Source organism: Brotaphodocola sp. (assembly GCF_050873065.1).
Lineage (GTDB): Bacteria > Bacillota > Clostridia > Lachnospirales > Lachnospiraceae > Brotaphodocola.
Genome location: NZ_JBNMIC010000009.1, coordinates 1 through 57,671, shown reverse-complemented (window position 1 = coordinate 57,671; position 57,671 = coordinate 1). Strand labels below are relative to the sequence as shown.

Here is a 57,671-nt window from a genome sequence, read left to right as displayed (position 1 = left end):
CAGAGGAGGATACAATTATGAAGAAGAATTTAAAAGTTCTGACTGCAGCCGCAGCAGCAGTCATGGCAGCAGCATCTCTGACTGCATGCGGAGGAAGCAGTGCATCTGCAACCACAGCAGCAGAGACAAAGGCAGAGAGCACTGAGGCAGGAGCAGAGAGCAGCGAGGCTGCAAAGGACGAGAAGAAGGAAGATGCGAAAGATGCAAAGGCAGATTCCGCAGACAAGAAAGTCTTAAAAGTAGCAATGGAGTGCGCTTATGCACCGTACAACTGGACCCAGCCGGATGATTCCAACGGCGCTGTTCCGATTGCAGACAGCAATGAGTACGCATATGGCTATGATGTTATGATGGCAAAAAAGATTGCAGATGAGCTCGGCTATGATCTGCAGATCGTCCGTCTTGACTGGGATTCCCTGATTCCGGCAGTCCAGACCGGTCAGGTAGACTGCGTCATCGCAGGCCAGTCAATCACGAAGGAGCGTCAGGAGGCAGTGGATTTCACCGATCCGTACTACTATGCAAGCATCGTAACTCTGGTAAAGAAGGGCGGAAAGTATGAGAATGCAGCAAGTGTTGCAGATCTTGCCGGCGCAACCTGCACCTCTCAGCAGAGCACAATCTGGTACACCGTATGTCTCCCGCAGATTAAAGATGCAAATATCCTGTCCGCTACCGCAAGCGCACCGGATATGCTGATGTCCCTCGAGGCAGACAAGTGTGACATCGTAGTTACCGACCAGCCGACCGGTAAGGGCGCTCTGGTTGCTTACCCGGACTTCAAGATGCTTGAGTTTGGCGGCGGTGACAATGACTTCCAGGTAAGCGATGAGGACATCAACATCGGTATCTCCTTAAAGAAGGGCAACACTGAGCTGAAAGATGCCATCAACGGCGTTCTGGCTACCATGAATAAGGATGATTACGCAAAGATGATGGATGAGGCAATTGCTGTTCAGCCTCTGGCAAACTAGGAAATCAAACCGGGCAATCAGACCGGAAAGTGAAACCGGACAATTTTGAAACTTTAAAACAGATGTTTTGACGGCTCTGACGGCGAAGAGAGTCCCTGCGCGGGCTTCTTCGCCTTGCGTCGCCTTTGGGTGATGGGTGTTTTAAAAGAAGAGTTTGGAAAAGTTTTGGAAAAACGGTTTCGATAAGACAAGTTTGGTAAAATTTCAGAAGAAACAAAGCAACAAAGTAAGGAGCGAAAATTACTATGCCAACAGACTTTTTAGGCCGTGTGATGGTCGTATTTCAGCGATATGGAATGTCCATGCTGCAGGGCGCGGGCGTCAGCCTGAAGATTGCAATCGTGGGCACGATCGTGGGGTGCCTGATCGGATTTGCGGTAGGACTGGTGCAGACGATCCCGATGGAGGAGAAAGATTCCCTCGCAAAGAAGATTGTTCTGCGCGTATTCAAGTTTATTTTAAATGTATATGTAGAGTTCTTCCGCGGTACGCCGATGATGGCGCAGGCGATGTTCATCTACTTTGGACTTTTCCCGCTCATGGGAATCAATCCGACAATGACGCAGGCAGCATATTTCATCCTGTCGATCAATACCGGCGCATACATGGCTGAGACAGTCCGCGGCGGTATTCTCTCCGTTGATCCGGGACAGACTGAGGGTGCAAAGGCGATCGGCATGACACATGTTCAGACAATGATCTATGTTATTCTGCCGCAGGCTCTGCGCAACATCATGCCTCAGATCGGCAACAACCTGATTATCAACATCAAGGACAGCTGTGTGCTCTCCGTGATCGGTGTCGCAGAGCTTCTCTACAAGACGAAGGCGGCAGCCGGAGCGCTTTACATGAACTTTGAGACTTACACGATCACGATGATCATGTATTTCATCATGACATTCGCCTGCTCCCGTCTCCTCCGCTGGGTGGAGAACCGTATGGATGGTGCAGATAACTATGACTTAGCGACGACAGATACGCTGGCACACACGAGCGGAATGTACAGCTACGACGACAAGAGCAAGAAGAAGGAGGAAGAATAAATGGCATCAGAACATGTATTGGAGATCAATCACCTGAGCAAATCCTTCGGAAAGCACGTCGTTCTGCGCGACATTGATTTCACAGTAAATACCGGAGATGTGACCTGTATCATCGGAGCTTCCGGTTCCGGAAAGTCCACACTTCTGCGCTGTGTCAACATGCTTGAGACCCCGACGACCGGAGAGATCCTCTACCACGGCAACGACATCACAAGCCCGGGCGTCAATGTTCCGGCGTACCGTTCCAAGGTTGGAATGGTGTTCCAGAGCTTTAACCTGTTCAATAACATGACGGTTCTTGAGAACTGCATCATCGGTCAGACGAAAGTTCTGAAGAAGAACAAGGAAGAAGCGAGAAAAAACGCAATGAAGTACCTCGAGAAAGTCGGCATGGCACCGTACATCAACGCAAAGCCGCGCCAGATTTCCGGTGGTCAGAAACAGCGTGTCGCAATCGCCCGCGCGCTTGCAATGGAGCCGGAGGTTCTGCTGTTCGACGAGCCGACGTCCGCCCTCGACCCGCAGATGGTCGGTGAGGTGCTTGCTGTTATGCGCACCCTCGCAAAAGAGGGCATCACGATGATTATCGTGACGCATGAGATGGCATTTGCCCGCGATGTCTCCAGTCACGTTGTCTTCATGGCAGACGGTGTGATTGAGGAGCAGGGCAAGCCGGAGGAGATCTTCGGCAACCCGCAGAAGGCAAAGACGCAGGAATTCCTGAGCAGATTTATTCAGGGATAAGATAAGGCGATTATTCAAATTATAGAGATCATTCATTTGACTGGAAACAGTTGAGTGGGTGATCTTTTTTAGTACCATAAAAGTGTAGTTGTTAGAGAGTAATTAACTCTGACATCTGCACTTATTTTTGTTGCCTTTATGTTGGGTAAAAGATTGGAGAGTGAGCTAAAGATGGAGATATGTGTGTTGTTTGGGACACATACAAGAGGGCGGAATCCTTTTATAATAGGGGAAATGGGACATACCTTGCAACATCTTGCATAGATCAATTTCTTGACAACAGAAACAATAGAAGATCAAGAGAGAAGATGGATGACAACGAGTTTTGACAGAAGAGGAGGCAGGAATATGAGGACATATAAGTATAGCGATTTGCAGAAATTTGAAAATGAGTTGATGAGAGAAGAGTACAGCCTTAATACGATTAAAAAATATATTCGGGATGTGAAACGTTTCTTGCAGTGGAATCGGGAGCGGGAATTAACATCGAATAATCTGATGGAATGGAAACGAGATCTGATTCGCCATTATGCGCCTACCAGTGTAAATTCCATGCTTGCTTCGCTGAATCATTATCTGGAATGGCTAGGGTATCCTCAGCTCAAAGTTCGTTTTCTTCCCATTCAGCAGGAAATTTTTGCGAAACCGGAGCGGGAACTCAGTGAACAGGATTACAGGTCTTTGCTGAATACTGCGGAGAAAAATGGAAAGCACAGACTTGCATTGATTTTAAAGACACTTGCATTGACTGGAATCCGGATTTCGGAACTGGAATTTATAACAGTGGAGTCCTTAAAAACAGGAATAGCGAGCATATGGAATAAAGGAAAGGCGCGAAAAATCTTGTTGCCAATAAAGCTGTGCAGAGTTTTGAGAGAGTATTGTAAGCGAGTAAAAAGAGAGTCGGGTTCTATCTTTGTGACGCGAACAGGACGAGCATTGAATCGCTCAAATATTTGGAGAGAGATGAAGAGTCTGTTTAAAGAGTCAGGAGTAGCACCAGAAAAAATCTTCCCGCACAATTTTCGCCATCTTTTTGCGAGAACATTTTATTCGATTAATAGAGATTTAGTAAGGTTATCGGATTTGTTGGGGCATAGCAATCTGGCAACAACTCGGATTTATATTCGAGAGAGTGGAAACGAACATCGAAAGATATTGGAAAAAATGGAGCGGATTTATGAGATGAGAGAAAAAGAAGATAAAAAAATACTACATAATCAACATTATGTAGTGAATTTATATAACTTCTGAATTTGATTCTACTACTGTGAAGAAGAAAATGCAAGCAGATTCCCACGAAAATAAGACCGGTTTTGTAAAAACATTGACCGGTTTATTTGAGTTGGCTATCTGCTGATTTTTTTCTTAGAAAAAGTATTTATTGGCAAAGAAGTATATGTTTCAATGGAATTTTAAACTACATAATGTTGATTGTGTAGTAAAAGGGAGGGAGAAGTTTTGAAAGAAGGTAATAGTGATGAGAAACTTACACTTGAGAAGATCAAGAGTAAGTACAAAAAGAAAAAGATTGAAGAAAGAACGCTTGTAGAAGAAATTTCCAAAGTACTAAAAGAAAAATCTAATGAAGAATTTGAAATAATTTATTTGGAGACAAAAGCAATTTTTAGAAAGCACGAAGAGTGGTTGCTTTTTTATAGACAAGTAGATGAGATGATTACAAGGCTGTTAGGTGGAAGTGGACTTGGATTGATATTTGCAATAATAAATAATAAGAATAATATTATTAGTAATCTTTTTTCTGAAGTAGCTGTTTATTTCGGATTTGCCGTATTAATAATTTTATTGATAGAGTTTGTAGTCAAATTATTCTGGTATCTTCCAATTCTCTTTAAAGACAGAGAAAGGATTTATTACCAAGTCTTGTTTGATATTTTAGCCGATATGCGAAAGGATAAGGCTAGTAGAGATATTCTATTTATGGAGAAGTAGAAAACTAATGTAACAATATAAATGGAGGTATTTGAGGGGGATATGGAAATGCTTTGTCCAAAGTGTGGGTATGAAATTAATAATGATAAAGAAGAACAGTTTTGTCCTAACTGTGGTTGTGAGTTAGAAAAAGAAGCAGAAGATGTGAATACAAAGAAAAAGCCTAGGAAAGTATGGAAGAAATTAGGTTGTTTAGTAGTTGGTGTATTCACGTTGGCAGTTTTTGTTTATACAGCAAATCCCAAAACAGTTGTAAAAGATGGTGTAATTACAGTTAGACCAGCTATAATTCATGAAAATAATAATAGTCGTTGGAATTTAAAATATAATCCGATTGTGCGTTTATCATTTCGTGGTAGAGATAAGATAAAAAAAGTTGAGATTCCAGAAGGTGTAACAAAAATAGGAGATGGAGCATTTTGGGGATATAGTAGGTTGACAGATATTGCGCTACCATCAAGTGTAACAGAAATTGGAAATTATGCATTTTGTGAATGTAGTAGAATTGGCAGTATTACACTATCTCCTAGTGTGACAGAAATAGGAAATGGGGCATTTTGGGAATGTAAAAATTTAAATAATATTACAATTTCAGCGGATAAGATAAAAAAAATAGGAAGTTATGCATTTAGTGAATGTAGCGGTTTAAGAAGAATTACAATTCCAATAGGTGTGGAGGGAATAGAAGATCATACATTTTATGGATGCAAGAGTTTAAAAGATATAACAATTCCAGAGGGCGTAATAAGAATAGGAGATTCAGCATTTAGTTGGTGTGCTAGTTTAAAGGAGATTCAGCTCCCATCAACTATAACTCAAATAGGAGAAGAGGCATTTTATGAATGCAGTAGTTTAAAAGATATAACAATTCCGGAGGGTGTGATAAGAATAGGAAATTTAGCATTTAATCAGTGCGCTAGTTTAAAGGAGATTAACCTTCCGTCGAGTGTAGTAGAGATAGGGCATGGAGCATTTTATGGTTGTGGTGATATTATAATAAGACTGCCTGAAAAGATGCGAGATTGGAATCTTTCAGATTTTATTGATTCAGATGCGAGCTATATTTTCTATTAAATAAAATTATACTTATGGAGAAAAAAGATGTTTTGTCCAAAATGTGGAACAGAGATAAGAAATGGGATTTCTTTTTGCCCTAAATGTGGGGGAAAGATTCAAAATCAAACAGAAAAGTCACCAGATGTGAATAAGAAAACATTAGATTATTTTAATGCTGAAGATTATCTTTTGAGACTAAAACAATTAATAATTACTGTTAAAAAGATTCCTAAAAAAATAGTGGTGGGAATTGTAGCGGTAGTAGTGGTTGGATTAATCGCAGTAAATTTATTAGGACATCCAAGCACAAAAAATCTTGATGCAGAAGAGTTAGCGCAGGAATATTTTGAAAATAATATGGTAGAAAACAAAGATATGTATCAAACTTGTTTTGACTATATGATGGACGATTTAAGTGATCGGATAAAAGCTAACGCAGGACTTCTTTTAAAAACAGCAGGTTTTACACCAATGTTTACAAAACAGAGAGATGCACAAGATTGTGCGGACAGTGCAATGATTCTGATAAAAAGTTATTTTTCTTCAGATAAATCTTCCCAGAAAGAATTGGTAAAAGCAGTAACTCAGTATTCTTCAATAGAAATCGGAGATATGAGTAAAGAAGATGATATTGTTACAGCGTCTGTTACAATACAATATTTGGACATTACAAGTGTTGATAAAGCAATGTTAGAAAGTGCGACGACTTTGGTTGGTTTCAGCAGGATAATGGCAAGAGCAAAAGGTTTAACTCAAGAAGTAATACGAGGAAAAGCAGGATTTATTGTAGATGCATTTAAGGATACAGCGGAAAACTCAGAAGAGAGAAAAAGTAGTACTGGAATTATGGAATTTAGCTATGATAAGAAACGAAAAAAATGGTTTGTCAACTATGTAGACAATAACCTTTTAAATGCATATTACGGTATGGAAACGAGATAGGAGGAAAAATGGGATTTTTCGATTCGTTAAAAGACTCATTGCAGGAAAAAACAGAAAAAGAAGCGACTTCAAATAATAATTTTGATTTAGAAATTTCAGCAACAGAAGAGAAAATTGTTGAGTTATTGACTAAAATTGGACGAGTTTATATGGAGAAGCATGCACTTGATAATAATCCAGAGTATGTCGAATATGTAAAACAGATTCAAATTTTGGAAGAAGAAAAACAAATTCTTGAGAGAAATAAGTTGGCAACACAGGGACTTCGTGTGTGTGAACATTGTCATCAGATTATTACATTAGATAGTGCTTTTTGTAATAAATGTGGTTCAAAGTTAAATCCTATTGTAGTGTCTAGTATAGATGGTAAATTCTGCCCGTCATGTGGTGCATCGCTTTCAGAAGGTGATGCTTTTTGTACAGCCTGTGGAGCAAAGGTGAATTAAGTAGACTGGGGGGAACGTGATGTTTTGCGGAAAATGCGGAAAGCAGATTGATGAAAAAGCTAAGTTTTGCCCGTATTGTGGTGTAACAATTGGAACTGATAAAAAAAGTAAAAAGAAAAGTAAGAAAAATATAGTATCAAAAATAAATATTGTGATAATAACAGTAATATTATTGATTATTGTAGGAATATATGGATGGGCTATATGGGTTCCAATCCAGAATTGGATTTTTCCTTATAGTGGAACAAAATATTGGATTATACGGGTATTAACAACAGAAAAACCAAACGAGATATCAACTGAGGAAACGAACGAAGAATTGCCCAAAGAATCATCCGAACCGACGACAGAGACTGAAGTAGTACAAACAGTACAGGCTGAAACAGAACAGCCCACAGAGCCAGAATCAATAGAGTATGAATCAATAGAAGCAGAAGAAGAGATTGATGCAGGTGAATACATACTTCCAGAGTGTGATACTCGAGTTTATTCCAGAGAAGAACTACAAAATTTATCGAAAGAACAGCTTCGTCTTGCGCGAAATGAGATCTATGCAAGACATGGACGCAAGTTTTCGGCGGATGATTTGAATGCATATTTTTCTAGTAAAGCGTGGTATACTCCTTTATATGAGGGTGCTGAGATTGATGCGAAGGGAGACAGTATTCTAAATCAGAATGAAATAGCAAACCGCAATTTGATTGTGGAGTTGGAAGCTGAGAAGTAGAAGAGTCAAAAAAGATAGAGAAAACTATATTTTTGCAGATTTTTTGCCCCACCTTGCCATCCCTGATTCTTAATGTTAAAATCAAGATATCTTATCTGTTATTTTATGTAACATGGAAAGGGGCGGTGAAGGTGGGGCAGTTTGTAAATCTCGGAAATGGTGCATTTCAGGTTGCACTCAATTCAGAGATTTATGTGGATAAGACCAGATTGCTGGAATATACGAATAAGGTGATGGACACAACTGCAAAATTTATTTGCAACAGCCGTCCGAGACGATTTGGAAAGACGATGACGGCAGATATGTTGACAGCATACTATTGCAAATTCTGTGACTCGGAGAAGATGTTTTCGGGATTAGAAATTAGCAAAAGTCCGGAGTTTAAAAAATATCTAAATGCATATGATGTGATTCACTTGGATATTCAGTGGTGCATGGAGTCCGCCGGGGGAGCGGAATATGTGCTCTCGTATATTTCGGAGAGAACCATCGCGGAATTAAGAGAGATTTATCCGCGTGAACTTCCAGCAGAAATCCGTACTCTGCCAGAGGCATTATCCAAAATCCATGTGGCGACAGGAAAAAAATTTGTTGTCATCATCGATGAATGGGATGTCCTGATTCGTGATGAGGCGATGAACCAGAAAGTGCAGGAGGAGTATATCAATTTTCTGAGGGGAATGTTTAAGGGTTCTCTGCCGACCAGCTATATTCAACTTGCATATTTGACAGGAATTCTTCCGATCAAGAAAGTGAAAACACAGTCGGCTCTCAACAATTTTGATGAGTTTACGATGTTGGATGCGAGTGTGTTAGCGCCATATGTCGGTTTTACAGAAGCGGAAGTATGGGAACTCTGTGAGAGATACGGAAGAGATTTTTCTCAGGTGAAACGTTGGTATGATGGATATCTGCTAGGAGATTATCAGATTTATAATCCGGTTGCGGTTGTAAAGCTGATGACGAAGGGTGGACGATTCAGAAGTTATTGGTCGGAAACCGGAAGCTATGAGGTGGTCGTTCCGCTGATTAATCAAAATTTTGATGGACTCAAGGCAGCGGTTCTTGAAATGCTTGCGGGGACATCGGTGAAAGTTCAGGTGAAATTCTTCCAGAATGATACAGTGAATTTTAAGAATAAAGATGATGTCATCACTTATCTGATTCATCTGGGATATCTTGGTTACAATGAACAGACACAGACGGCGTTTGTTCCAAATGAAGAGATCCGTCAGGAACTCACCGTTGCGGTCGAGAGCACCCGCTGGAATGAATTTTTTATGTTTCAGAGGGAGTCGGCAAAGCTACTGGAAGCGACGCTTGAGATGGATGAGGAAGCTGTTGCAGAGGGGATTGAGAAGATTCATATGGAGTATGCTTCTGCGATCCAGTATAACAATGAGAATTCTCTGAGCAGTGTGCTGACGATCGCATACTTGAGTGCGATGCAGTACTATTTTAAGCCGGTGAGGGAGCTTCCAACCGGAAGAGGATTTGCCGATTTTGTCTTTCTTCCAAAACCGGAATATGTGCAGGATTATCCGGCTCTTTTAGTAGAGCTTAAATGGAATCAAAATGCGCAGACGGCATTGGATCAGATTCGGGATAAAAAATATCCGGCATCGATCGAGGCATATACAGGAGATATTTTATTGATTGGAATCAATTATGACAAGAAGAGCAAGAAGCACCAGTGCCGGATTGAAGAGTATAAAAAAGAAAAACAGAAAATTTTATAAGTCTTAAGAAAACAAGAAACTTATGCGTAGCAATCCCTGAAATACTATGCATAAGTTTCTTGTTTCTTAAATGTGCCATTTTATTTGGCGATCATGACCACTGTGACAAAGAGAATATTTTGAGAGGTGTCAACTATTTTCTGAAATATAATGAAGCAAAATAAGAACTCAAACGCTGTGCCTCGTCACTGGAGATATCTTTTGGGATTTTAAATGACACCTCAAAATTTGCGCGCAAGGGGTAAGTGACGTCGATATAATCTATGCTTGAAGCTGGTTTTTCTCCTTTGCAGAGCGCTTCGATTTCGTCAGCATGATGTGACAAATTTGCCGTAGTTCTCTGTACTTTGAGCGATGAACGCAGTTTCATGGACAAATCTTTTCTGGAAGTATTTGTGATCCATTTTGCAGTTCTCTGGTGAGGGTATCCGTCTTTATCATTGTCTACACTCGGATCTAAATAATAGTCGCTGGTAACTTCTCCTAAATAAATATCATCCCCATTCGGCATGAGAAGTAAGTCTCCTACTTCCATTCGATTTACAAAAATGTCAATTGTTGCATAGGCATTTCCAAGATATAACCCTTTCAGGCTGTATGGCGGTTGAGAAAGTAAAAGTTTTAAGTCCTCTCTTGATTTTCCCTTCAAGTTTCCAATACACGGCCACCCAATCGCAATAATTCCTTTCTCTTTAAACTCGTTCAGTCTGGGAGTACCATGTGGTACAGGACGAATAAGCCATGCGTTTCTCATAAGAGCCCTCCTTTGATATGATTTTGGATAATACATGATGTTATCTACTTCATATCTATATCATACATATGTTTTTAGAAGAAATCAAGCAGATATCTTGTTAAAAACAAAAAATGCGATGTGTGATTGTTTTCCTCCTATTTTTTGTTAATGTTTTTGAAAGAGATCATCGAAAAAGAAGAATGAACAAGATATAATGAAAGAAACAAATCGGAAGTTTAGAGGAGGACGAAAATGAAATTAAAGAACATTTTGATTGTTGTGAAAGACATTGAAAAATCAAGACGATTTTATTATGATCTGTTCGGTCTTGATCGGATTGTTGACAATGATGGCAATATGATTTTGATGGATGGGCTTGTACTTCAGGATGAGAAAATCTGGCGGGAATTTTTGGGAAAAGAAGTTGTTCCGAAAAATCATGCCTGTGAATTGTATTTTGAGGAGAATGATTTAGAGGCGTTTGTTGAAAAACTGGAACGGCTCTATCCGGACGTGCAGTATGTCAACCGGCTTATGACAGATAGCTGGGGGCAGAAAACGGTTCGTTTTTATGACCTGGACGGAAATCTGATTGAGGTGAGAACGCCTATGTAGGGCGTTAATTTTCATTGATTTTATATTTTTTTGGAGCACAGTGATTATGATTAGAGTATTAAAGAATACAGATATCAATGCGGTTGTTGATATCTGGCTGGATGTCAATCAAAAAGCGCATGATTTTATTTCTGCTCAATACTGGAAAAACAATTATGATTTGGTGAAAGAAATACTGCCGCAGGCAGAAGTTTATGTGTATGAGGATGATCAAAAAATACAAGGATTTATAGGGGTAAGCGGTGAGTATATAGAAGGTCTTTTTGTTTGTGATGGGATGCAGTCGCAGGGAACCGGGAAACGGCTGTTGGATTTTATAAAAGACAGAAGGACGAAATTATGCTTAAATGTATACCAGAAAAATACACGGGCAATACATTTCTACAAAAGAGAAGGTTTCAAGATCCAGTCTGAAGGGTTGGATGAAGCCACAGGTAAAAAAGATTATGTGATGATATGGCAACAAAAGTAGAGAAATAGCGGGCAATAGGGTCTGGTATGAGGTCTTACCAGTTAGAGCTATCAAAGAAATGAAGAACAGAGTACATGAAGCCCCTCCATTTGACTGAAAAACAGTTGAGTGAGTAGTTATTTACTGTAAGAAAAAGATTTTATGATAAAATAGACAAAAAATGTCGTGCTTTGCAAGAAAATATGCTTGTTATTTCCTGAATGAGATGGTAATATTAAAAAGAAAGAAAAAATCAACAAATGAATGGACTAAAAAACGTTAAAAACAAACAAAATATCTAATGCACGACAGGGGGATTAGTGAATGGGAATGAATTGGAAACGAGTAGCGATTGTGACAGCAATGTTATCGGTAACGGTATCTGGTACTGCATTTGCAGGATGGACAAAGAAGATTGAAAACAATCAAGAAAAATGGAAATATGATAGTGGAAATGGTGTATATTTGAATAATGGCTGGCAGTGGATTGATGACAATAAGGATGGAATAGCGGAAAGCTATTATTTCGATAGTAACGGTTATTTATTGACAGATACTACAACACCTGATGGATATGCAGTAAATAAAGATGGTGCATGGGTATTGAATGGAGTTATTCAGACAAAAAATGTTGTTGTTAATGCAGAGCCGATAACGGAGAAGGATTTTATTATATCTGGAGATAATTCTGTAACAAAAAATAATGCGGATAACAGTATTATTACAAACTGGAAACGATTGGGATTTAACGATGGACCGTATCATGTGTTTGTTACAGGCGATTCGTTGGTAACTTCAAGAGGAATTGTTTTAGGGGATTCTAAAGATGCAGTTATAGAAAAGTATGGAAGTGCCGATGCAAGTAAATTTTCAACTGCAGATAGATGGTATCAGCTCATGATTTTTAACGGTCAAGATAAGACTACAGATGGTACTACAATTGCAAGCGCTTCTTCTGTAATGAATTATTATTCTGATCCTTATGGAATTCAATTTTACTTTAATCAGGATGATCAGATTATTGGAATCGTATATTATCGTTTAGACTAGAATAGAGGTCAAGAGAAAAGAATGACTTTTGGAGGATATATATGAGATTAAAAAGGCTTTTTTTGGCGACAGCGGTAATTGCTTTTGCAATAACTGGAAATGCGTTTGCAGCAGAAAGACTCCAATCGGTACAATCGATAGAAAAAGGACGTCCGATTCGAAATGGTGGTGTGGGAGAAGGAACGTATTCTTCTTCACAATTGCAGTATTCGACTTATGATTATGTTACAGATGATCAACCAGCTCAAGTGAAGGATGAAGCAAATGGGTATTTTTATATTTATGATGAGCGTGGCTATTTAGTTAGAAGATATTATAAACCATCATATTCAAATGTCGCAACAGATGGAGAAGTTTATGAATATGATGACAATGGACGCTTGAAAACGCGATGGACCGTTTCTGGAAGTTATGAAGGACAAAGGGATGCAAGTACGATTGTTCCGACATATGATGATTACCATGAATCCTTTGAGTATGATGCGGAGGGACGTTTGATACGCAGCTCATTTGTTGAAAATGGTCACACAGATTATTATTACGATGACTATGGCAGATTGGTACGTGAACATATGGACAATTATGGATCATCTGGTGCGTGGGTATTTTCTGGTTTGGAACATGAAATTTATTATACATATAATGACTCTGATAGGAGTATCAAAATCGAAAGTGGTACTACCGTTTCAGCGACAAACTCTGGATCAACAGGCGTGAAATATTCAGGTAAATTTATCTGTGATGAAGATGGAAGAATCATTGAACGCCAGATAGGACTCAATGAATCATCACCTACCGGTGCATATCGATATACCTATGATGATCAGGGACGAGTAATAAAATCCGATTTTTTGGTTGAACAAAATGGAAGTTTAACTCCAGGGACTTGTTCCATGTATTATTACAAATAAAAATACTAACGATATATGATTATACAAAAACAGCTTCGTGGGCAGACAAAAAATGCTGCTTTTGAAGCTGTTTTTGTGAGTTGTGATAGTGTGATATGCAAGTGTCAGCACAAGTATGTTAGTTTGACTCTGTCTGGAGCATCACCATACATGTTTTGCGGTTAAATGCAATCCCGTATTTTAGGATTTTATGAATATCGGCCTGATGGAGTATCTCGGCGTAATTCTTATCACAAATCTGGGCGAGTGCTTTTTTGCATTCATTTTCTGTATTTCCATTTTCTCCGTATTTAATTTCGATAATAATTCCAACATCAGCATCATCAATTTGAATCAGAACATCGCTGAATCCATCGCCGGATTCCTGATTGGATTTCACGAGCCATCCGCTTTTAAAACTCAAGATTCCAAGAAGAATTCCGTGATAAAAATTTTCTTTTGTTGTCTTGTGGACAAAGGTGTCGCGGACACTGATTGTTTTCTTCAGATATTCGGTCAAGATTTGTTGTACTTCGTTTGCTCTGCCATTTTGTAAGGCATAGCAGAATTGGTTGACCATCTCCCCGTCTCTTGCGACCTGTTTTCGGAAAAGTTTTAAAATCTGGTCAGTCAGAATGTTGCGGATTTCCTGATTCGGGACGGCGAGATCATAGCGGTTTCCGTGAGGTGTTCCGCGTTTTGACAGATATCCGGTCATCAGCAGGGTGCTCCAGAGATTGTCCATAGAGGAAAAAAGATCTTTGTAAGTCAGTTCCTGACAGATTTCCTTTTGGACGGTCCCACCGTTTACAAGCTGTTCCAATTCTGATTTAGTCAGTTTTTTGTCTTCCTCAAGACTTTCGATAAAACGGGAAATAATCTCATTTCCACTCGTGTTTGCCCAGTAGTTCTGAGGAGTGAGATAGGGATCATTTCTCCGGTCAGCGCAATAGTTGATGACATCCCACGGACAGTATACGTCAATATTTCCAAACTGATATCCGTCATACCATTCTTTGACAGTTGTATAATCCTGATCGAGGGCGTAGTAGTGCAACATTTCCTTTACCTCAGAATCGGTAAAACCAAAGTATTCATCAAAAGTGACGTTTGTCAGAGAATAAACTTTGAAGTTATTCAAACCGGTGAAAATACTTTCTTTTGCAATCCTTAGACATCCGGTCAAAACGGCAAATTTTAAACTGCTGTTGGTTTTTAGTGCATTTCCAAGGATTCCACGCAAAAGAGTTACCATTTGATCGTAGTATCCGTGCTGAAATGCCTTATCAAGAGGGACATCATATTCATCAATCAGAATGATGACTTTTTGATCAAAATGTTTCTCAAGAAGTTCAGTCAGTTCCAGCAGAGCGCTGATAAGGGTACTTTCATCCATATCCTCATAGAGAAGTTTATCAAAGAGACGGCGATCAACGTCAGTCAGCTTCTCGCTGGTGGAAAGAAATTGGAGTCGCCTGGCTTCACGGTTTAGAAGTTTTGCCATCATGGTTTTAGCATCCTCATAGGAGTCAGCCTCAACACTTTTTAAGCTCACGGATACAACAGGAAAACGCCCCAGATATTCGTCGCAGAGTTCCTGATCGTTTGAGATCTTTAATCCGTCAAATAAATGTGGATCTGTGCCGATCTCGAAAAAATTCTGGAGCATACTCATGTTGAGCGTCTTTCCGGAACGACGTGGTCGGGTGAAGAGATTGACCTTGCTCCATTCGTTGAGCAGTTGTTCAATCAGATCGGTTTTATCTACATAGTAGAAATGATCCTGGCGAATCTCTTTAAAATCTTCAATTCCTACGGGAAGTTTTAACAACCTGTTCAATCGAATTCTCCTTTCTCCATGCCTTTCTCTGATTTTATCATGTTTGAATCCCTGAAACAAGAGAACCATTGAGCAAACAGGGAAATTCACAATATAAAGATCAGTCCTTGCGTTCATTCTTCCTTAATGTTAAAATTGGAAAGTACGAGAGATGGATGGCAGAAGAGGGAGAATCTTATGAAAAAATTGGAAGATCTTGCAGTCAAGTTTCTTCAGAATGATGAGTACCGGCTTAAAATCAGAAAAGCCGGTATTTTTCGTTTTCTGGAGGAGTATCGGTTTCGTCAGCACAGTCACGAGGAGTATGAGATCAACTACATCAATACCGGGCAGGCTGTGATGAAAATAGAGGGGCATGAGGTGACCATTCATCAGGGGCAGTGTGTTGTGATTCCTCCCCATAAGAATCATTCGTTCCGCGTGGTCTCGAGGACAGGATGCAAGCTGACGCAGCTGGAGATGAGCCTTGAGATGAAGAATCAGGATGAGGAATTCTTGAGAAAGGACGGAAAGGTGCAAGATTATTATATCATCAAGAACTGTGATGAGATTGCACCGCTGATCGAGAGAATTGCCAGAGTGTTCCGGAAGGAGGAGACGGAACACAATGAGTTTCTGATGAAGATTTCCGCGATTGAGATGATGATCATTCTGAATTATTATATCAACCAGGATGAGACAAAGTATTCGTTTCGCGTGACATCGGGGCTGAAACAGGCAGTTGCGTGGATTCAGGAACATTTTGATGAGGCGGTCAATCTGGAAAAAGTGGCGGAAAATGCGGGAATCAGTTCCAGATATCTGAGAAAGTACTTTTCGGAAGTGATGGGTAAAACCTGCATCCAGTACATCACGGAACTGAGGATGGAGAAGGCGAAACATCTGCTGTGGGAGACGAACAAGAGCATTCTCGACATCGCAATTGAGACGGGATATGAGAATGCACAGTATTTCAGTCGGGTTTTCAGAAGGTCGGAGGGGATCACCCCGCAAAAATACAGGATGATGTGGAGAGAAGAAGAGAGCTGATGAGAAACAGCTTTCTTTTTTGTTCCGAAAAGTATAAGAAAATCATGTGTAAATTCCAATTTGTGAAAGAAAAACATTTGCACAAAATTTATAATGGAATACATAACAAATAAAGAAAAATGCACATTTTCAACAAGGAAGAGGGCAATTTATTACAACAAAAAGTTGATTTTATTGAATGAAAATGAGCGCTAAATTGGTTATATTATAGTAAAAGTTTGGGGAAAGCGAGGGGTGAAACGTGGAGAACGTCTTGGAGTTTAAGGATATTTCCAAATTCTTCCCAGGAGTCAAAGCACTGGACCATATCTGTTTCAAGGCTTATGGCGGAGAGGTGCTGGCGTTTCTTGGTGAGAACGGAGCAGGAAAATCAACACTTCTGAAAGTGCTGAACGGAGACTACCAGCCGGACGAGGGAGAATATCTGTTAGATGGAGTTGAGAAACATTTCCAGTCTCCCCATGAGGCGATTGAGGCCGGAATCAGTGTCATTTATCAGGAGCGTCAGATTCTCTTGGAACTGAGCGTGGCAGAAAATATTTTCCTTGGAAGAATGCCGGCAAATCGTTTTGGGGTGATCGATACTGCAAAGGCAAATCAGATGGCCAAGAAGATCATCGACGATTTTGGTCTTCCGATTTCTCCGTCCACGAAGGTAAAGGATTTGAGCATCGCTTATCAGCAGATGGTTGAGATCATGAAGGCTTACAGCCGGGAGAATCTGAAAGTAATCTGCTTCGATGAGCCGACGGCGAGCCTGAGTGATGCGGAGATTGATGCACTGTTTGAGATCATCGAGAAGCTGAAAGCACAGAAGAAGATCATCATCTATGTATCTCACCGAATGAATGAGATTCAGCGAATCACGGACAAGGTGGCAATTTTCAAGGACGGCAAATACATCACGACCGTGAAGACCCACGAAGTTCCGGAAAAAGAGATGATCAAGATGATGGTTGGACGAGATCTTGGAGATGTCTACAAGAATCTGGATAAGAACAAGACCATCGGAGATGTGCTTCTGGATGTGAGAGATGTATCTTCCGATTATGTAAAGAAAGTTTCCTTCCAGCTGAGAAAGGGCGAGGTACTTGGATTCTCCGGTCTGGTAGGCGCAGGCCGAACCGAGATCATGCGTGCGATCATCGGAGCAGATAAGCGCCGCAGCGGAGAGATTTATCTGGAGGGTAAAAAGATCGAAAATCACTCTCCGAAAGAGGCGATGGACAATGGTATTGTTCTGGTGCCGGAGGACAGAAAGATGCAGGGCATCCTCTCAAATCTGAGCGTGGAAGGAAATATCAACATCTCCCTTTTGGATCAGAATGCAAATAAGTTCGGCGTCATCAGTTCCCGCAAAGAACGGGAACAGGCAGAGAAAGACATAAAAGAATTCCGAATCAAGACACCGTCGAAGGACAAGAAGATCGTGGAGCTGTCCGGAGGAAACCAGCAGAAATGCATTGTTGCGAGAGGAATTGCGACGAACCCGAAAGTCCTGATTCTCGATGAGCCGACAAAGGGAATCGATATCGGAGCAAAATCAGAGTTCTATGAGATGATCTGTTCCTTCGCAAAACAGGGACTTGGCGTCATCCTGATCTCGTCGGAGCTTCCGGAAGTAATTGGTCTTTCAGACCGGATCATTGTTATGCGCTCTCTGCAGATTGCAGGTGAGATTGATGCGAAGGATGCAACGGAGACCAGACTGCTGAGTCTTGGAATGATAGGGGAGTGAATAAAATGAACACAGAAAATCAGAAAAAAGAGAGCGGATTTAAGAAACTTGTAAATATGGTGGGCGGAGATAAGCTGGTGCTGTTAGGCGCGATTATCGTGGTATTTGCCCTGTTCACCTCGATGAATAAGAACTTCCTTTCAGCGACGAACCTTGTAAACATTCTGGTTGCGGCTTCTCTGATCGGTATGGTTGCAATCGGCCATACTTACCTGATCATCGCCGGTCAGAACGATTTGTCTCCGGGTTCTTTAGCAGCTCTGTCTGGCGTCATTGTCGCTCTGCTGCTCAGCTGGGGCATGCCGATCGCAGTTGCAATCATCGCAACTCTGGCAGTCGGTGCAATCGTTGGTCTGTTCAATGCATGGATGGTAAATAAGATCAAACTGGAAGCATTCATCGCAACTTTGGTAACTCAGTCAATTGTCCGTGGTTTTGCATATATTGCCTGCGGCGGAAAACCGGTAGCAATCAGCAACATGACCTTTATTAAGATGGGAAATGCAAGATTTGCAGGCGTTCCGGTAGCTGTATGGCTGATGGTGATTTCTTTCATCATCTTTGGATTCATCCTTGCAAAGACGAAATTCGGAAGAAGCGTCTATGCAATCGGTGGAAGCAGTGAGGCAGCAAGACTGGCTGGTCTGAATCCGCAAAAGATCATCACTCTTTGCTTCGTGATGATCGGTGTTTTAACCTCCCTCGGCGGTATCGTGTTTGCAGCACGAATGAACGCAGGCCAGCCGGCTGCAAATGTAAACCTGGAGTTTGATGCGATCACCGGTGTTATTCTGGGCGGTGTATCATTCGCAGGTGGTGTCGGAAACATGGGCGGAACGGTTCTCGGTATTCTGCTGATTCAGGCATTCAATACCGGTCTTACGATGGTAAACGTTCCTTCTTTCTGGCAGTATGTGGCACGAGGCGGACTTCTTCTCTTCGCATTGACCTTTGACTACATCAGAAAAGAGAGAAGAAACAAAGAGCTTCTTGCAGCAAGCATGAAGAACGCAAAATAAAAAGTGGATCAATAAACGACGATATATAAAAAGATACGTAAAAGATACGTAAAAAGATACGTAATACATAAAAAGTAAAAAAACGAAATAATTTTCAAGGAGGAATAGATTTATGAAGATGAAAAAGGTGATGGCACTCATGGCAGCGGCAGCAGTGGCAGGTTCCATGCTCGTAGGATGCAGCAGCGGCAGTCAGGACACGACCACGGCAGCACCGGCTGAGACGAAGGCAGATGCAGGAAAGGATGCAGCAGCTGCGGACACCAAGTCGGGAGATGCGAAAGCTTCTGACGGCAAACTTCTGGTATACGGCATTTACAAGGCTGGTGACCAGACCTGGTTTATCGATGAGGGCGCAGCTGCCCAGAAGGCAGTTGAGGCAGCAGGCGGCGAGTTCGTTTTCGTAGATGCAAAGATGAATTCGGAGGAGTACTTAAAGGCAATCGATAATGCAATCGCAAACAATGCGAGCGGTATTGTGACCTGTATCCCGGATCAGACGATGTCACAGGCAGTTATCACCAAGTGTGAGGAGGCAGGAATGCCGATTGTCGCAGCCGATGATGCACTTCAGGATGCGTCCGGAACGAAGCTGGCTCCGTGGGTAGGAATCAATGCATATGTAATCGGCCAGGCAAACGGTGAGTGGCTTGCAAATTACGCAAAGGACAACAACCTGGTCGCAGATCCGGAGGTTGGTCTTCTGGTTATGACGATGGATACCGTTTCAAGCTGTGTTCCGCGTGCAGAGGGCGAGCTGGACAAGTTCAGCGAGGTTTGCCCGGACTTCGATCAGAGCAAGATTTACAAAGCAGACTATGATGGAACTACCGATAAGGGAAATACCGCAGCAGCAGCTGTCATCACTGCTCATCCGGAGATCAAGAAATGGCTCGTTACCGGTGCAAACGAAGAGGGATGTATCGGTGCAGCAAGAGCACTTGAGAGTGCAGGACTGGACAAGGATGCCTGTGTAGTAGGACTTGGCGCATACATGGCAAAGGACGAGTGGAATACAAAGGGTGCTGACGGTACCTGTGTGAAGGCTTCCGCATACTTCTCCGCTGACTCTGTCGGTGCAGGTTCTGTAGATGTTCTTCTGAAGGTCATCAACGGCGAGGATGTTGATATGGAGAAGGCTGTTGACGCGATTGTAGTAACCCCGGATGATTATAAAGAGGTAATGGGAAGCTACGCAGAGTAACGAAGAATCAAATAGACCGAAATCATGCACCAGATCGTTTAACAGGTTAAGCGGTTAAGTGGTGGCACGAAACAATTAATAGGTAAATGAAAAAAGCTGTCATATTTTCGATGAAGATCCGTGAATATGGCAGCTTTTTTGCTTAGGAGAAGAGAACGAGATTAAAGATGCGCCGGTGACACCTGCATTTACCTGAAACGGTATTCGCTCGGGGTCAGATGTTCCCATTTTTTGAAGCAGGAACAGAAATGACTCTCGTCGGAGAAACCGGAGCGGAACGCGATTTCCTTGATGGAAAAATCACTGCTCTTTAAGAGCAATTTTGAGAAAGAGAGCCGGGCGGCAATCAGATACTGATAGGGGGTCATGCCGGTCTCTTTCGTGAAGACGCGGGTGAAGTAATACTGGCTTAGGGAAGCCTTTTCTGCGAGATCCTGAAGGTGGATCTTTTCAGAGAAATGCTCGTTGATGTAGTTGATTGTTTCTTTTAAGAAGAGGGGAGAGGAATCGCCGGGATTCTTGTAGTCTAAAATGTCGTTGAGCATGGAGGTGATCAGACTTGAGATCTGAGGCTCATTGACGGGAAGACTGTTTTTGAAATTCTGGTAGATTTTTTCAAGGGAATACTGGATTCCAAGAAAATTGGGGTGAAGAAAAACAGTTCCAAGGCGGGAGGTGATCTGCTCATAGTAAGGTCTTGCGAGAGGGCCGTCAAAGTGGAGCCAGAGGGATTTCCAGCCGGTCTGGCTCTCGTACTGATGGGGCTTGTAGCAGTCGATCAGAACGATGCTGCCGCGGGAAGCCCTGGTGACAGTGTCGTTTACGGTCACCGTGCATTCGCCGTCTGTGATCAGCATCAGCAGAAAACTGTCGTAGCTGGCACGTTTGAGAAAATATCCCGGAAGATAGTGAAAAAATCCGGTATAAGTGGGGTAGAAAAACAGAGTCTGGGCAGTCTGGCTGGCCGTATAAAAATAGTAATCCGAATCTTTGGAAACAAATTTTTCGTATGATTTCATTGAAATTCTCCTTCATTTTCCATGTTGCTTTTTTGGTGACAGGAAACCGTAGAGTGCATAATCCAGTATAGTAAAAAAATGGAACGAATGCAATGAAAAGATGAAAAGTGGAGAGCAATTTTTTTATATGAATGGGCAAGATCAAAACTTGAAGAGACGCAAAAAAATAATAAAATAGAGATATGAAAAACAGCAAAAAACGATGATTTTGTATAAAGGAGGATGCGGAATGGAGGAAGTAAGAGTATGGGAAGAGCGCGTGATGATTCCGACTTATGAGGTCGGAGATCCGGACAAGAATCCCATGTTTCTGGAAAAAAGAGTGTATCAGGGAAGCTCGGGAAAGATTTATCCTTATCCGACAACAGAGAAGATCAGCAGGGAGAAGAAAGACAAGGCGTATCAGGCAGTTTTTCTTGAGAATGAGTATCTGAAGGTCATGGTGCTTCCGGAGCTGGGCGGACGAATCCAGAGAGCTTACGATAAGACAAACGGCTATGATTTTGTCTACTACAACCATGTAATCAAGCCGGCTCTCGTCGGTCTGACCGGACCGTGGATTTCCGGAGGAATCGAGTTCAACTGGCCGCAGCATCACCGCCCGACAACCTTCATGCCGGTGGATCATGTGATCCGTGAGAATGCGGACGGCAGCAAAACGCTTCTCGTGAACGATGTCGATCAGATGTATGGAACAAAGGGAATTGCAGCATTCACGCTCTATCCGGATCGCGCTTACATTGAGATCACGGGCCAGCTCTACAACCGCACTCCGCTTCCGCAGACTTTCCTGTGGTGGGCGAATCCGGCTGTCGCAGTCAATGACCACACCCAGTCGATCTTCCCGCCGGATGTTCACAGTGTGTACGATCACGGAAAGAGAGATGTCTCCCGTTTCCCGATCGCAACAGGTGTGTACTACAAATACGATTACAGCCGTGGAGTCGATATTTCCAGATACAAGAACATTCCGGTACCGACTTCATACATGGCAGAGAAATCCGACTATGATTTTGTCGGCGGTTACGATTACGGAAAACACGCTGGAATTCTCCATGTGGCAGATCATCATGTATCTCCGGGAAAGAAGCAGTGGACCTGGGGATGCGGAGATTTCGGAAAAGCGTGGGATCGCAACCTGACAGATGAAGATGGCCCGTACATCGAGCTGATGACCGGTGTCTACACCGACAACCAGCCGGATTTCACCTGGCTGAAACCGTTTGAGGAGAAGACGTTCAAACAGTATTTCATGCCGTATAAGGCAGTCGGACAGGTAAAGAACGCGACCACGGATGCGATGCTGAATATGGAAGTGCGCGAGGACGGAATCTATGTATGTGCCTATGCGACAAAGGTCTATGAGGATGCCCAGATTGTCGTGACTGTGAACGGAGAGGAGGCATACAGAGAGAGTGCAAAGATCTCTCCGGTGGATATTTATGAGAAGACGATCCCGGTAAAGGCAGTCGAGGAGACGTCAGTGAAAGTTTCTGTTGAGTGGAACGGAAGAGAGCTTGTCTCCTATCAGCCGAAGGAGCAGGGCATTCCGGAGCTTGCAAAGCCGGCAAAGGCAGCGAGAGACCCGGAGGACATCATGACGAATGAGGAACTGTACCTGACCGGTCAGCATATCGAGCAGTACCGCCATGCAACTTACCTTCCGGACCCGTACTACTTAGAGGGACTCAAGAGAGATCCGGGCGACATCCGCATCAACAATGCATATGGAATGCTTCTTCTCAGAAGAGGGTGCTTTGAGGAGGCAGAGAGATATTTCCGCAAGGCGATTGAGCGTCTGACAAGCATGAATCCGAACCCGTATGACAGTGAGGCGTACTACGATCTTGGACTTTCCCTGTTCTATCAGGAGAAATATGAGGATGCCTACGATGCATTCTTCAAGGCAACGTGGACGAATGAGCAGCAGGAGATGTCCTTCTACTATCTGTCTGCAATCGCTGCGAGAAAGGGCGAGTGGGAGATGGCTCTCGGACTTGTGGAGAAATCTCTCGTAAAGAATGCCCACAATGTGAAGGCAAGAGGACTCAAGGCGACGATTCTCCGCTATCTTGGACGTGAGGAAGAGAGAAAGGCATGGGCAGAGGAAAATCTGAGTCTGGATCCGTTTGATTACCGCACACTGTTTGAGCAGGTATTTGCGGGTGAGAGCAGTCAGATGGAGAAAATCTGTGAGCTGTCGAGAAACTTCCATGAGACGTATCTGCAGACGGCGAGAGATTTTGCGGAGTGCGGCTGCTATGACGAGGCGTGCAGAGTCTTAAAGACGTATGAGGGCGATAAGCCGATGGTTCACTATTACCTTGCATATTATCAGGAGCGTCTCGGAGCGTGCGGGGAGGCAGAGCGGGAGACTCTGGCCGCAGAGCAGGCTTCTCCGATTTACTGTTTCCCGAACAAGCTCGAGGATATCGCAGTTTTGAAGTCCGCAATCAGAAGAAATGCACAGGGGGCAAAGGCATATTACTATCTGGGCTGTCTCTACTACGATAAGCTGCAGTTTGAGAAGGCGATCGGGCTCTGGGAGAAATCGGAGAGTCTGGATGATACCTATCCGACCCTGCTTCGAAATCTGGCAGTGGCAAACTACAATAAGCAGGCTGATCCGCAGGGAGCGAGAAGACGTCTGGAGCGCGCATTTGAGTTAGACCAGTCGGATGCGAGAGTCTTCCTTGAGCTCGATCAGCTGTACAAGAAACTTCAGGTACCGGCCGAGGAGCGTCTGGAACATTACAGAAAGCATCTTGAGCTGATTGAGGAGCGCGATGACCTCTACACCGAGTATGTGACTGTGCTGAATCTTTGCAGACTGCACAAGGAGGCTTATGAGGCGATCATGGCTCACCAGTTCCGTGCGTGGGAAGGTGCAGAGGGAAGAATCACAACCCAGTACAAGACGGCACTTCTGGAGATGGCGAAGGAGTCCATCCACGGCGGCCGCTATGAGGAGGCAAAGGACGAGCTTGAGAAAGCGCTCTCCTACCCGGAGAACCTCGGAGAGGGACGTCTCGAGGGAACGAAGGACAACCATCTCTACTACACTCTGGGTCTTGTGTGCGAGCATCTCGGAGATCAGGAGAAGGCAAAGGAATGCTATGAGAAGGCAACGCTCGGCGCGATGGAACCGGCAGGAATGCTCTATTACTACGATCAGCCGGCAGACATGATTCTCTATCAGGGACTTGCCGAGGAGAGACTCGGAAGACAGTCAGGCGCAAACACGAGATTTTATAAGCTCGTAGATTACGGCGAGAAGCATGTCAGAGACCAGGTGAAGTTGGATTACTTTGCAGTATCGCTTCCGGATTTCCTGATCTTTGATGAGGATCTGAACAAGCGCAATCAGGCACACTGCTACTATCTGATGGGACTTGGAATGCTCGGACTTGGCAGAGATGAGGAGGCAAAGGAGAACTTTGAGAAGGCACTCAGCCTTGATCCGGCGCATCAGAATGCGGGAATTTACCTGAATATGACGGGATGCCGGGAGGTGTATTGAGATGGCAGAGATCGAGAGAATCACGGTGGAAAATTTTGCACCGTTTGGCTCTGTGATTGAGTTTCCGAAGGACAATCATGACAACTTTTACATTGTGGAGACGGAGGAGACTGAGCCGTGGAGACTGGCAGTCTTCCGATACAGCAACCATGAGATCCAGAGGATTGAGCGTCATCCGACGTCGAAGGAGAGCTTTGAACCTCTGTCCGGGACAACGCTTCTTCTGACAGCGGAGACGGACACTCCGGAAAACTACCACATTTTTCTTTTAGACCGTCCGATCTGCTTAAAGAAAAATATCTGGCATCAGGTTTTGTCGCTGAGTGATGAGGCGGTTGTAAAGATCACGGAGAACCGCGAGGTGGAGTCGGTCTTTTATGATCTTCCAAAGCCGATTCGGACACAGGTGATCGAATAATCAAATATAGACGCGAATGGTGTAAGGCTATCCGGATTGCAGAGAAATCTGTGATCCGGATGGTCTTTTTTTATGAAAAAATAATTCCGAAAAGTGCAAAAAAAACCGGGGCAGATTCCGAAAAAGAAATGATGTGGAAACGCTGGATCGTTATAATGAAGACAGCAGAAAAAGTAAAAAAATTAACAAAAAAGCCCAAAATGGCGGAGAGGAGAGAGACATTTATGGAGAAAATCACAGAAATCCACGGCAGACTTCTGGAAGGCTGCATCTGGGATGAGAGGTGTGATGCTCTGTATTTTGTGGACATCGAAAAATTCCGAATTTATCGCATGACAAAAGCGGATGATCTTAGTTTCCTTTCGCTCCCCACCTATGTCAGTGCGATTGTTCTGAGAGAAGACGGAAAACTGTTGGCGGCGCTTCAGGATGGTCTTTACACGGTGGATTTTGAGCGCGGAGAGACGGAAAAAATCATGGAGAGCGGATTTTCGGATGAAGTTCGCTACAACGACGGAAAGTGTGACCGGTACGGTGATCTCTGGCTTGGAAGTATGTATGTGGATCAGAGCCGGCCGGGGGCAAAAGGCGGAGGAAGCCTGTTCTGTATCCGGGACGGTGCTGTGGCAGCGGAGTACCCGTCATACACGATTCCGAACGGTCTTGACTGGATGGATGGCTGCTTTTTCCACACGGAGACTGGCGAGAAGAAAATTTCTGTGTATGAACAGGAACCGGGAGTCCGGGGCGTCATCGGGAAAAAGGTGTCGGAGATCGATCTCTCCGCGGAGAAAGGTTCGCCGGACGGGATGTGCATAGACCGGGATGGAAATCTGTGGATTGCGATGTGGGGCGGATTTGAGGTCATCGGATACGATCCGAGACGCAAAGAAGTCTTTAAGCGCCTGGAAGTTCCTGATGCGAACGTAAGCTGCTGTGTTTTTGGAGGAAAAGAAAAAAATCGCCTCTTTGTCACGACCGCCAAGGACGAGAATGGCAATGGAGGAGAAGTATACACGGTTTTATTGACCGATTATTGTGGAAAGGCAGGATATCGATATGGAGGCAGGTAAGAAAACCGTTTTAGTCACCGGAGGAGCAAAGGGAATCGGAAGACAGATCTGTCTGACGATGGCAGAAGAAGGGTACAACGTGATTGTCAATTACCGGAGTGATGAGAATGCGGCAAAGACGATCAAGAAACAGATTGAACAGATGGGACGCCGCTGCGAGATCATTTACGGGGATATGTCAAAGCTCGATGACATCCGTGAGATGTACCGCAAGGCATATGAGGCCTTTGATGCGATTGATGTGGTGGTCAACAATGCCGGAATCAGCAGTGAAGTCTATTTCCTCGATGCGACGGAGGAGATGTTTGACCACATGACGGCGGTAGACTGGAAGGGCGTTTTCTTCAGCAGCCAGATTGCGGCGAAGGCGATGATTGCGAGAAAGACAAAGGGAGTCATCATCAATGTCTCCTCGAATCAGGTGGACGGATGCTGGCCGAGAGCAACGATCTATGCGCCGACGAAGGCGGCAGTCAGCAAGTTCACGAAGAATGCAGGAATGGAACTGGCGGGGACCGGTGTGCGCATGGTAGCGATTGCACCGGGATACACGGATGTTGGCTGGGAGCCGGGGGATATCCGTCTGGAGGCGGCAGCGAGACTTCCGCTCCGCCGCTTTGCGACGACGAAGGAAATTGCAAAGGGAGTGGTCTATCTGGCATCCGACGATGCGGACTATATGCTTGGAAGCACACTGACGATCGATGGCGGTGCAACTCTTCCGGTTGTCGCCGCAAATGACTTTGTATAACAGATATTGGGAGATATTGAGAGGGAGGAGCCTCAGATGGAGGAAAAGAAATATTATAATCAGCTTTTGCAGGGAGATGGAGGTGCCTTAAAGCGGGCACTCTATAAGTCCATGGGATTTACGGATGAGGCACTCTCAAAACCGCTGATTGCGATTGTAAACACGTACACAAATGCGACACCGGGACATTACAACATCAATGAATTGTGTGAGCAGGTGCAGAAAGGAATTGAGGCAGGCGGAGGAACGGCGATGACGTTCGGCACGATTGCACCCTGCGACGGAATTGCAGAGGGACACGATGGAATGCGCTACATTCTTCCGTCGAGAGATTTAATCACGTCCTCTGTCGAGTGCATGGTGCGCGCCCACAAGTTTGACGGCATGGTGCTGCTCGGTTCCTGCGACAAGATTGTTCCGGGACTTCTGATGTCTGCGGCCCGCCTTGACATTCCGGCAATCTTCTGCAACGGCGGCCCGATGATGCCGGCCGTCTACAAGGGGAAACATTATGACGGAAATATTGTGACGGAAGCTGTGGGCTGGAAGAAGCGCGGCGCGATCACCGAGGAGGAGTTTGCGGAGATTGAGAATCTGGCAGAGCCATGTGTGGGTTCCTGTGCGATGCTTGGAACTGCGAACACGATGGGCTGTCTTGCGGAAGCGATGGGCATGAGCCTTCCGGGCAGTGCCGTGATCCCGGCAATCTATGCAAAGCGGATGCAGGTTGCCTATGAGACGGGACGTGCCGTGATGGGACTTGTGAAGAGTAAGACGACTGCCCGCAAGATTATCACAAAGAAATCATTGGAAAATGCGATTGCCGTGCTGATGGCGATGGGCGGTTCGACAAACGGAATCATGCATCTTCAGGCAATTTACAGGGAGGCAGGACTTGGAGAGCTGCCGCTTGAGACCTTTGATGAGTGGAGCAGAAAGATTCCGCAGGTTGCCTCGGTTTACCCGGCATCCCCGTATGATATGGTTGATTTTTATGAGGCGGGCGGAGTTCCGGCTGTGATGAAGGAGATTGAGAAGAAACTCAACACGGACTGCATCACGGTTACGGGACGCACGATCGGAGAAAATCTCAAAGATCAGCCGTTTACGGAGCGCAGGGAAGTGATCCGCACTACCGATGATCCGTTCCATGCAAATGGAGGAGTCGCTGTCTTAAAGGGAAATCTTGCCCCGTATGGAGCGGTTGTGAAGCCTGCGGCAATCCCGGAGAATTTGATGAAGTTTTCCGGAAAGGCTGTGGTGTTCAAGAGTGAGCAGGAGGCCTGCAGTGCGATTCTGGATGGAAAAGTGAAGGAGAACACGGTTCTCGTGCTTGCCTATGAGGGACCAAAGGGTGGACCGGGTATGCCGGAGATGTACCGCCCGATGAAGTGCTTAGAGGGAATGAATCTCTCTGGAAGCTGTGCACTTGTGACGGACGGACGCTTCTCGGGATCAAACCGCGGATGTTTTGTGGGTCACATTTCCCCGGAGGCGTATGAGGGCGGCTGTCTCGGTCTGGTTCAGGACGGAGATGTGATTGAGATCGATGTGGAGAACCGCAAAATCACGCTGGATGTTCCGGATGAGGTCCTTGAAGCGCGCAGAGCCGACTGGAAACCGGTTGAGAAGACTCTGAAGCCGGGATACTTAAATGTCTATAAGCGGATCAGCAGATCGGCAGCACAGGGCGCAGTTGTGGAGTAGTCAGACCGTAGTCAGACGCTTAAACGGAGCGCATCCGATATTGGAAAAATGATTAGAAAATAAATGAAATGAATAGCGATTGGAAGAAAACGATCGGGAGAAAAAGAAAAGACAGACGGAGGCAGAATAAATGCTTACATGGAAAGATGACAATGAATTATTTGCAATTATGAAGAAGGAGCTGTATTCCGCAGTAATCGGAGATATCCTTGACAAGATGCACTACACACACCAGTTTTTGCCGCAGCGGATCCAGCCGATCACGGAGGACATGGTTGTAGCGGGAAGAGCGATGCCGGTTCTGGAGGCGGATGCATTTGAAGAGTTGTCCGACGGACAGAATCCGATCATGAAAAAGCAGTTTGGACTGATGCTCGAGGCACTGGATGATCTGAAAGAGAACGAAGTTTACGTCTGCACGGGTTCCTCCCCGATCTATGCGCTGGTGGGAGAGCTGATGTGCACACGCATGCAGATTTTGAAGGCAGCCGGAGCGGTTGTAAATGGATTCCACAGAGATACAAAGGGAATCAAGGCACTGAATTTTCCGTGCTTCTCTTATGGACGTTATGCTCAGGATCAGGCGCCGAGAGGAAAAGTCATTGATTTCCGCGTTCCGATTGAGATGGACGGTGTGAGAATCCGCCCGGGCGATATCATTTTTGGAGATCTGGACGGTGTTCTGGTCATCCCGAAGGAGATTGAGACGGAGGTTATTCAGGCGGCCTATGAGAAGGCAACCGGAGAGAAGATGGTTGCAGAGGGAATCAAGGCAGGAATGGCTGCAAAAGCTTCCTTTGACAAATATGGAATCATGTAAAATTCAGAGAAGATGCAAGGTAATTCTGATTGAAAGATGACAGCAGAGCCGATCAGAATGAAAGAAAAAAGAACCAGCTCCCCAGACGGGAAAACTGGTTCTTTTTCATCCGTAAATATTTAACGGAATGATGAAACAAAATTACTCAACAGTCTTTAAATCAAAACCGAAGTACTTCACTGCGTTGTTGTAGCAGATGCCCTTTACGATCTTCTCAAGAGCCTTCTGGTCATCCGGGTACTCACCGTTCTCTACCCAGCTTCCGAGCAGCTCGCACATTACACGGCGGAAGTACTCGTGACGGGTGTAGGACAGGAAGCTTCTGGAGTCGGTCAGCATACCGATGAAGTTGCCGAGGCATCCCAGGTTTGCAAGGCTGGTCATCTGGTTGGTCATGCCTACCTTGTGATCGTTGAACCACCAAGCAGAACCGTGCTGCAGCTTGCCTGCTGCGGAGGTATCCTGGAAGCATCCGATGATCGTGCCGATTACAGCGTCATCGTTCGGGTTCAGGGAGTACAGGATGGTTCTCGGGATCTCGTTGGTTGCGCTCAGTGCATTCAGGAAATCAGCGGTCTGAGCAGCCGGAGCGTAGTTGTTGATGCAGTCGTATCCGGTATCCGGTCCGAGCTGTTTGTACATGTAAGCGTTGTTGTCGCGCTTGCAGCCGTAGTGGATCTGCATAGCCCAGTCATACTTGTGATACTGCTTTGCAAGGAACATCATGAATGCAGTCTTGTACTTGAGCATCTCCTCGTGGGTAACTTCCTGGCCGGACAGCTTCTTTGCGATGATTGCATCGATCTCAGCGTCGGTTGCCGGAACGTAAACGATGAAGTCCAGACCGTGGTCAGATACGCTGCATCCCATGGAAGTGAAGAACTGCATACGATTGTCGATTGCGCTCTTTAAGGAAGCGAAATCCTTAACCTCAACACCGCTCACCTCAGACAGCTTCTGCATGTAGGAAGCGTACTCCGGCTTTTCGATGTTGGTAGCCTTGTCCGGTCTCCATGCCGGCAGAGCCTGTACGTCGAAGGTCGGATCCTCTTTGATGACTTTGTGCCACTCAAGGGAGTCGATCGGATCATCGGTGGTGCAGATCAGGGTTACGTTGGAAGCCTTGATCAGGCTGCGAACGGTCCACTTGTTCTTTAACTGCTCGTTGCACAGGTTCCAGACTTCCTCTGCGGTATCTCCGCACAGATGTCCGGTGTAACCGAAGTAGCGCTGCAGTTCCAGATGGCTCCAGTGATACAGCGGGTTGCCGATCAGCTTCTCCATGGTCTCTGCCCATTTCTGGAATTTCTCACGATCAGAAGCATCGCCGGTGATGTACTTCTCATCTACGCCGTTGGAACGCATCTGACGCCACTTGTAGTGGTCACCGCCGAGCCATACCTGAGTAATGTTCTCGAACTTGCGGTCCTCAGCAATCTCTCTCGGGTTGATGTGGCAGTGGTAGTCGAGAATCGGCATGCCCTCTGCGTAGTTGTGGAATAATGCCTGAGCAGATTCGGTTGACAGAAGAAAATCCTTGTCCATAAACTGTTTCATTGGAAAAATCCTCCTTAAATGAATATAGTAGATACAACTTACAACTTTTTAAATCCTGAAACTTTTTTAAAACTTTGTTGTTGCTCTTTTTATCAAATCGGCGGCAATCGTAGTCCGGCTGGGCACGTTGACACCGTTGAAAACGCCCATAAGGGTATTGATTGTGGTGGTGCAGAGCGCTTCCACCTTGCTGTCGATCGAGGTCAGCTCCGGGTCTGTGCAGATCGAATACGTCGAGTTGTTGTATCCGACAATGCTCAAATCATCCGGAATTTTGAGCCCCTGCATGTGCGCATACTTGACAGCGCCGACTGCGAGGGTATCGTCCGAGGTCATCACAGCGTCAAAGATAAGTCCATCTTCAGCGAGATGCAGCAGAAGATCGCGGGCGGCGATGACATCCTTCTCACACTGATGGATGTATTCCGGGCGGACGGGAAGTCCGTGTCCGGTGAGCGCATCGCGGTATCCCTTCATCTTATTGGTTCCGCTGAAAGAATTGCTTGTGTAGAGATAAACAATTTTCCGGCATCCGGAAGCGATCAGCTGGCCGGTCGCCTTGTGTGCTGCCATGCGGTCATCACAGACGGTGCAGTAAATGTTCTCGCCCTCGAGATAACCATTGACAAGCATGATCGGAATCTCCTGTGCGCCCTCGAAAATGTAGGAGTTGTCCTTCGCCTTCGGCTCGATGAATTTGGAACCGGCGAGAATGATGGCGTCCACCTTTTTGGAGCGGAGCAGGTTAAAATACTGCTGTTTGGTCTCGAGAGAGTTGCCTGTGCAGCAGAGAATCGAGTCGTATCCGTTCACCCGGAGCTCGCGCTCGAGATAGTAGATCGCGTGGGCGAGATAGGGATCCGAGGAATCCGAACACATGATGCCGATCGTTTTGATGGAGCCAAGCCCCAGTCCTCTTGCAAATACGTTTGGCGTATATCCCAGTTCGTTCATGACAGCGTGCACCCGTGCCCGGGTTTTTTCGCTGACATTGGGATTGCCGTTGAGAACCCGGGAGACTGTGGCGATGGACACTCCGGCTTTTTTCGATACGTCATAAATGTTCATCAGTCGTTCCTCCCTTTTTGTATATTTGAATGAAGCATGATTTGAACATGATTGAACAAGATATTTAAAAGACTGAAAAAATTTTCTGTACAATAATATAGCACAATTTGGAAAAAAATTTTGTACGCATTTTCATAATCTTCAAATACATTCAAATACACATGGTTTTCTGTAAGTACTTACAAGCTAGTACCATTATAACCGCCAACCTGAAATAATGCAAGTGGTTATGAGAGGTTTTGTGGAATTTATTTGAAAAAAATTAAAGATTCCATCTTGACTTATAGAGAGAGTTTAGGTAGAATAATTGTAAGCACTTACAAAACAATTGTGCGCCAGATGACAGAATTCATTCACACAATCAATAGAATCAAATGACAGAGACGGAGCACAGATCATACAGACAACATGGACAGTGCAGAGAGAAAAAGAAACACCACAAGATCATGATCATTAAGATCGCGAGAAAAAGATAAAGGAAGATAAAGGAGAAGAGTTATGCAGGATTTTATCAGAATCAATGAGAACGATAATGTCGCAGTTGCACTCCGTCCGATTGCGAAGGGCGAACAGCTCACAGTCGGCCAGTATCAGGTGACAACGCAGGAGGAGATCCCGCAGGGCCACAAGTTTGCGTTAAAGCCGATCGAGAAGGGCAGTGAGGTTATCAAGTACGGCTTCCGCATCGGATATACAAAGGAAGCAGTTCCGGCAGGCGGCTGGGTTCACGTACACAATTTAAAGACTGCTCTGGGTGATCTTCTTGAGTACCAGTATCATCCGGTTGCTTCCAATCTGAAAGAGTCCGAGCATGCTTACTTTGACGGCTACCGCCGTACCGACGGAAAAGTCGGTGTCAGAAATGAGATCTGGATCATCCCGACCGTTGGCTGTGTCAACAGCATCGCACAGGCTCTCGAGCGTCAGGCAAAGAAGCTTGTCGGCGGCAATGTCGAGGATGTCATCGCATTTACTCATCCTTACGGATGTTCCCAGATGGGCGACGATCAGGAGCACACCCGCACCGTTCTGGCTGACATGATCCATCATCCGAACGCAGCAGGTGTTCTCGTTCTCGGCCTTGGCTGTGAGAACAGCAACATTCCGCTGTTAAAAGAGCAGTATATCGGTGAGTACGACGATCAGCGCGTGAAGTTCCTTCAGTGCCAGGATGTTGAGGACGAGCAGGAAGAGGCAATGAAGCTGCTTGAAGAGCTGGCTGTCTATGCAAATGGTTTCTCCAGAGAGAAGATCGATGCGAGCGAGCTGATCATCGGTATGAAGTGCGGCGGTTCTGACGGTCTGTCCGGAATCACGGCAAACCCGACTGTCGGCGCATTCTCCGATCTCCTGATCTCCAAGGGCGGTACGACGATTCTGACTGAGGTGCCGGAGATGTTCGGAGCAGAGACCCTTCTGATGGATCGCTGCGCAACCCCGGAACTGTTTGACAAGACCGTTCATCTGATCAACGACTTTAAGAATTATTTCAAGAGCCACAACCAGACGATCTACGAGAATCCGTCTCCGGGCAACAAGAAGGGCGGTATCTCCACCCTGGAGGATAAGTCCCTCGGATGTACCCAGAAGTCCGGAAGCGCTCCGGTCAAGGGTGTTCTCGCATACGGCGAGCAGGTAAAGGAAAAGGGTCTGAACCTTTTGTCTGCACCGGGCAATGATCTCGTTGCATCCACTGCACTTGCAGTATCCGGAGCACAGATCGTTCTGTTCACAACCGGACGTGGAACTCCGTTTGCTTCACCGGTTCCGACTGTCAAGATCTCAAGCAACTCCAAGCTGGCCGGCCATAAAGAAAATTGGATTGACTTTAATGCCGGACGTATGGTAGAAGATAAGAGTAAGGAAGAGCTCGCACAGGATCTGTTTGACTATGTGCTGGCAGTTGCTTCAGGTAAGAAAGTAAAGGCAGAGGAGGCCGGATTCCACGATATGGCTATCTTCAAGCAGGGTGTAACTCTGTAAGTTTATCATTCAGAGTCCATTGAATTCATGATCCTGCCTCTGTCATAGAAAGGCGTGACAGAATATGAAACTGAACAGAACGACCCAGAGGACTGTTGAGATCCTCAAACTGGTATCAAAAAATCCGGAAGGCATCACTCTGGATGACATTTGTGAGAAACTGGAACTTCCCAAGACGAGTGCCTATGACATTGTGACGACGCTTGCGGAGATGGGGATGGTCAATGTGGACCGCGGTCAGAGACAGCGCTACACAATTGGTCTGACCGCATACCGGATAGGAATCAATTACACCAACAATCTGGACTTTATCAGTGTGATTGAGCCGGAACTGCGCGCGTTCGCAAAGGAAGTCGGAAAGACAGTCTTTTTTGGGGTGCGTTCTGATCACGATGTCGTATATATCTGTAAGGCAGAGCCGGAGAATCCGATTATCACGACGGCGACTGTCGGCACGAAAAATCCGATGTACTGCACCTCCCTTGGCAAGGCGATTCTCGCCTACAGCGACGAGGAGACCGTGCGTCAGGTGATTAACCGCATCAAATTCCGCCAGAAGACGGACCGGACGATCATGGACCGTGCATCCCTTCTCGCGGAGCTCGACCGCGTGCGTCAGAACGGATATGCGTTTGATGCGCGTGAGATGGAGGAACACATGGAGTGTGTCGGTGCGCCGGTCTTCGGTCCGGATGGAAGCGTGGCAGGGGCGATCAGCGTCTCAAGTCTGTATAAACCGACGGAAAATTATGAGCTTCTCGGAAAGCTGGTTTCCGAGAAAGCACAGGAAGTTTCGAGGCGTTTAGGGTTTATCGGAAAAAGATAAAAAATAAGTAGATTTCCTGTTGACAAATGAGACAGAAACTATTAGAATCCAAGTATAGAAATCGCAAATGTGAAATGAATTCGCATATACGAATAAATGAAACCAAGAAAAGGAGAACTATCATGAAAAAAGAGCAGGTATTAGCAAGACTGAAAGAAGATTGTCTGGTAGCAGTTGTTCGTGCAAAGAACCTGGAGCAGGGCGAGAAGGTTGTTGATGCAATCATCGCTGGTGGAATCAACTTCATCGAGATCACCATGACCATGGACGAGGGCAACCCGGTTGACTTCATCGCAGCTATGGCTAAGAAGTACAAGGATAACGACAAGGTTGTAATCGGTGCAGGTACCGTTCTGGATCCGGAGACTGCAAGACAGGTTATCCTGGCTGGTGCAAACTACGTTGTAAGCCCGGGTCTGAACGTTGAGACCATCAAGCTGTGCAACCGTTACAGAGTACCGATGCTTCCGGGCGTTATGACTCCTACCGAGGCAATTACCGCTCTTGAGGCTGGATGCGACGTTATCAAGATCTTCCCGGGCAACATTGTAGGACCGGCAGCAATCAGCTCCTTCCGTGGACCGCTTCCGCAGGGCGAGTTCATGCCGAGCGGCGGTGTTGATGTAGACAACGTAGACAAGTGGATCAATGCAGGTGCATACGCAGTAGGTACCGGAAGCAGCCTGACCAAGGGTGCTAAGACCGGTGACTTCGCAGCAGTAACTGCAAAGGCTCAGGAGTTCGTTGCAGCAGTAGCAGCAGCACGTAAGTAATTCAGTAATTCAAACAGAATTCATTCTTCATTCGTATTTGCGGATTATTCGATAGCTGTCAAATGAAAATGCCGCGCCTGATCCGAGTGATCGGATCGGACGCGGTGATTCATGAGATGGACACAAAGCGAGTCCGTTCAAAAGAAAAAGAGCAATAAAAAAGAAAAATAAAAAATTAAGGAGACACAAAAATGGCAAAAGTAGTAACCATGGGTGAGATCATGCTGAGACTTTCCACCCCGAATAATGAGAAATTTATCCAGGCAGACGAGTTCGATGTAAACTACGGCGGCGGTGAGGCTAACGTAGCAGTATCTCTGGCTAACTATGGTCATGATGTAGATTTCGTTACCGCAGTTCCGTCCAACCCGATCGGTGATTGCGCAGTAGCAGCTCTGAGAAAGTACAATGTAGGAACCAAGCACATCGCAAGAAGCGGTGAGAGACTGGGTATCTACTTCCTTGAGACCGGTTCTGCAATGAGAGCTTCCAACGTTGTTTACGATCGTGCACACAGCTCTATCTCTACCGCTACTCCGGACGAGTTCGATTTCGATGAGATCTTCAAGGATGCAGACTGGTTCCACTTCACCGGAATTACCCCGGCTGTAAGCGACGCTGCAATCGAGCTGACCGAGGCTGCCCTGAAGGCTGCTAAGGCTCACGGTGTAACCGTATCTGTTGACTTAAACTTCCGTAAGAAACTGTGGTCTTCCGAGAAGGCTCAGAAGGTTATGACCAACCTGATGCAGTATGTTGACGTTTGCATCGGAAACGAAGAGGATGCAGAGAAGGTTCTTGGCTTCAAGCCGGGCAACACCGATGTTACCTCCGGTGAGCTGGAGCTGGCTGGTTATGTAGATATCTTCAACCAGATGGCTGACAAGTTCGGATTCAAGTACATCATCAGCTCCCTGCGTGAGAGCCACAGCGCTTCCGACAACGGCTGGTCTGCTTGCATCATGGATGGTCAGACTCGTGAGTTCTATCATTCCAGAAAGTACCGCATCGCTCCGATCGTTGACCGTGTAGGTGGCGGAGATTCCTTCGCTGGTGGTCTGATCTGCGGTCTGGTAGATGGCAAGAACATGAAGGATGCTCTGGAGTTCGCAGTAGCTGCATCTGCTCTGAAGCACACCATCCCGGGAGACTTTAACCTGGTTAGCCGTGCAGATGTAGACAACCTGGCAGGCGGCGACGGTTCAGGTCGTGTTCAGAGATAATTGATTCACCGATTATAAAATATACTGATATACTGACATCGTAGATAAATGGCTAATTTCCGTAAAAGGGATTAGCCATTTTATCTATCAAAATTGCAGAATGCCACGCCTGATGGCGTGCAGAGTTCCGTTCGTTGCCAAGATTTTTGTCAGGGCATGGATTCCATACACAGCAGAACAGAATACAGAACAGAATTAGGAAAGCGCAAAGGCGCGGAGGGCAAAATTATGGGGAATACAAGAGATTTTGATTTGCTGACACTTGGACAGGTACTTCTTCGCCTGTCACCGCCGAACAACGAGCGTCTTGTTCGCGGAGATACCTTTATCAAGCAGGTTGGAGGTGCGGAGCTGAATGTGGCGGTTGGCGTCTCTCTGCTTGGACTTCACACCGGAATCGTTTCCAAACTTCCGTCTCACGATATCGGAACGTTCATGAAAGGAAAGATCCGTTCCTACGGCGTCAGCGATGACTATTTCATTTACGACAAGTCGCCGAATGCGCGTGTCGGAATTTACTACTACGAGAGCGGAGCGTATCCGAGAAAGCCGAAAGTCATTTACGACCGAATCGGAAGTTCGTTCTATTCTCTGGACATCAACGATATTCCGGAGGAGGTTTACACGGCAACACGCTGCTTCCACACCAGCGGAATCACACTGGCACTCAGCCCGAAGATCCGCGAGACGACAATTGAGATGATCAAACGTTTCAAGGCTACGGGAACACTCGTATCCTTTGATGTCAACTTCCGCGGAAATCTCTGGAGTGGAGATGAGGCGAAGGCGTGCATTGAGCAGATTCTGCCGTATGTGGATATCTTTTTCTGCTCCGAGGATACCGCACGTCTGACGTTTAAGAAGACCGGTACCGCAAGAGAGATGATGAAGAGCTTTGCAACGGAGTATCCGATCTCGATCGTGGCATCGACACAGCGTATTGTGCACAGCCCGAAGCGCCATGATTTCGGCTCTGTTGTCTACGACGCGAAACATGACTGCTACTTCGAGGAAGAGCCATACCGCGATATCGAGGTTGTGGATCGAATCGGAAGCGGAGATGCATACATTTCCGGCGCTCTCTACGGTCTGCTTTCAAGCGATTTTGACTGCGAGCGTGCGATGCAGTACGGCAATGCGACGAGCTCTGTAAAGAATACGATTCCGGGTGATCTTCCGTCCTCCGATCTTGAGGAGATTGAGACGATTATCAAGGCACATCAGAGCAAGGGACCGCAGCTTGAGATGGCACGCTAATTCATTGCTGTCTGAGCAATGCGTGAACAATAACCGCCAGAACGATAAGGGAACGTCTGGCGTGACGAGGGGACAAGAAATAAGGGACAGGGCAATTAAAAAGATAATGGGGGAACAATTTTATGAAGACATTCAAAGGTCAAATCAGAGGCAACGTAATCGTGGGACAGTCCGGCGGACCGACCGCAGTTATCAACTCCAGCCTTGCAGGAGTATTTAAGACCGCAGTGGATCGCGGTGCCGGAAAAGTATACGGCATGCTCCACGGCGTTCAGGGTCTGCTTGAGGAGAAAGTCGTAGATCTGTCTGAGCACATCAGAAGCGATCTCGACATTGATCTCTTAAAGCGCACACCGTCTGCTTTCCTTGGATCCTGCCGTTATAAACTGCCGGAGATTAAGGATGACCGCGCTGTCTATGACAAGATTTTTGAGATCCTGGACAAGCTGGGTGTGGAGTATTTCTTCTACATCGGCGGAAACGATTCCATGGATACAATCAAGAAGCTGTCTGATTATGCAATCTTAAACGGCAGCAAGATTCGCTTCATGGGTGTTCCGAAGACGATTGATAATGACCTTGCCGTGACCGACCATACACCGGGATTCGGAAGTGCCGCAAAGTATATCGCTTCCATCACGAAGGAAGTCATCCGCGATGGTTTGGTATACGACCAGCAGAATGTTACCCTGATCGAGATCATGGGACGAAATGCAGGATGGCTGACCGGAGCAGCAGCGCTTGCAACCGGTGAGGACTGCGAGGGACCGGATATGCTCTTCCTTCCGGAGATCACCTTCGATGTGGATGCATTCATGAAGAAAGTCGCTGAGATTCACAAGAAGAAGAAATCTGTTGTGATCGCAATCTCAGAGGGTGTCAAGGTGGCTGACGGCAGATATGTCTGCGAGCTGACAGACAACATCGACTATGTGGATGCGTTCGGTCATCGCCAGCTGACCGGAACAGCTCGTTTCCTTGCAGAGAAGATTTCCAAGGAAGTCGGATGCAAGACGAGAGCAATCGAGTTCAACTCCCTTCAGCGCTGTGCTTCCCACATTGTAGGACGTGTGGATATTACCGAGGCTTATCAGGTAGGCGGAGCAGCTGTAAAGGCAGCTTTCGAGGGTGAGACTGGCAAGATGGTTATCTTAAAGCGTGTCTCTGATGATCCGTATCTGTGCGTAACTGATATCTATGATGTTCACAAAATTGCGAATGTCGAGAAGAAAGTTCCGAGAGAGTGGATCAATGAGGCAGGAGATTATGTGACCGATGAGTTCCTCGACTACGTTCGCCCGCTGATTCAGGCAGAGCTGACCCCGATGATGGTAGACGGACTTCCGCGTCATCTGCGTCTTGAGGATATTGCATACAAGAAGTAAGAGTTCTCGATTTCTAAAATTCTTGATGAAATGAAAATTTTTGAAAGTTTTGGTTTAAACGTATAAGAATAATGCAAGAGTAGCACGAGAAAATAATACGAGAATAAAAGAAGCTGTTTTGTGATTCGCCACGGAGTTGAGGGGGATCACAGAACAGCTTTTTTTGTTGATTTGTGTTGCACCGAAATTTGCGTTATATGCTCCGACGGCGAGTAAAGCCCTGCAAACGCGCTCTCGCTCCGGGTTCGATGTAACGGTGCATAAGGTCGCAAAACACGCGACCTAAACACCGACATCTCACACGGGTTTGCAGGTGCTTTCTCGCCTTTCGTCGCATTGTTTACTTACTATAACATTTATGTAGTTTAGAAAAGATGTTTTCTTTCGCATATATAGGTAAAAATATTTGCTTAGTGAGCTCCCTCATACCGGTTGCCGCTGAAAGCGAGAATCAGCAGGAAGATCGGGTTTAAGAAGACCAGACCTACCGCAAACAGGATTCCGCGTCCGAACGCCTCTGCGAGCTTGTAGAGGGCGGTCAGCTGGATCACTGCGAGAATCAGGGAGATCACATAGCTGAGGTTTTCAGCACTGCCTCCGATCATCGACAGGGTTCCTGTGAGCAGAGAAAGCACGAGGGAAACAAAAAACATCTTTGTATTCCATGTGAGTTTGTACTGAACATAGGTGTTGTAGACCGGGATCAGGGATTTCCAGCCGGCTTCCCCTGCCTTTGTAAAAATGCGCCAGTACGCTACCACATTCAGAATGTACCAGCATATCCCGAGAACTGCCACGATGGCAAAAACTGTAATCATTTCATTCATAAGTATCCTATCCTTTCCAATCTCCTGTGTAAGAGCAAGCCATAAACAGGGATTTATTTGTTAGTCTTTTGCTGAAAAATCAGAAAATCTTCCAATCAGAATTATACAGGAAACCCCTTACAGCGTCAAGCAAACACAATATTTACGGCTCTCTTACGAATTTACGGGGCATTTACGAATTATTACAAAAGTATTACATCGCTTGACCTTGGAACAATTCCAAGGTGTACAGTAGGTCCATCGCAGGAAGCAAGTGATCCTGAGAAGATGAAAAACAGTGATACAAAAAAGAAAAAACGAAAAAGAAAAAAGACAGACAAACAACAGATCGCGATAAGCGAGTGAGAATGGAAGGGAGCATATCAACATGAGATTAAAAAACAAAAAGAAAATTTTGATTCCGCTGGCAGCGGCAGCTATGACGATCGGAGCTTCGATGACTTCATTTGCGGCATATGGCTGGCAGAACACAGATGGAACCTGGCATTATTACGATTCCGACGGAAATCAGGTGACGGAAGCGTGGAAGAAGTCCGGCAACAACTGGTACTGGCTGGATGAGAATGGCGATATGGCGACGGAGAGTCTGATTGAGGTCGATGACGAGCACTACTATGTAGACCAGAATGGTGTGCAGGTGAAGAATCAGTGGAGAGAGCTTGACAACGACGATGACAGTGAAGATGCTTCCGATACCGCCTGGTATTACTTTGGACCGAACGGAAAGGCTTACAAGGCAGGAGATTCCGGAAAGACGACGTTCAAGAGCATTGTGACGGCGAGCGGTGCGACGAAGAAGTATGCGTTTGACGATCAGGGAAGAATGCTTTACGGCTGGGTCAATGAGTCCTCCGAGCGTCAGACCGGAGATGATGCATGGAAGGAAGGCGTTTACTACCTCGGAGAAGCGGGAGACGGCGCACTCAGAGACAATCAGTGGGCAAAGATTGAGGTTGTCGATGATGAGCAGGAAGATGATGATTTCCAGGATTACTACTGGTTCTACTTCAAGAGCAACGGTAAGAAGACTGTGGACACGACAAAGAAGATTAACGGCAAGAAATACCGCTTCACGGAGAACGGAAATGCGATCTTCAACTGGTATGCAACCCCGTCTGAGGCGACTCCGGCATCGGCAAGCAACATGTTTTACAGTCAGCCGTCAGACAGCTGGCTGAGCATCGGCTGGTTCTACACTGTTCCGGGTGAAAATGTGGATGCGGAGGCACATGATGCCGATGAGGCGCACTGGTTCTATGCGGACAAGGATGGTGATCTGACAGTCAGCCAGATTAAGAAGATCAACGGTTACTACTATGGATTTGACGAGCACGGCGAGATGCTCGACGGTCTGTACAAGCTGAGTGTGGACGGCAGAACGATCGTCTCCTACGAGGAGATCGAGAGTGAGAGCGATCTCCCGGAGGCTGATGAGGCGTGGGATGTCTACTACTTTGGCGGCGGCTCCAAGGAGGGTGCATTAAAGACCGGAACGGCTTCCATCACGCTCGACGGAGAGACTTACAAGTACAGCTTTAAGAAGTCTGGCGATGAGCGCGGCAAGGGCATTGACGGTTTCGATGATGGCTACCTTTACATCAAGGGTCAGCTTCAGAAGGCAGACTCCGATGAGAAACTTAGGGTTGTGACCTACGAGGACGAGGACTACCTTGTAAATACCTCCGGTAAGGTCCAGAAGAGCAAGAAGAACATCAAGGATGCCGATGATTACTATTACTGCACAGACAGCAACGGTGTTGTGACCTACAAGGACACGGATAAGTGGACGGCAGACTCTGATAAATAATAAAAGAACTGACAAAAAAACAAACAAATTCTCTCCTTTTTCTGAAAATTAAAATTCCTATCACGATAAAAGACAGGGTTTCCGGACACGATTCGGAACCCTGTTTTTGTATTTATAAAAAAAATATTAAATATTTTTCAAAAAGTTATTGACGGCTAACTTTAGTTAGCGTATACTAATTAGACGAAAGAGTTACCGGGCGCTAACGTACCAGTAATAAAACGTATAGAACAAGATGCATGGGAGAGGAGAAGAGAGATGCCGCTGACGATGATGCAGACCGGCGAAGTACATAAGATTCGCAAGGTCGGTGGAAGTGATGACACGAAGAGATTTCTTTCTAATCTCGGATTTGTTGTCGGAGCAGAAGTAACTGTCGTATCCGCAATCGGGGGCAACATGATTGTCAACATCAAGGATTCGAGAGTTGCCATTAATCAGGATATGGCGCGCCATATTATGATGGAGATGTAATCCGTCATAGAAAAAGGGAAGCGTTATATGATAAAGATGAGTTTTCAGGAAAGGAGATAATCACGATGACTTTAGGTGATGCAGCAGTAGGCAGTACCGTAATCGTTGCGAAAATTACCGGTGATGCCGCTTACAAACGCCGTATTATGGATATGGGTATCACAAAAGGAAGCGAACTTTATATCAGAAAAGTAGCTCCTCTGGGAGATCCTGTTGAGATTACTGTAAGAGGCTATGAGCTCTCAGTAAGAAAAAATGATGCTCAGTGCGTAGAAGTAAAGGCAAAATAAGACGTTGAAATAACACGCTGAGAACAACAAAAGCAGGAACGAGCGAAATGCTCATGGAGGGAAAAAATGGCAATCAAAATCGCACTCGCGGGCAACCCGAACTGTGGTAAAACAACCCTGTTCAATGCGCTGACCGGTGCTAACCAGTATGTTGGTAACTGGCCGGGTGTTACCGTTGAGAAAAAAGAAGGCAAGCTGAAAAAGGGAAAACATGATGATGTCATCATCACAGACCTTCCGGGTATCTATTCCATGTCTCCGTATACACTGGAGGAGGTAGTAACCCGTGACTATGTTCTGAAAGATGATCCGGATGTGATCGTGGATCTGGTAGATGCGACGAACATCGAGAGAAACCTGTATCTGACGACCCAGCTGATCGAGACCGGTGTTCCGGTTGTAATTGCTCTGAACATGACCGATCTTCTCGCAAAGAGAGGAATCAAGATTGATGTGGAGCGTCTGTCCATGCTTTTGAACTGCCCGATCGTAGAGATCTCTGCATTGAAGCAGACCGGTCTTGACAAGCTGATCGATGAGGCAGTGAAGACGGCAAAGAAGAAGGAAGTTGCTCTTCCGAAGGAGATCTTCTCCAAAGAGTTAGAGGGCGCAATCGACAAGGTTGAGGCTGTTCTTCCGGATTCCATCACCGACGACAAGAAGAGATGGTACGCAGTAAAGTTCCTTGAGAACGATGAGAAGATCGTTGCATCTGTAAAGCTGTCCGATTCCGGAAAGAAGATTGTGGATGAGACGAGAACTGCTTTTGAGACAGAGCAGGACGATGATATGGAGAGTATCGTAACGGACGGACGTTACAGCTTCATCCAGAAGATCGTTTCTTCCAGCGTGAAGAAGGGCAAAGAGAAGATGACAACTTCCGACAAGATCGACCAGATCGTTACGAACCGAATCCTCGGTATCCCGATCTTTGTTGCCGTTATGTTCGTTGTTTACTACATATCCGTTTCCACAGTCGGAACCCTGGTTACTGACTGGACGAACGATACCTTTGTCGGTGCGATTCAGGGCGTTGTCGGTGATTTCCTCACAAATGCCGGCGCTGGCGATCTCGTAATCAGCCTTGTTGTAGACGGTATCATCGGCGGACTCGGAGCAGTACTTGGATTTATGCCTCAGATGGCAATCCTCTTCCTCTTCCTGTCCATCCTTGAGGACTGCGGATACATGGTTCGTATCGCATTCGTTATGGACCGCGTGTTCCGTCACTTCGGACTGTCCGGTAAGAGTTTCATCCCGCTGCTGATTTCCTCCGGATGTGGTATCCCGGGAATCATGGCATCTAAGACGATTGAGCAGGATAATGACCGTCGTCTGACAATTATGACCGCAACCTTCGTTCCGTGTGGTGCAAAGCTCCCGGTTATCGCTCTGATGGGCGGTGTTATGGCTGGCTATGTAACCGGCTGGGATGTTGCAGGTCTGATGACCCCGATCATGTACTTTGTAGGTATCATCGCAGTTTTAGTTGCAGCAATCATGTTGAAGAAGACCAAGCCGTTTTCCGGTAAGCCGGCTCCGTTCGTTATGGAGCTGCCGCAGTACCACATTCCGTCTGCAAGAACCGTACTGCTTCACGTATGGGAGAGACTGAAGGGCTTCATGATCAAGGCAGGTACCATCCTGTTCTTAGCCTGCGTAGTAATGTGGGTTCTGAGTACGTTCGGTGTTCAGGACGGTGCATTTGGAATGGTTGAGGATTCCGCGGACAGCCTGATGGCTATCATCGGCGGCGCAATCGCTCCGCTGTTTGCTCCTCTTGGATGGGGCGAGTGGCAGCCGGTTGCAGCAGCAATCTCCGGCTTCAGTGCAAAAGAGGGTATCGTTTCCACGATGGGCGTACTTGCAAATGTTGCAGGTGATGTTGAGGATGCAGATACCGTTGCAGCTGGTGTTGGCATGTGGTTCCCGACCGCAATCAGCGGTTTCAGCTTCCTGCTGTTCAACCTGCTTGATTCCCCGTGTCTGGCAGCAATCTCCACGATGGCTCAGCAGATGCAGAATCGCAAGTGGTTCTGGTTTGCAATTCTGTTCCAGAACGTATTTGCCTACGCAGTAACGCTGGTTGTATATCAGCTTGGCAGTGTTCTGACCGGCGGTGCTTTCGGTGTCGGCACAATCGCAGCAATCATTGTTCTGGCATTCATGCTGTTCATGCTGTTCCGTCCGGACCCGTACAAGGATCAGAAGACTTACTCCAAGAGATCTGTACAGTCTGCGTCATAATAATAAGTAGAAAAAGTTTTTTAGCGGGAGCTGGGCGCAGAGATGTGCCCGGCTTCTGTGCACAAAAAGGAGGTGTATCAGAATGGCTGATATTCTTATCATGGTAGCTGTGCTTGCTTACTGCGGTCTGGTTATTTACTGGAAGAAAACAGGGGTACTCGGTGACAGCTGCGGAGGAAGCTGCGGAAGTGGTGGCGGATGTTCCGGCTGTGGAGGAAGCTGTTCTTCCTGCAAAGGAGCCTGCCATTCGCACGCTCCGAAAAAGAGTCACAGATAGCAGGAAAACGAATATAAAATAAGTAGGAAAGAAGACGGCGATGGGAAATTCAACTGGTTCCATGTTTTATATGGTGCTCATCTTTATTGTGCTGTATGTGGCCGGTGTGGCAATTTACAGTGGATTCAAGATGTTCCAGAAATGGAGAGAGCAGGCTCGTGACCGCAAATTCCAGAGTGGCGAACAGGGTGGATCTGAAAAATAGAGAGATACCGGAGCAGAAGCCCTATAAAGGCAGAGCAGGCATATAAAAACAAAACAGATATAAAAACAAATATAAAAAATAGAAATCGAAGACGAGAAACAGAGGCAGAAAAATGGCAAATGCGATTATCATTGTGGTTCTGCTTGCGATTGCGATATTTGCAGTGAGGGGAACCATGAAACATATGAAGGGGGAAAGCCCCTGCTGTGGCGGCGGTTCCGGAGATCTTCCGCCAGAGGACAAGAAACTGGAGAATCCGGTGATCGGAAAAATGACGGTTCATATCAAGGGAATGACCTGTCAGCACTGTGTGAAGCGCGTGACGGAGGCGATCAACAAGATTGACGGAGCCTCTGCAAAAGTCAATTTGAAACACGGGGAGGCCATCGTCTCCTATGACCGGAAAATCGATTCTTCAGAAGTGAAGGCGCGCATTGAGAGAGCCGGTTATGAAGTGACTTCCGTGGAAGAGTGAGAAAAGAGAACGAAAATGCTCCGCGAGCGTCGACTTGAAAAAGACAAGAAGGGATGGGGGACCCGCCTGTCCGCCACTTCTTGTCTTTTTTGTTTTAAAAGGTATGAGAGACGGACAGAGATCAGATTTTTTCGCTTTGGGAGGTCGATTCCACCGGAAGATACATCTGTATGTGAAAGAAGGTCTGACCGCTTCGGGCACTTCTTCCGATGAATGTGCAGTAGAGATGGGAGGAAGGCGTCAGCCCGCGCTCTTTTGCGGAATCGAGGAGAGCGCGGACCTGCTCTTCCTGAGGAAGCCTTTCCTTGGAAATCGCAAATGAGGACAGACAGGGGAAGGAATCGATGGAAGCCGTATCGGTCTCAGAAAACGGGTATTCCACGAAATCGCGAAATTCTTTTTTCAGGATCAGCTGCGTGTTCTTGTAGTTGAGCTGGATCTGACTGCCTGTCATGTTCCAGTCGTAAGTGTCGTAGACATACATCATGTCGAGACCCGGGTAGCGGGCGGCAAGACGGAACCACTGAGTGATGCCCTCGAAAAAGCTGGTTTCCGGGATAATTACATAGGAAGCGGGAAAAGAATTGAGGAGGACTTCTCCGCGGTGACGGACGACCTGTTCATAGTCTTCTAAACTCATCTGGAGCCGTGCAATAGCTTGCTGGTGGCGGCGAACCTCATTTTTCTCCCTGATCAGCTGATCTTTAAGTCGATCAATCATGGACTCGTCGAGAGGGGAGTCATGGAGGCCGACGGCGATCGCATCGAGTCCCATTCCCATTTTTCGTTCGTATAAAATGGAGATCAGGCGGGGAAGATCTTCGTCCGTGTAATAGCGGTATCCATTGTCGTCTTTCTTGGAAGGGATAAGTCCACGCTTTTCGTAGTGGCGCAGGCTGTCACGGCTCATTCCGATGAGATCGGCGACATCCCCGATGCGGTATTTTGTCTGTGGCATTTCTTTTATATCTTCAATAGTCATCATCTTAAAAGTCCTTTTTATAATTCCAATATTTTTCAATCTTTCAAATCTCTGCGAACATCGACTTGAATCTTAATGAAATAGCACATATATCACATATAGCAAGAAATCCGCGGAAAATCAATACAGGTAAGAAAACGTTAAGAAAGCGTAAGGTTCTTGTATTCTGTATATGGGCAGGAATTTTCTGAACTGAAAATTCCGTATGATACAGTGGCGGGAGCAGATAGTGACGACATTTTCTCAACTGAGAAAATGTGACGGATAAGGGCGTTGACTCAACGGTTAGCATATGCTAACATATAGCCATCCGAACAGGAAAGGGAAACCAGACGGAGCAAAGATTTCCAGCTCTCATTGGTGGTGGAATTTATCGAGTCAGGGAAAGATAAAAACTGATGATCGAAAATTCAAGACCGAAGACACAAGATTGAAAACCGAAAATAAGGATGGAGAACTGGGAAGACGAAGATGGACAGGAGGACGAGAAATGCCGGTTGAGACAATGCTTTCTTTTTTAAATACCTGCACGCCGGAGGCAAAGCTGGGCTTTCAGGTTGTGACACAGTGTGCACCGGTTTTGAAGGGAGTCAAGATTTCCAATCTGATTTCCGTGAAGCAGGGAAGCTGGTTGAAGATCCGTGAATATCTCAAGAAGAGCAGAATCGTCTGCGTGCCGCTGTACTCGGACGGAGTGAAAGAGGTCCTGTTTTTGTACCGGTTTGACCGCCTGCGGATCCATCTGTGTCAGGACAAGATCCGGAGATTTCTGTGCCGGTATGGATATACCTGTTTTGACGTCGGCTCGGTGCTCAAGAGACTGAGAGAGAGATACCGGCTGTACGCACAGAACGGAGGAGAGTTCCCACACGAACTCGGGGTTCTTCTCGAATATCCGCTTGAGGATGTGGAGGGATTTATCGCGAATGCAGGACAGAACAGTCTGGCTTCGAGATACTGGAAAGTTTACCACAATCCGCAGGAGGCGGAGAGAACGTTTCGTGTCTACGATGAGGTGAAGGAACAGGCGATGAGGGAGATCATGAATGGTTTCGCGCTTGGGCAGGTCGCTGTTTCCTGATTGATCGGACACAAGGTGTCGGAAAATATGGTATCAACGGTTTGCCGTGCAGTTTTCCTGAAATCTGGATAATATTGCAAGGCAGACAAAAAATAAAAAATCAAAAGAATTAAATCCAAAAGATCAGAAAAAGATCAGAGAAAATGAGAAAAAGGAGAGAACAGAAATGAAGGATGTTTACGTAGTATACTGGAGCAGCACCGGAAATACTCAGGCAATGGCAGAGGCAGTTGGCGAAGGCGCAGAGGCTGCAGGCGCAACCGCTCATGTTGTAGAGGTGGCAAGCGCAGATGCATCTGCGCTGAAGGATGTGCCGGCATTTGCTCTCGGAGCATCCGCTATGGGCGCTGAGGAGCTGGATTCTGAGATGGATGATTTTGTGACTCAGGTAGAGGCATTTGCAGCGGGCAAGACGATCGCCCTGTTCGGCTCTTATGACTGGGGTGATGGAGAGTGGATCCGTACCTGGACCAGCCGCATGGAAGAGGCAGGCGCAAAGGTAATCGGCGGAGAGGACTGCATTGCAAATCTGACTCCGGATGATGAGGCGCTTGACAAGTGCAAGGCAATCGGTGCTGAGCTGGCAAATATGTAAGTTTGTCTATAAAAATAAAGAAAATCAACAGGAAGAAGGAGTGGTCAGACTCTCTTGCGGAAACGTGCAGGGGAAGTCTGTCTGCTTCTTTTTTTATGGAAAAAGGCGTTCTTGATCTGTTTTTCTCAGTTTGTATTTTTTTTGAAAATGTCAAAAAACGGAAAAAATCCACTTGACTTTTCAAAAGAGTTAGCGTATGATAACTATGAAAATGATAATCAGTCTCAAATAAAAACACGAAAATGCAAAGTATTTAAATATTTAAATAAAAAGTTTTCAGAGTTTCTAAAGTTTTCAAATTTACAGAAAATGATTCGCAGATGATTTACAAAAAGGGAGAAGAAGGAGGTAAAAGATGTCTGTCGAGGCTAAGAAAGGATTTATTATACAGGAATTAAAGAAGAACGGGTGCAGAATTACCAGTCAGAGACAGTTGCTGATTGATATTATTCTTCAGGATGAGTGCAGTTGCTGCAAGGAAATTTATTATCGGGCAGCAAAGCATGATCCGACAATCGGAATGGCGACAGTTTACCGCCTGGTGAAGACGCTTGAGGAGGCTGGCCTGATTCAGCGCAAAAATATGTACCGTATTGACTGCACCAATGCTGTTGCAACTGCATAAGGAAAAGAACGCATACGGATGAAAAGAAACGGAATTTCTGAGGTGACGGAGATTCCGTTTTTCTTTTGCGTTACGGTTCACGCGCCTTGCAAACAGCTGTACAGGAACCTTTTTGTTTCTTTTTTATTTCATTACACTACTAGACGGAACGGAAAAATTCGTATATGATAATAGCTAGTATGATGCGGGAGGGATTTGAATGCACGAATCAGGAGAAAATTATCTGGAAACAATACTGATCTTGAAAGAACGAAAGGGTACCGTTCGTTCCATAGATATTGCAAGAGAGCTGAATTTCAGCAAACCGAGCGTCAGCCGTGCGATGGGAATACTCAGAGAGGACGGATTCATTGAGATGGAGCCGTCGGGTGGGATCACATTGACGCCGGAGGGGCTGGCAAAGGCAGAGGCGGTTTACGGCCGTCATCGTCTGCTGACCGCATTTTTGCAGGAGGTGACCGGGGTTCCGAAAGAGCAGGCTGAGGCGAATGCGTGCCGGATGGAACACATTCTGGATCAGGATGTTGTCGATGGAATCAACCGCTATATGATTGAGCGAGAAGAGAAAGAAAAAGCAGCTGCATCTGGTGCAGTGCAGGAACAGTAGCAAAAAAGCAAATCTGTGAAACCCGAAATGAGACGGAAACTTGACTTTCCGCTTATTTTGTGAGAAAATAACCATTTGGAAAGAAGGCAGAATCATGACAAAGATTGATATTATCTCCGGTTTCCTTGGAGCCGGAAAAACAACATTTATTAAGAAACTTTTAAAGGAAGCAATTGCTGGTGAGCAGGTTGTTCTGATTGAGAACGAGTTCGGTGAGATCGGCATTGATGGCGGATTCCTGAAGGATTCCGGCATTGAGATCCGTGAGATGAACTCCGGATGTATCTGCTGTTCTCTGGTTGGAGACTTTGGAAAATCTCTTGAGGAAGTTCTGACCAAGTATCAGCCGGACCGCGTGATCATTGAGCCGTCAGGCGTTGGCAAGCTCTCTGACGTTATGAATGCAGTTCGTGATGTTGCAAAGAATCTGGAAGTAAAGCTGAACAGCGCAGTTACGATTGTAGATGCATGCAAGTGCAAGATGTACATGAAGAACTTCGGTGAGTTCTTCAACAACCAGGTTGAGAATGCAGGAACGATCGTTTTAAGCCGTACCGATGTTGCAGATGCAAAGAAGGTAGAGGCAGATGTGAAGATGCTTCGCGAGCAGAACCCGAACGCTACGATTGTGACCACTCCGGTGGAGCAGCTTGGCGGTGCACAGCTTCTCGAGCTGATTGAGAAGCCGGATACGATGATGGAGGAGCTGATGGAGCAGGCAAAGGCTCAGTTTGAGGAGCATCACCATCATCACCACGATCATGACGATGAGTGCGGCTGTGGCTGCGGTCATGACCATGATCACGAGGAACATGAGCATCATCATCACGACCATGACGACGAGTGCGGCTGCGGCCACGATCACCACGACCATGACCATGATCACGAGGAGCATGAGCATCATCACGACCATGATGACGAGTGCGGCTGCGGTCACGATCATCACGATCATCACCATCATCATGCAGATGAGGTATTCACGAGCTGGGGCATGGAGACCACAATTCCGTGCACAAAGGCAGATCTGGAAGCAATCCTTGACGAGCTCGCTTATGGCAACGGCTACGGCGATGTTCTGCGAGCAAAGGGTATGCTGCCAAACAGCGAGAAGCAGGGCGAGTGGTTCTACTTCGATCTGGTACCGGAGGAGTATGAGATCCGTACCGGTGCGCCGGATTACACTGGAAAAGTGTGCGTAATCGGTGCAAAGCTTAAAGAAGAGGAACTGAATAAGGCATTTAAGAAAAATTAAAACAGGAGTAACGAATGGGACCGACGATTGACGATGGCATTATGCCGGTATTTCTGATTAACGGATTTCTGGAAGCAGGAAAGACGGAATTTCTCTCTTTTACGATGGAGCAGGATTACTTTCAGGCAGAGGGCAAGACTCTTCTGATTGTCTGCGAGGAGGGAGAGAACGAGTACGATGAGGAACTGCTGAAGAAGACCCGGACTTCCGTTGTCTATATGGACAGTCTGGAGGAGATGACGCCGGAGCGTCTGACGGAGCTTGAGCTTCTTAACAATCCGGAGCGTGTTCTGATCGAGTGGAACGGTATGTGGAACCAGGATGATCTGAAGCTGCCGAACGACTGGAACCTCTATCAGCAGATCACGATTGTGGACATGACGACCTTCGATATCTATGCGAAGAACATGAAGTCTCTGCTTGCTGCGATGGTGCGCAACTCGGAGCTGATCATCTGCAACCGCTGTGATGGAATTGAGGATCTCGACCGCTACAAACGTCTGCTCAAGTCCATGAACACCAAGTGTGAGATCGTGTTTGAGGATGAGAACGGTGAGATTGATGAGGTATCGGAGGAGGATCTTCCGTATGATGTCAATGCACCGGTGATTGAGATCAAGCCGGAGGACTACGGAATCTGGTATATTGACTGTATGGATAAGCCGGATCGATATGTGGGAAAAGTTGTGGAGTTCACCGGAATGGTGCTGAAATCCCCGGATTTCCCGAAAAACTATTTTGTTCCGGGACGTATGGCAATGACCTGCTGTGCGGAGGATATGACCTTCCTCGGCTACATTTGTAAGGCGAAGGAGGCGCGCAATTTAGAGACCAAGCAGTGGGTCAAGGTTCGCGCAAAAGTGGCAGTGGAATTCTGGAAGGATTATGACGGCGAGGGCCCGGTACTCTACGCAGAGTCCGTGGAGCCGGCAGAGCCGATCAAGGATGTTGTGCAGTTCGGCTGATCGAAGGATGGATTAAAAAGCGAACAAAAAAGAGAACAAAAAGAAACAGGACCGATGCGAGAGATTTCGTATCGGTCCTGTTTTTGTCTGACAGGGCAGTGCTGTTGTTATTCGATTGTGGTTCCGGCATGTCCGCCAACGCTGTCCTGAGCGTGTTCCATCGAAGTGATGATGGCGCTGCGTCCCTTTCCTGCCTTGATGAAGGAGAGAGCAGCCTCTACTTTCGGAAGCATCGAAGCAGTCTCAAACTGACCCTGGCGGATGTATTCCTCGGCCTCAGCGACGGTCATGTGGTCGATCGGCTTCTGATCCGGGGTGCCGTAGTTGAGCATAACGTTGTCTACGGTGGTGACAAGCATCAGGACATCAGCGTCAACCTCTTTTGCGAGAAGTCCACTCGTCAGATCCTTCTCGATTACGGCGCTTGCGCCCTTTAAGTTGGAACCCTGTTCGAGCACCGGAATACCGCCGCCTCCGCAGGAGATTACGATCTGGTCTGCATCAAGCAGGGCGCGGATTGCATCGATCTCCACGATGGCAACCGGCTTCGGGGAGGAGACGATTCTCTGGAATCCCTTGCCCGGAACTTCTGTCACGTAGTTGCCTTTTGCCTCCTCGGCATCAGCCTCTTCTCTTGTCATGTAACGTCCGATCTTCTTAATCGGGTTATAGAAGGACTCATCATAAGGGTCTACCATAACCTGAGTCAGGACGGTGGAGACTGGCTTGTAAATGCCGCGGCGGAGCAGTTCGGAACGGATTCCGCTCTGCAGATCGTATCCGATATAACCCTGGCTCATAGCGGAGCAGACAGACATCGGAGCGGGTGTATATCCTTCACTTACGTGATTCTTGCACAGCTCATTCATTGCGGTATGAATCATGCCAACCTGCGGAGCGTTGCTGTGTACGATTGCAACCTGCCAGCCATTCTGAATAAAATCTGCGATTACCCGGGCGGTAGGGCCGACTGCAGCCTTCTGCTCCGGAAGATTTGTTCCCAGTGCGTTGTGGCCAAGGGCCATGACGATTCTTTTCTTTGCCATATGCATACCTCTTTCTGCGGAGTTGACCGGCGTGTTCTGCAAAATAAATAAATTCATTGAGTGAAATAAGTTGCCGGCGTAAATTATAAGAATATTATAGTGTTTTTACTGGAAAAAAGCAACTAATTTTGGTATACTGACCGCAGTGGCAAAAATTGTTTTTGCTTGCGTGGGGCGTGAGCAGAGACAAAAAATCTGCCGTCTGCGGTGCAGGGCACAGGAAACGGTGGATGAGGCAGGCATGCAGGTACATGATCTGCAAAAAAATTTGGGAGGACGTAAGGTGGAGTGGATGCGCCGTTTTTGGAATCTGGCAGGGCGGATGTTTGGACCTCTTTTGCTGTATGAGATGACGATATGGCTGGTTTTGGAGGGATGGAGCCTGATAAGCGAAGCAGATCCGGCTGCGGGTGCGATTCTTCCGCTGACAGCTCTGGCGGCGGGACTTACTGCCGTGGAAATCAGACTCTGGTACAGAAAGACGGAAAGAAAAAACGGGAGGGGCAGGAAATCTGTTTTCTGGATTCTGCTTGCCGGTTTTGGAACCTGTCTCTGTCTGAATCATGTTCTGATGCTTCTTCCGATTCCGAAAGCGGGATACCAGAGCACCTCAGAACTTTTGTATCAGCCGGCGCTCTGGATGCAGGTCGTCTGTACCGGAATCGTGATTCCGTTCACAGAGGAACTGATTTTTAGGGGAATGGCGTATGAGAGCCTTCGCCGGGAACTGCCGTTTGCGGGAGCGGCAGTGATTTCAGCTGTATATTTTGGCTTGTTTCATGGAAACCTGATTCAGGGAATCTATGCCGGTCTGGTCGGGATTTTTCTTGCAGGCGTCTATGAACAGGGTGGCTTGAGGGACGCCTGGCTGTTCCATGCAACGGCGAATCTGACAGCAATTTTTTTGACGGCGGCGGGACTCGATCAGAGAATCCTCTCTGATTTCGGGATTGCCGCCACAGCGACAGCCGGGGGGATTCTCGCGGCAGCCGCATTTTATCAGATGGGCAGAAGAAACAGAGAAAATCAAAAATGAAACATGATAAGAGATCCTATTAAGAGATCGAATTAAAAGAAGTGTTTTTAGCCCATGAAAGACGAAAGGAATTCACATTATGAAATTATTATCCATAGCAATTCCATGCTACAATTCGGAAGCTTACATGCGTCACTGCATCGATACCTTGCTTCCGGGGGGAGATGAGGTTGAGATCCTGATTGTGGATGACGGTTCCACAAAGGATCACACGGCACAGATTGCGGATGAGTATGAGGCGAGATATCCGGGTATCTGCCGGGCAATCCATCAGGAGAATGGCGGACACGGAGAGGCAGTCAATGCGGGACTCCGTGCAGCCACCGGCATTTATTTCAAAGTGGTGGACAGCGATGACTGGGTCAATGAGGAGGCGTATGCACAGGTTCTTCAGACGCTGCGCGAGTTTGTCATGGGAAAACAGACCCTCGATATGCTGATCACGAACTTTGTCTATGAGAAGCAGGGGGCAAAGCACAAGCGCGTGATGCAGTACAAGACGGCACTTCCGAAGCGTCAGCTGTGCGGATGGAATGATGTGAAGGTGTTCATGTTGGGACAGTACATTCTGATGCACTCTGTCATTTACCGCACGGAGATGCTCAGAGAGTGCGGGCTGGAGCTTCCGAAGCACACGTTCTATGTAGATAACCTGTTTGTGTTCCAGCCGCTTCCTTATGTGAAGACGTTCTACTATCTGGATGTAAACTTCTACCGCTACTTTATCGGAAGATCTGACCAGTCCGTCAATGAGCAGGTTATGATCGGCCGAATTGACCAGCAGATCCGCGTGACCCGTCTGATGCTTGACAGCTATGAGAAGGCAAAAATCAACAGCTTCAAACTGCGCCACTATATGGTCCGCTATTTAGAGATTATGATGACGATCTGCTCGATCCTTGCGATCAAGTCCGGGACAGATGAGAACATGGAGAAGAAGAAACAGCTGTGGCAGGATCTGAGAAAAACCGATCTTCCGCTGTTCATGCGTCTGCGCTGGGGCTTCCTCGGACAGAGCATGAATCTTCCGGGCAAGAGCGGACGCACCGTCTCGATCGCCGGATACAAGATCAGCCAGAAGTTCTTTGGATTTAATTAATTTATTTAAAAAAGTTGTGTAAAAAGTATTGACAATTACCACAATGATTGTTATACTATGGAAGCAGTCTTGAGTGAGACACTTGAGACTGCGATATGGGGTCTTAGCTCAGCTGGGAGAGCATCTGCCTTACAAGCAGAGGGTCATAGGTTCGAGCCCTATAGGCCCCATACTTTTTTGGAAACATGGCGGAATAGCTCAGTTGGCTAGAGCATACGGTTCATACCCGTAGTGTCGAGAGTTCGAATCTCCCTTCCGCTACGATTGAAAAGCACTTGCAGAATAGCAGGTGCTTTTTTATTTCTAAACTTTTCAGAAACTCCCTTGTACTTGTAAAATGGTTGTGATATAATCCGAAAATGTCAAAGTTGAGAAGAAAGCAGGCGAAAATCCCATTGTCAAAGGGAAGGCAAGTTTCAAAGGATTTTTGCGCGTGACTCGTGTTTTGGGAAAGAAATCCAGAAAGGCAAGACAAGTGAAAGCGTTTTTGAAGAATCTGGTGAAAAAATATGGGCATGTCTGGGTGATGGGATATATCTTGATCTATCTGCCGTGGTTTTATTATCTGGAGAGAACCGTCTCGGGGGATTACATCGTGACGCACGCATCCTTAGACGATCTCATTCCGTTTAATGAGTACTTCATTGTGCCGTATCTGCTCTGGTTTGTGTATGTTTCAGGTGCCGTCCTCTTTTTCTTTTTCAAGAGCAGGGAGGAGTATTACCGGATCTGTACGTTTCTGTTTGGAGGAATGACGATCTGTCTTCTGATCTGTACGTTCTTCCCGAATGGAACGGATGTCAGGGTTCCGGTAAATCCGGATAAAAATATTTTCTGCTGGCTTGTTGAAAAGATTCATGAGGCAGATACGCCGACGAATGTATTTCCGAGCATTCACGCCTACAATTCTCTCGGCGTTCACTTTGCAGTCTGCAACAGCCGGGTGCTTAAAGGAAAAAAGTGGGTTCGCAGAGGTTCTTTCGTGCTCATGGTCTCGATCTGTCTGGCAACCGTATTCTTAAAACAGCATTCGGTGATTGATGTTCTCGGGGCGTTTATTTTGGGATATGTCCTGTATCCGCTTGTCTATGGACCGGTTTACACGGAGAACAAGTCTGAGCGCCAGAAAGTCATCGGATAATAAAATCAGATAATGAAAATGTGTAAAAGGGGAGTCTCTGAAGCGTTTCGGAGGTTCCCTTCTTCAATTCACAGAAATTTTCTTAGGAGTTTTCTGAATTTTATGATATACTAAAGGATAGTAATTACTGGGAGGTGTTCATGTACTATTTTATCGTGAATCCGAGAGCCCGCAGAGGACTCGGACAAAGGGTATGGAATAGGCTGGAACAGGAAATCCAAAAGTACGGAATTGACTATGAAGTGTACATCACAAAACAACAGGGAGACGCTAGAAAATTTACACAACAACTGACAGAAGAGAGCCGGGAACCGCACACGATCATTGTTGTCGGCGGAGATGGAACATTCAATGAAATTTTAAATGGACTTTCTTTTTGTAGTGCAGTTACTTTGGGATACATTCCTGCCGGAACGGGAAATGATCTGGCGAGAAGTCTTCGCTTTCCGAAAAGTCCGGAGCGCTGTTTAAAGAAAATTTTAAATCCAAAATATCACAGTTACATGGATTATGGAATCCTTTCTTATGGAGATGAAGAGCCGGTACACAGGCGCTTTCTGATCAGCAGCGGAATCGGTCTGGATGCGGCGATTTGTCACAAGAGACTGGAGTTTATGAAGCGCAGGGGGATCTCTCCTTTGCGGCCGGGGCGTCTGGGATATTTCCTGATTGCGATGATCGAACTGGTTCGGGTGAAGCCGACACGCGGATATATTGTGCTTGACGGGGCGAGAAGAATTGAGTTTAATCATATCTGCACGATCTCCGCACACATTCATCCGTTTGACTGCGGTGGGGTGCGGGTTGCACCGAAAGCGGCTTACAACGATGGTCTTCTTGATGTGAGGGTGGTACACCATGCGCATAGGCGGGATCTGGTTACCGCACTTTTGGATGCGATGCTCGGATGGAAAGGAAAACGTCGCGGTGTGCGCAATTATCAGTGCCGGGAACTTCTGATCCATGTGGATCATCCGCTTCCAGTTCATACGGATGGAGAGAGTTGTCTTTGGCAGACGGATATCCACCTTCAGTGTGTGGAGAAAAAGTTGAGAATGATCATA

55 protein-coding genes and 2 tRNA genes are annotated in these 57,671 nt (G+C 46.2%); 49 read left to right on the top strand and 8 right to left on the bottom strand.

Features of this window, described 5'->3' with window-relative positions; translation table 11 throughout:
- The first annotated feature begins 17 nt into the window (after positions 1-17).
- From ACR0QE_RS04300 to ACR0QE_RS04255, 10 genes are all read left to right on the top strand, one after another.
- Positions 18-974 (top strand): transporter substrate-binding domain-containing protein, encoded by a 957-nt coding sequence (locus ACR0QE_RS04300; RefSeq protein WP_432627131.1) that lies wholly within the window; start codon positions 18-20, stop codon positions 972-974.
- 245 nt (positions 975-1,219) lie between these two features.
- The gene (locus ACR0QE_RS04295; RefSeq protein ID WP_432627130.1) at positions 1,220-2,017 is read left to right on the top strand and encodes an amino acid ABC transporter permease; all 798 of its coding nucleotides are present in this window, start codon (positions 1,220-1,222) and stop codon (positions 2,015-2,017) included.
- Positions 2,018-2,761: an amino acid ABC transporter ATP-binding protein gene (locus tag ACR0QE_RS04290; protein WP_432627129.1), complete on the top strand. Its 744-nt coding sequence runs from the start codon at positions 2,018-2,020 to the stop codon at positions 2,759-2,761.
- Positions 2,762-3,109: 348 nt separating this feature from the next.
- Positions 3,110-4,015 carry a tyrosine-type recombinase/integrase gene (locus ACR0QE_RS04285; protein WP_432627128.1) on the top strand — a complete coding sequence of 302 codons (906 nt, stop codon included), beginning with the start codon at positions 3,110-3,112 and terminating at the stop codon, positions 4,013-4,015.
- Positions 4,016-4,222: 207 nt separating this feature from the next.
- Entirely contained in the window at positions 4,223-4,714 is a 492-nt protein-coding gene (locus ACR0QE_RS04280) for a hypothetical protein (protein WP_432627127.1), read from the top strand.
- 21 nt (positions 4,715-4,735) lie between these two features.
- Positions 4,736-5,788 carry a leucine-rich repeat protein gene (locus tag ACR0QE_RS04275; protein WP_432627126.1) on the top strand — a complete coding sequence of 351 codons (1,053 nt, stop codon included), beginning with the start codon at positions 4,736-4,738 and terminating at the stop codon, positions 5,786-5,788.
- Positions 5,789-5,815: 27 nt separating this feature from the next.
- The gene (locus ACR0QE_RS04270; protein ID WP_432627125.1) at positions 5,816-6,712 is read left to right on the top strand and encodes a zinc-ribbon domain-containing protein; all 897 of its coding nucleotides are present in this window, start codon (positions 5,816-5,818) and stop codon (positions 6,710-6,712) included.
- A gap of 8 nt (positions 6,713-6,720) precedes the next feature.
- The gene (locus ACR0QE_RS04265) at positions 6,721-7,158 is read left to right on the top strand and encodes a zinc ribbon domain-containing protein (protein WP_432627124.1); all 438 of its coding nucleotides are present in this window, start codon (positions 6,721-6,723) and stop codon (positions 7,156-7,158) included.
- A 19-nt stretch (positions 7,159-7,177) separates the two neighbouring features.
- Complete coding sequence (locus ACR0QE_RS04260) at positions 7,178-7,885, top strand: YARHG domain-containing protein (RefSeq protein WP_432627123.1); 708 nt, start codon at positions 7,178-7,180, stop codon at positions 7,883-7,885.
- Between the two features lie 131 nt (positions 7,886-8,016).
- Positions 8,017-9,624 (top strand): AAA family ATPase, encoded by a 1,608-nt coding sequence (locus ACR0QE_RS04255; RefSeq protein ID WP_432627122.1) that lies wholly within the window; start codon positions 8,017-8,019, stop codon positions 9,622-9,624.
- A 133-nt stretch (positions 9,625-9,757) separates the two neighbouring features.
- Here the strand turns inward: ACR0QE_RS04255 and ACR0QE_RS04250 are convergent, their stop codons facing one another.
- Entirely contained in the window at positions 9,758-10,378 is a 621-nt protein-coding gene (locus ACR0QE_RS04250) for a restriction endonuclease (protein WP_432627121.1), read from the bottom strand.
- 234 nt (positions 10,379-10,612) lie between these two features.
- On the opposite strand from ACR0QE_RS04250, the gene ACR0QE_RS04245 reads away from it, so the two are divergent.
- The 4 genes from ACR0QE_RS04245 (at position 10,613) to ACR0QE_RS04230 (ending at position 13,387) form a co-directional block, all read left to right on the top strand.
- Positions 10,613-10,975 (top strand): VOC family protein, encoded by a 363-nt coding sequence (locus tag ACR0QE_RS04245; protein WP_432627120.1) that lies wholly within the window; start codon positions 10,613-10,615, stop codon positions 10,973-10,975.
- Between the two features lie 46 nt (positions 10,976-11,021).
- Complete coding sequence (locus tag ACR0QE_RS04240) at positions 11,022-11,447, top strand: N-acetyltransferase (RefSeq protein WP_432627119.1); 426 nt, start codon at positions 11,022-11,024, stop codon at positions 11,445-11,447.
- 303 nt (positions 11,448-11,750) lie between these two features.
- Positions 11,751-12,476 (top strand): hypothetical protein, encoded by a 726-nt coding sequence (locus ACR0QE_RS04235; protein ID WP_432627118.1) that lies wholly within the window; start codon positions 11,751-11,753, stop codon positions 12,474-12,476.
- A gap of 41 nt (positions 12,477-12,517) precedes the next feature.
- Positions 12,518-13,387, top strand: a complete 870-nt coding sequence (locus tag ACR0QE_RS04230) for a hypothetical protein (RefSeq protein ID WP_432627117.1) — start codon at positions 12,518-12,520, stop codon at positions 13,385-13,387.
- Positions 13,388-13,505: 118 nt separating this feature from the next.
- Here the strand turns inward: ACR0QE_RS04230 and ACR0QE_RS04225 are convergent, their stop codons facing one another.
- The gene (locus ACR0QE_RS04225) at positions 13,506-15,206 is read right to left on the bottom strand and encodes an AAA family ATPase (protein WP_432627116.1); all 1,701 of its coding nucleotides are present in this window, start codon (positions 15,204-15,206) and stop codon (positions 13,506-13,508) included.
- A gap of 177 nt (positions 15,207-15,383) precedes the next feature.
- On the opposite strand from ACR0QE_RS04225, the gene ACR0QE_RS04220 reads away from it, so the two are divergent.
- The 4 genes from ACR0QE_RS04220 (at position 15,384) to ACR0QE_RS04205 (ending at position 20,196) form a co-directional block, all read left to right on the top strand.
- Positions 15,384-16,235: an AraC family transcriptional regulator gene (locus tag ACR0QE_RS04220; protein WP_432627115.1), complete on the top strand. Its 852-nt coding sequence runs from the start codon at positions 15,384-15,386 to the stop codon at positions 16,233-16,235.
- A 241-nt stretch (positions 16,236-16,476) separates the two neighbouring features.
- Positions 16,477-17,973 carry a sugar ABC transporter ATP-binding protein gene (locus ACR0QE_RS04215; RefSeq protein ID WP_432627114.1) on the top strand — a complete coding sequence of 499 codons (1,497 nt, stop codon included), beginning with the start codon at positions 16,477-16,479 and terminating at the stop codon, positions 17,971-17,973.
- 5 nt (positions 17,974-17,978) lie between these two features.
- Positions 17,979-18,992: an ABC transporter permease gene (locus tag ACR0QE_RS04210; RefSeq protein ID WP_432627112.1), complete on the top strand. Its 1,014-nt coding sequence runs from the start codon at positions 17,979-17,981 to the stop codon at positions 18,990-18,992.
- A 112-nt stretch (positions 18,993-19,104) separates the two neighbouring features.
- The gene (locus ACR0QE_RS04205) at positions 19,105-20,196 is read left to right on the top strand and encodes a substrate-binding domain-containing protein (RefSeq protein ID WP_432627111.1); all 1,092 of its coding nucleotides are present in this window, start codon (positions 19,105-19,107) and stop codon (positions 20,194-20,196) included.
- Positions 20,197-20,384: 188 nt separating this feature from the next.
- On the opposite strand, the gene ACR0QE_RS04200 is transcribed toward ACR0QE_RS04205, so the two are convergent.
- Positions 20,385-21,215 (bottom strand): AraC family transcriptional regulator, encoded by an 831-nt coding sequence (locus ACR0QE_RS04200; RefSeq protein ID WP_432627110.1) that lies wholly within the window; start codon positions 21,213-21,215, stop codon positions 20,385-20,387.
- Between the two features lie 229 nt (positions 21,216-21,444).
- Between ACR0QE_RS04200 and ACR0QE_RS04195 the strand changes: the two genes are divergently transcribed.
- The 6 genes from ACR0QE_RS04195 to ACR0QE_RS04170 all read left to right on the top strand — a co-directional run bounded on the left by ACR0QE_RS04195 (position 21,445) and on the right by ACR0QE_RS04170 (position 29,504).
- On the top strand, positions 21,445-24,735 hold the full coding sequence (locus tag ACR0QE_RS04195) for a DUF5107 domain-containing protein (protein WP_432627109.1): 3,291 nt from the start codon (positions 21,445-21,447) through the stop codon (positions 24,733-24,735).
- A gap of 1 nt (position 24,736) precedes the next feature.
- Positions 24,737-25,153 carry an ureidoglycolate lyase gene (locus ACR0QE_RS04190; protein WP_432627108.1) on the top strand — a complete coding sequence of 139 codons (417 nt, stop codon included), beginning with the start codon at positions 24,737-24,739 and terminating at the stop codon, positions 25,151-25,153.
- Between the two features lie 224 nt (positions 25,154-25,377).
- The gene (locus tag ACR0QE_RS04185) at positions 25,378-26,226 is read left to right on the top strand and encodes an SMP-30/gluconolactonase/LRE family protein (RefSeq protein WP_432627107.1); all 849 of its coding nucleotides are present in this window, start codon (positions 25,378-25,380) and stop codon (positions 26,224-26,226) included.
- The gene (locus ACR0QE_RS04180) at positions 26,213-26,977 is read left to right on the top strand and encodes an SDR family NAD(P)-dependent oxidoreductase (protein WP_432627106.1); all 765 of its coding nucleotides are present in this window, start codon (positions 26,213-26,215) and stop codon (positions 26,975-26,977) included. Before ACR0QE_RS04185 ends, ACR0QE_RS04180 begins: the two co-directional genes overlap by 14 nt.
- A 36-nt stretch (positions 26,978-27,013) precedes the next feature.
- Positions 27,014-28,684, top strand: coding sequence for a dihydroxy-acid dehydratase (gene ilvD, locus ACR0QE_RS04175; protein WP_432627105.1), 1,671 nt, complete (start codon positions 27,014-27,016; stop codon positions 28,682-28,684).
- A 130-nt stretch (positions 28,685-28,814) separates the two neighbouring features.
- Positions 28,815-29,504, top strand: coding sequence for an RraA family protein (locus ACR0QE_RS04170; protein ID WP_432627104.1), 690 nt, complete (start codon positions 28,815-28,817; stop codon positions 29,502-29,504).
- 141 nt (positions 29,505-29,645) lie between these two features.
- Here ACR0QE_RS04170 and uxaC read toward each other — a convergent pair whose 3' ends face one another.
- Both uxaC and ACR0QE_RS04160 read right to left on the bottom strand, forming a co-directional pair.
- Positions 29,646-31,061 (bottom strand): glucuronate isomerase, encoded by a 1,416-nt coding sequence (gene uxaC / locus ACR0QE_RS04165; protein ID WP_432627103.1) that lies wholly within the window; start codon positions 31,059-31,061, stop codon positions 29,646-29,648.
- A 66-nt stretch (positions 31,062-31,127) separates the two neighbouring features.
- Complete coding sequence (locus ACR0QE_RS04160; RefSeq protein ID WP_432627102.1) at positions 31,128-32,129, bottom strand: LacI family DNA-binding transcriptional regulator; 1,002 nt, start codon at positions 32,127-32,129, stop codon at positions 31,128-31,130.
- 498 nt (positions 32,130-32,627) lie between these two features.
- On the opposite strand from ACR0QE_RS04160, the gene ACR0QE_RS04155 reads away from it, so the two are divergent.
- From ACR0QE_RS04155 to ACR0QE_RS04130, 6 genes are all read left to right on the top strand, one after another.
- The gene (locus ACR0QE_RS04155; RefSeq protein WP_432627101.1) at positions 32,628-34,112 is read left to right on the top strand and encodes a UxaA family hydrolase; all 1,485 of its coding nucleotides are present in this window, start codon (positions 32,628-32,630) and stop codon (positions 34,110-34,112) included.
- Positions 34,113-34,176: 64 nt separating this feature from the next.
- Complete coding sequence (locus ACR0QE_RS04150) at positions 34,177-34,938, top strand: IclR family transcriptional regulator (protein ID WP_432627100.1); 762 nt, start codon at positions 34,177-34,179, stop codon at positions 34,936-34,938.
- Between the two features lie 122 nt (positions 34,939-35,060).
- Entirely contained in the window at positions 35,061-35,711 is a 651-nt protein-coding gene (locus tag ACR0QE_RS04145; RefSeq protein WP_177978021.1) for a bifunctional 2-keto-4-hydroxyglutarate aldolase/2-keto-3-deoxy-6-phosphogluconate aldolase, read from the top strand.
- Positions 35,712-35,902: 191 nt separating this feature from the next.
- Positions 35,903-36,934, top strand: a complete 1,032-nt coding sequence (locus ACR0QE_RS04140; protein ID WP_432627099.1) for a PfkB family carbohydrate kinase — start codon at positions 35,903-35,905, stop codon at positions 36,932-36,934.
- A 228-nt stretch (positions 36,935-37,162) separates the two neighbouring features.
- Positions 37,163-38,191: a sugar kinase gene (locus ACR0QE_RS04135; RefSeq protein ID WP_432627098.1), complete on the top strand. Its 1,029-nt coding sequence runs from the start codon at positions 37,163-37,165 to the stop codon at positions 38,189-38,191.
- A gap of 122 nt (positions 38,192-38,313) precedes the next feature.
- Positions 38,314-39,576 (top strand): 6-phosphofructokinase, encoded by a 1,263-nt coding sequence (locus ACR0QE_RS04130; protein ID WP_432627097.1) that lies wholly within the window; start codon positions 38,314-38,316, stop codon positions 39,574-39,576.
- A 410-nt stretch (positions 39,577-39,986) separates the two neighbouring features.
- On the opposite strand, the gene ACR0QE_RS04125 is transcribed toward ACR0QE_RS04130, so the two are convergent.
- Entirely contained in the window at positions 39,987-40,403 is a 417-nt protein-coding gene (locus tag ACR0QE_RS04125; RefSeq protein ID WP_432627096.1) for a DUF5684 domain-containing protein, read from the bottom strand.
- A 367-nt stretch (positions 40,404-40,770) separates the two neighbouring features.
- Here ACR0QE_RS04125 and ACR0QE_RS04120 point away from each other — a divergent pair, with 367 nt between their 5' ends.
- The 7 genes from ACR0QE_RS04120 (at position 40,771) to ACR0QE_RS04090 (ending at position 46,178) form a co-directional block, all read left to right on the top strand.
- Positions 40,771-42,210 carry a cell wall-binding protein gene (locus ACR0QE_RS04120; protein ID WP_432627095.1) on the top strand — a complete coding sequence of 480 codons (1,440 nt, stop codon included), beginning with the start codon at positions 40,771-40,773 and terminating at the stop codon, positions 42,208-42,210.
- A 258-nt stretch (positions 42,211-42,468) separates the two neighbouring features.
- Positions 42,469-42,684, top strand: coding sequence for a FeoA family protein (locus tag ACR0QE_RS04115; protein WP_177978015.1), 216 nt, complete (start codon positions 42,469-42,471; stop codon positions 42,682-42,684).
- Positions 42,685-42,749: 65 nt separating this feature from the next.
- Entirely contained in the window at positions 42,750-42,974 is a 225-nt protein-coding gene (locus tag ACR0QE_RS04110) for a FeoA family protein (RefSeq protein ID WP_177978014.1), read from the top strand.
- Positions 42,975-43,040: 66 nt separating this feature from the next.
- Positions 43,041-45,221 carry a ferrous iron transport protein B gene (gene feoB / locus ACR0QE_RS04105; protein ID WP_432627094.1) on the top strand — a complete coding sequence of 727 codons (2,181 nt, stop codon included), beginning with the start codon at positions 43,041-43,043 and terminating at the stop codon, positions 45,219-45,221.
- A gap of 82 nt (positions 45,222-45,303) precedes the next feature.
- A complete protein-coding gene (locus ACR0QE_RS04100) occupies positions 45,304-45,498 on the top strand; it encodes a hypothetical protein (protein WP_432627093.1) in 195 nt (64 codons plus the stop codon).
- A 40-nt stretch (positions 45,499-45,538) separates the two neighbouring features.
- Entirely contained in the window at positions 45,539-45,703 is a 165-nt protein-coding gene (locus ACR0QE_RS04095) for a hypothetical protein (protein ID WP_432627092.1), read from the top strand.
- 112 nt (positions 45,704-45,815) lie between these two features.
- On the top strand, positions 45,816-46,178 hold the full coding sequence (locus ACR0QE_RS04090) for a heavy-metal-associated domain-containing protein (RefSeq protein ID WP_432627091.1): 363 nt from the start codon (positions 45,816-45,818) through the stop codon (positions 46,176-46,178).
- Positions 46,179-46,299: 121 nt separating this feature from the next.
- On the opposite strand, the gene ACR0QE_RS04085 is transcribed toward ACR0QE_RS04090, so the two are convergent.
- A complete protein-coding gene (locus tag ACR0QE_RS04085) occupies positions 46,300-47,163 on the bottom strand; it encodes a MerR family transcriptional regulator (protein ID WP_432627090.1) in 864 nt (287 codons plus the stop codon).
- A 487-nt stretch (positions 47,164-47,650) separates the two neighbouring features.
- Here ACR0QE_RS04085 and ACR0QE_RS04080 point away from each other — a divergent pair, with 487 nt between their 5' ends.
- From ACR0QE_RS04080 to ACR0QE_RS04055, 6 genes are all read left to right on the top strand, one after another.
- Positions 47,651-48,241 (top strand): DUF3793 family protein, encoded by a 591-nt coding sequence (locus ACR0QE_RS04080; RefSeq protein WP_432627089.1) that lies wholly within the window; start codon positions 47,651-47,653, stop codon positions 48,239-48,241.
- 166 nt (positions 48,242-48,407) lie between these two features.
- Positions 48,408-48,836, top strand: a complete 429-nt coding sequence (locus tag ACR0QE_RS04075) for a flavodoxin (protein WP_432627088.1) — start codon at positions 48,408-48,410, stop codon at positions 48,834-48,836.
- Positions 48,837-49,191: 355 nt separating this feature from the next.
- Positions 49,192-49,461, top strand: coding sequence for a transcriptional repressor (locus ACR0QE_RS04070; RefSeq protein ID WP_432627087.1), 270 nt, complete (start codon positions 49,192-49,194; stop codon positions 49,459-49,461).
- A 199-nt stretch (positions 49,462-49,660) separates the two neighbouring features.
- On the top strand, positions 49,661-50,068 hold the full coding sequence (locus ACR0QE_RS04065; RefSeq protein ID WP_432627086.1) for a metal-dependent transcriptional regulator: 408 nt from the start codon (positions 49,661-49,663) through the stop codon (positions 50,066-50,068).
- A 94-nt stretch (positions 50,069-50,162) separates the two neighbouring features.
- Positions 50,163-51,320 carry a CobW family GTP-binding protein gene (locus ACR0QE_RS04060; protein WP_432627085.1) on the top strand — a complete coding sequence of 386 codons (1,158 nt, stop codon included), beginning with the start codon at positions 50,163-50,165 and terminating at the stop codon, positions 51,318-51,320.
- 14 nt (positions 51,321-51,334) lie between these two features.
- Positions 51,335-52,285, top strand: a complete 951-nt coding sequence (locus ACR0QE_RS04055) for a TIGR03943 family putative permease subunit (RefSeq protein WP_432627084.1) — start codon at positions 51,335-51,337, stop codon at positions 52,283-52,285.
- Positions 52,286-52,392: 107 nt separating this feature from the next.
- Here the strand turns inward: ACR0QE_RS04055 and arcC are convergent, their stop codons facing one another.
- Positions 52,393-53,331: a carbamate kinase gene (arcC, locus tag ACR0QE_RS04050; RefSeq protein WP_432627083.1), complete on the bottom strand. Its 939-nt coding sequence runs from the start codon at positions 53,329-53,331 to the stop codon at positions 52,393-52,395.
- Between the two features lie 145 nt (positions 53,332-53,476).
- Here arcC and ACR0QE_RS04045 point away from each other — a divergent pair, with 145 nt between their 5' ends.
- From ACR0QE_RS04045 to ACR0QE_RS04020, 6 genes are all read left to right on the top strand, one after another.
- Complete coding sequence (locus ACR0QE_RS04045) at positions 53,477-54,367, top strand: CPBP family intramembrane glutamic endopeptidase (RefSeq protein WP_432627082.1); 891 nt, start codon at positions 53,477-53,479, stop codon at positions 54,365-54,367.
- Positions 54,368-54,446: 79 nt separating this feature from the next.
- Complete coding sequence (locus ACR0QE_RS04040; protein WP_432627081.1) at positions 54,447-55,466, top strand: glycosyltransferase family 2 protein; 1,020 nt, start codon at positions 54,447-54,449, stop codon at positions 55,464-55,466.
- Positions 55,467-55,563: 97 nt separating this feature from the next.
- Positions 55,564-55,636: transfer RNA gene (locus ACR0QE_RS04035), tRNA-Val, on the top strand.
- A 17-nt stretch (positions 55,637-55,653) separates the two neighbouring features.
- Positions 55,654-55,727: transfer RNA gene (locus tag ACR0QE_RS04030), tRNA-Met, on the top strand.
- A 226-nt stretch (positions 55,728-55,953) separates the two neighbouring features.
- Complete coding sequence (locus ACR0QE_RS04025) at positions 55,954-56,607, top strand: phosphatase PAP2 family protein (protein ID WP_432627141.1); 654 nt, start codon at positions 55,954-55,956, stop codon at positions 56,605-56,607.
- Positions 56,608-56,747: 140 nt separating this feature from the next.
- Positions 56,748-57,671 (top strand): diacylglycerol/lipid kinase family protein (locus tag ACR0QE_RS04020; protein WP_432627080.1); only part of this gene is annotated, 924 nt, incomplete at its 3' end.

Coding starts and splice junctions, on each gene's coding strand:
- ACR0QE_RS04200 (WP_432627110.1), bottom strand. CDS start 21,215: ATGAAATCATACGAAAAATTTGTTTCCAAAGATTCGGATTACTATTTT.
- ACR0QE_RS04110 (WP_177978014.1), top strand. CDS start 42,750: ATGACTTTAGGTGATGCAGCAGTAGGCAGTACCGTAATCGTTGCGAAA.
- ACR0QE_RS04115 (WP_177978015.1), top strand. CDS start 42,469: ATGCCGCTGACGATGATGCAGACCGGCGAAGTACATAAGATTCGCAAG.
- ACR0QE_RS04090 (WP_432627091.1), top strand. CDS start 45,816: ATGGCAAATGCGATTATCATTGTGGTTCTGCTTGCGATTGCGATATTT.
- ACR0QE_RS04205 (WP_432627111.1), top strand. CDS start 19,105: ATGAAGATGAAAAAGGTGATGGCACTCATGGCAGCGGCAGCAGTGGCA.
- ACR0QE_RS04275 (WP_432627126.1), top strand. CDS start 4,736: ATGGAGGTATTTGAGGGGGATATGGAAATGCTTTGTCCAAAGTGTGGG.
- ACR0QE_RS04230 (WP_432627117.1), top strand. CDS start 12,518: ATGAGATTAAAAAGGCTTTTTTTGGCGACAGCGGTAATTGCTTTTGCA.
- ACR0QE_RS04065 (WP_432627086.1), top strand. CDS start 49,661: ATGCACGAATCAGGAGAAAATTATCTGGAAACAATACTGATCTTGAAA.
- ACR0QE_RS04285 (WP_432627128.1), top strand. CDS start 3,110: ATGAGGACATATAAGTATAGCGATTTGCAGAAATTTGAAAATGAGTTG.
- ACR0QE_RS04100 (WP_432627093.1), top strand. CDS start 45,304: ATGGCTGATATTCTTATCATGGTAGCTGTGCTTGCTTACTGCGGTCTG.
- ACR0QE_RS04095 (WP_432627092.1), top strand. CDS start 45,539: ATGGGAAATTCAACTGGTTCCATGTTTTATATGGTGCTCATCTTTATT.
- ACR0QE_RS04185 (WP_432627107.1), top strand. CDS start 25,378: ATGGAGAAAATCACAGAAATCCACGGCAGACTTCTGGAAGGCTGCATC.
- ACR0QE_RS04170 (WP_432627104.1), top strand. CDS start 28,815: ATGCTTACATGGAAAGATGACAATGAATTATTTGCAATTATGAAGAAG.
- ACR0QE_RS04125 (WP_432627096.1), bottom strand. CDS start 40,403: ATGAATGAAATGATTACAGTTTTTGCCATCGTGGCAGTTCTCGGGATA.
- ACR0QE_RS04210 (WP_432627112.1), top strand. CDS start 17,979: ATGAACACAGAAAATCAGAAAAAAGAGAGCGGATTTAAGAAACTTGTA.
- ACR0QE_RS04160 (WP_432627102.1), bottom strand. CDS start 32,129: ATGAACATTTATGACGTATCGAAAAAAGCCGGAGTGTCCATCGCCACA.
- ACR0QE_RS04075 (WP_432627088.1), top strand. CDS start 48,408: ATGAAGGATGTTTACGTAGTATACTGGAGCAGCACCGGAAATACTCAG.
- ACR0QE_RS04060 (WP_432627085.1), top strand. CDS start 50,163: ATGACAAAGATTGATATTATCTCCGGTTTCCTTGGAGCCGGAAAAACA.
- ACR0QE_RS04120 (WP_432627095.1), top strand. CDS start 40,771: ATGAGATTAAAAAACAAAAAGAAAATTTTGATTCCGCTGGCAGCGGCA.
- ACR0QE_RS04250 (WP_432627121.1), bottom strand. CDS start 10,378: ATGAGAAACGCATGGCTTATTCGTCCTGTACCACATGGTACTCCCAGA.
- ACR0QE_RS04220 (WP_432627115.1), top strand. CDS start 15,384: ATGAAAAAATTGGAAGATCTTGCAGTCAAGTTTCTTCAGAATGATGAG.
- ACR0QE_RS04150 (WP_432627100.1), top strand. CDS start 34,177: ATGAAACTGAACAGAACGACCCAGAGGACTGTTGAGATCCTCAAACTG.
- ilvD (WP_432627105.1), top strand. CDS start 27,014: ATGGAGGAAAAGAAATATTATAATCAGCTTTTGCAGGGAGATGGAGGT.
- ACR0QE_RS04155 (WP_432627101.1), top strand. CDS start 32,628: ATGCAGGATTTTATCAGAATCAATGAGAACGATAATGTCGCAGTTGCA.
- ACR0QE_RS04195 (WP_432627109.1), top strand. CDS start 21,445: ATGGAGGAAGTAAGAGTATGGGAAGAGCGCGTGATGATTCCGACTTAT.
- ACR0QE_RS04290 (WP_432627129.1), top strand. CDS start 2,018: ATGGCATCAGAACATGTATTGGAGATCAATCACCTGAGCAAATCCTTC.
- ACR0QE_RS04070 (WP_432627087.1), top strand. CDS start 49,192: ATGTCTGTCGAGGCTAAGAAAGGATTTATTATACAGGAATTAAAGAAG.
- uxaC (WP_432627103.1), bottom strand. CDS start 31,061: ATGAAACAGTTTATGGACAAGGATTTTCTTCTGTCAACCGAATCTGCT.
- ACR0QE_RS04265 (WP_432627124.1), top strand. CDS start 6,721: ATGGGATTTTTCGATTCGTTAAAAGACTCATTGCAGGAAAAAACAGAA.
- arcC (WP_432627083.1), bottom strand. CDS start 53,331: ATGGCAAAGAAAAGAATCGTCATGGCCCTTGGCCACAACGCACTGGGA.
- feoB (WP_432627094.1), top strand. CDS start 43,041: ATGGCAATCAAAATCGCACTCGCGGGCAACCCGAACTGTGGTAAAACA.
- ACR0QE_RS04245 (WP_432627120.1), top strand. CDS start 10,613: ATGAAATTAAAGAACATTTTGATTGTTGTGAAAGACATTGAAAAATCA.
- ACR0QE_RS04055 (WP_432627084.1), top strand. CDS start 51,335: ATGGGACCGACGATTGACGATGGCATTATGCCGGTATTTCTGATTAAC.
- ACR0QE_RS04040 (WP_432627081.1), top strand. CDS start 54,447: ATGAAATTATTATCCATAGCAATTCCATGCTACAATTCGGAAGCTTAC.
- ACR0QE_RS04135 (WP_432627098.1), top strand. CDS start 37,163: ATGGGGAATACAAGAGATTTTGATTTGCTGACACTTGGACAGGTACTT.
- ACR0QE_RS04080 (WP_432627089.1), top strand. CDS start 47,651: ATGCCGGTTGAGACAATGCTTTCTTTTTTAAATACCTGCACGCCGGAG.
- ACR0QE_RS04300 (WP_432627131.1), top strand. CDS start 18: ATGAAGAAGAATTTAAAAGTTCTGACTGCAGCCGCAGCAGCAGTCATG.
- ACR0QE_RS04180 (WP_432627106.1), top strand. CDS start 26,213: ATGGAGGCAGGTAAGAAAACCGTTTTAGTCACCGGAGGAGCAAAGGGA.
- ACR0QE_RS04145 (WP_177978021.1), top strand. CDS start 35,061: ATGAAAAAAGAGCAGGTATTAGCAAGACTGAAAGAAGATTGTCTGGTA.
- ACR0QE_RS04130 (WP_432627097.1), top strand. CDS start 38,314: ATGAAGACATTCAAAGGTCAAATCAGAGGCAACGTAATCGTGGGACAG.
- ACR0QE_RS04295 (WP_432627130.1), top strand. CDS start 1,220: ATGCCAACAGACTTTTTAGGCCGTGTGATGGTCGTATTTCAGCGATAT.
- ACR0QE_RS04235 (WP_432627118.1), top strand. CDS start 11,751: ATGGGAATGAATTGGAAACGAGTAGCGATTGTGACAGCAATGTTATCG.
- ACR0QE_RS04140 (WP_432627099.1), top strand. CDS start 35,903: ATGGCAAAAGTAGTAACCATGGGTGAGATCATGCTGAGACTTTCCACC.
- ACR0QE_RS04240 (WP_432627119.1), top strand. CDS start 11,022: ATGATTAGAGTATTAAAGAATACAGATATCAATGCGGTTGTTGATATC.
- ACR0QE_RS04190 (WP_432627108.1), top strand. CDS start 24,737: ATGGCAGAGATCGAGAGAATCACGGTGGAAAATTTTGCACCGTTTGGC.
- ACR0QE_RS04260 (WP_432627123.1), top strand. CDS start 7,178: ATGTTTTGCGGAAAATGCGGAAAGCAGATTGATGAAAAAGCTAAGTTT.
- ACR0QE_RS04085 (WP_432627090.1), bottom strand. CDS start 47,163: ATGATGACTATTGAAGATATAAAAGAAATGCCACAGACAAAATACCGC.
- ACR0QE_RS04270 (WP_432627125.1), top strand. CDS start 5,816: ATGTTTTGTCCAAAATGTGGAACAGAGATAAGAAATGGGATTTCTTTT.